The sequence below is a fragment of the Klenkia sp. AC732 genome (assembly GCF_979256525.1).
Genome location: NZ_CEEDOS010000014.1, coordinates 38,060 through 94,302 on the forward strand (window position 1 = coordinate 38,060; position 56,243 = coordinate 94,302).

A 56,243-nucleotide genomic window follows, 5' to 3' on the forward strand; every position below is an offset into this window, starting at 1 on the left:
GTGCAGACCGCCGCGGTCACGAGGGCCGCCGGCAGGTGACGGTGTGCTGGCGGCGGGACGACCCGTTCAGACGCCGGCCTGCTGCAGGGTCGGGTAGTCGGTGTAGCCGGGGGCGCCGCCCTCGGCGCCCGAGGCGTAGAACGTCGCCGGGTCGGGGGCGTTGAGCGGGTGGTCACCGGCCCAGCGCTCGACGAGGTCGGGGTTGGCGATCAGCGGTCGTCCCACGACGACGCCGTCGGCGAGGCCGTCGGCGAGGACGTTGACGGCCTGCTCACGCGTGGTGCCGGTGGCGGTGGCCAGGTTGACCACCGTCGTCCCGCCGAAGGTGCGGCGCAGGTGCTGGACCAGGTCACTGCCGGGCTCGGGGTGCAGCACCGACAAGTAGGCCAGACCCAGTGGCGCCAGCCCCTCGACCAGGGCGGTGTAGGTGGCGAGGACGTCGTCGGCGTCGGGCTCCTGGACACCCTGCACGCCGACCCCGGGGGAGACCCGGATGCCGACCCGCGCGGCGCCGATCGCGGCGGAGACCTCGGTGGCGACCTCGATCACGAACCGGGCACGAGCCTGGGGGCTGCCGCCGTAGACGTCGGTGCGGGTGTTGGAGTCCGCGCCGAGGAACTCGTGCAGCAGGTAGCCGTTGGCCGAGTGCAGCTCGACGCCGTCCAGTCCGGCGTCGACCGCACGCCGTGCAGCGGCGACGAACTCGGCCTTGACCGAGACGGCCTCCCCCGTGGTCAGGGCCCGCGGCACGGGGTAGGGCTGCGGGCCGCTGGGGGTGAACACCTCGCCCTGGGTGATGGCGATCGCCGAGGGTGCGACGAGGTCGTCGGTGCCGGTCACGTCGGGGTGCGACACCCGGCCAGCGTGCATGACCTGGGCGACGATGCGACCACCGCGGGCGTGCACGGCGTCGGCGACCCGGGCCCAGCCGGCGGTGTGGGCGTCGGTGGCCAACCCGGCCTGGCCGGTGTAGCCGCGCGAGCCGGTGCTGGGGAAGGTGCCCTCGGTGACGATCAGGCCGGTGCTGGCGCGCTGGGCGTAGTACTCGACGTTGAGGTCGCTGGGGGTGCCGTCGACGAGCGAGCGCATCCGGGTCAAGGGCGCCATCACGACGCGGTTGGGGAGCTGGAGGTCACCTGCCTGCAGCGGGGAGAAGAGGTCGGGCGTGGGGTGGGTGCTCATGGCTGTCCCTCGGTCTGGGGTGCGTGTGGGGTGGGCGGGGATCAGGCGTCGTGCGACAGCGATGCGCTGAGCTCGCGGTGGGCGTCGATCTCGGCCTGCAGCGTGGCGATCCGGGCCTCGATGCCGGCCATCGCGTCGGCACCGGCCACGAAGCGGGCGGGGGGCTCCTCGGAGGTGGCCAGGTCGATCAGCGCGGCGGCGAGCTTCGCGGGGTCACCGGGCTGCTGGCCGTTCATCCCGGCGAAGGCGGCGACGGTGGCCTCGGTGCCGGCCGCGTAGTCCTCGATCGTGGAGTCGGCGACGGTGGTGGACTCCGGGCTGAGCAGCTGGGTGCGGAAGAACCCGGGCTCCACGGTCAGCGTGCGGATGCCGAAGCCGGCGACCTCGGGGGCCAGTGACTCCATGAAGCCCTCGAGGGCGAACTTGGAGGCGGCGTAGGCGGAGGTGAAGGCGCCGCCGACGATGCCGGCGGTGGAGGTGATGGTGACGACGACGCCGGAGCGCTGGGCCCGCAGCAGCGGCAGCACCGCCCTGGTGACGTTGAGCGGGCCGGTGAAGTTGGTGTCCATCTGGGCCTGGAAGTGCTCGGGGCTGATCTGCTCGAAGAACCCGGCCTGGAACGAGCCGGCGTTGTTGACCAGGACGTCGAGCCGACCGAACCGCTCGACCGCGGCGTCCACGGCAGCCTGGATGCTGGCCGGGTCGGTCACGTCCAGCGCGACGGCGAGCAGGTCCGGGGACTCATCGAGTGCAGCGGTGACCCGGGCGGCGTCGCGGGCGGTGGCCACGACCTGGTGGCCGGCGGTCAGTGCGGCGCGGGCGATGTCGACGCCCATGCCGCGGGCAGCTCCGGTGACGAGCACGACCTTCTTCTCGGACACGGTGTTCTCCTCTGCGGTCGAGGTGGGCCTGCGGTGCAGGACGGGTGCGCCTCGATGCCGTCAGCGCACAGGCAACGCGGGATCGAGAGCACCAACCAGACCCGCTGGAGAGGGGTACCCACAGTGACTCCTTCGAGCGTTCCCGCAGCTCAACGTCGCCCCTACGCTCGGTCCCGTGACTGACAGGGAAGCCGCCCGGAACGCCGTCCAGGAGTTCCTGAGCACGCGGCGTGACCGCACCACCCCCGCCCAGCTGGGTCTGCCCACCACCGGTGCCCGCCGGCGGGTCAAGGGGCTCCGGCGGGAAGAGGTGGCCCTGCTGGCCGGGATCAGCCCCGAGTACTACGTCCGGCTGGAGCGCGGGCAGGCCAGCGGGCCCTCGCCCGGGGTGGTGGACGCCGTCGCCGGTGTGCTCGGTCTCGACGACGACGAGCGCGCCCACCTGGACCGGCTGCTCGCCGCGCTCACGCCGGGGAGCCGCCGTCGGGCCCGGCCCGCGCCGAAGGACACGGTCAGCCCCGGCGTGCAGGTGCTGCTGGACTCGCTGCACCACCTGCCGGCCATGGTCTTCAACACCCGGTTGGACGTGCTGGCCCTCAACGACCTGGCCCGCGCCCTCTACGCACCGGTCCTCCCCGCGGTCGGCCCGGTCAACACCGCCCGCCTCCTGTTCCTGGACGAGGAGCGGTTCCGGGCGTTGCAGCCGGACTGGGACGTCCTGGCCGACGACGCGGTCTCCATGCTGCGCATCGAGGCCGGACGCCGTCCCGACGACCCGGCGCTGACGACGCTGATCGGGCAGCTGTCCACCCGCAGTGCTGCGTTCCGCACCCGCTGGGCCGCGGCGAACGTCCGGGCGCACCGGGGCGGGAGCAAGACCTTCCAGCACCCGGTGGTCGGCCACCTGGTGCTGCCCTACGAGAACCTCACCGTCGACGCCACCGGCGACCAGGTGCTGACCGTCTTCACCCCGCAACCGGGCACCCCGGCGCACGACTCGATCCAGCTGCTGGCCAGCCTGGCGGTGTCGGGGACCCACGGCCCCGCCCGCACGACCTGACCGGTGCGACGCCGACCCGCGACCACGACTGGGACCCGAGCCACGACCCACCGACCACGACATGCAGGAGGCACACGGGGGCTCACCCCGTGCCGGGTGCCCCGGCCGTCCTGCCGGTGGCCCAGCTCGCGAGCAGCTGGAGGGCGTCGTGGGCCGGGGACCCAGGCGCCGGGACGAACACGGTCATCGTGTGGTCGGCGGCGGCGTCGACCAGCAGGTTCTCGTAGGGCAGGACGAGTTCGCCGACCAGGTGGTGGGCGAAGAGCTTGACCCCGGCGTTGTGTGCGCGGACGTCGTTGCGTGCCCACCGGGTGCGGAACGGGGCGCTGTGGGTGGACAGCTGGCCGATGAGCTCGTGGATGGCCCGGTCGTCGGGGTGCCTGCCGGCCTCGATGCGCAGGAGGCCGACGGTGTCGTCGGCGAGCCGCTCCCACTGCGGGAAGAGCCGGCGGGCACGGTGCTCGTCCAGGAAGAGGAACCGGGCGCTGTTGGGGCCCCCCTCCAGGTCGAACAGGGGCGCGTACAGCACCCGGCCGAGGGTGTTGGTGGCCAGCAGGTCCAACCGGGCGTTCTGCACCACGGCCGGCAGGGTCGGCATCGCGTCGAGCACCACCTGGACCCCGGCCCCCACGGCCTCGGTGACCGGTCGGCGGCGCCGCTTGCGCGCCTCGGGGGTGAGCTCGGCGAGGAGTCGGCCCAGGTGGGCGCGCTCGTCCTCACCCAGTCGCAGCGCCCCGGCGACGGCGTCCACGACGCTCGGCGAGGGGCCGGTGGCCAACCCGCGTTCCAGCCGCACGTAGTACTCGGCGCTGATGCCGGCCAGCAGCGCCACCTCCTCGCGCCGCAGTCCCGTCACCCGTCGCCGCGTCCCGACGACCAGACCGCAGCTCTCGGGGTCGACCCGGGCCCGGCGGGTGCCCAGGAACGTCCGCAGAGCCGTCCGGGCGGCGTCCTTGTCGACCATCAGGCCAGGCTAGGGCGGTGGCAGTCCCGGAGAGAGTCCCTCCGAGTACCCCCTCTCGGCAGGGACTGCCACGCACGCGCGCCCGGGGTCACGGTGGGGGACCACACGACCGACTCTCGCAGGAGCAGACATGCGCAACGCACAGCTCGGGGCCCTCGCGGTGTCCCGGATCGGCCTGGGCGCCATGACCATGGCCGGCACGTACACCTCCGGTGGAGGCCTGGACGACGCCGAGTCCATCGCGACGATCCACCGCGCCCTCGACCTCGGCGTCACGCACGTGGACACCGCCGAGATCTACGGCCCCCACCACTCCGAGGAACTGGTCGGACGGGCGATCGCCGGGCGACGCGACTCCGTCGTCGTCGCCACGAAGTTCGGTCTGGTCTCCCACGCCGGCAACGGCCCGGGGACCATCGACAGCGACCCCGCCAACATCAAGACGGCGGTCGAGGGCTCCCTGCGCCGTCTGGGCACCGACCGGATCGACCTGTACTACCAGCACCGGGTCGACCCGACCACGCCCATCGAGGACACCGTCGGTGCCCTCGCCGACCTCGTGGTCGAGGGCAAGGTGCTGCACATCGGCCTGTGCGAGGCCTCGTCGACCACGATCCGCCGGGCGCACGCGGTGCACCCGGTCGCGGCGCTGCAGACGGAGTACTCGCTGTGGGCCCGCGACGTCGAGGACGAGCTGCTGCCCGTGGTGCGGGAGCTGGGCATCGGGTTCGTGCCCTACTCCCCGCTCGGGCACGGGTTCCTGACCGGCGCGCTGCGCACCCCGGCGGACATCCCCGACGACGACTGGCGCAAGACCAACCCGCGCTTCGTCGGGGCGGCCTTCGAGGCCAACCTGCGGCTGGTGGAGGAGGTCCGTGCCGTGGGTGCGGACGCCGGTGCCACGCCCGCCCAGGTGGCGCTGGCCTGGCTGCTGGCCCAGGGGGAGGACATCGCCCCGATCCCGGGCACCCGCCGGGTGAGCCGGGTGGAGGAGAACACGGCCGCGGACCGGGTCGTCCTCACGGCGGCGCAGCTCGCGCGGTTGGACGCGCTGACGCCGGCCACCGGGGCACGCCACGACGAGGCGAACATGGCCAGCATCGACCGCTGAGCCCCGCGGGTGGGGCCCGGTCAGGTCGGGACCAGCTCCACGACGGTGAGCTCGGGACGCGCCCCGACCCGCATCGGCGGCCCCCAGTACCCGACCCCGGCGGTCACGTACAGCTGGGTGTCGCCGTGCCGGGAGAGCCCCTGGACGGCGGGCTGCTCCAGCCCGACCACGTGGGTCAGGGGCCACAGCTGCCCGCCGTGGGTGTGGCCGGACAGCTGCAGGTCCACGCCGGCCGCGCAGGCCTGCTCGACCTGCACCGGCTGGTGGGCCAGCAGCACGACCGGGGTGTCCACCGCACGGCCGGCCAGGGCGGCCGTCAGGTCGGCGCCGTGCCCCCGGACGCCGGCATCCCGGGCGGTGACGTCGTCGACGCCGGCCAGGTCGAAGGCCGCCCCGCCGCGCGAGAGAGCCACCCGCTCGTTGCGCAGCACGTCGACCCCGAGGGTGGGCAGGTGTGCCATCCACTCCGCGGTGTCCACGTAGTACTCGTGGTTGCCGGTGACGAAGAACGTGCCGTCCCGGCTGGCGATGTCCCCCAGGGGTGCGACGTCGCGCCGGAGGTCGGCGACCGAGCCGTCGACCAGGTCCCCGACGACCGCCACGAGGTCGGGCTCGGTGGCGTTGACCATCCGCACGAGACGGGCGAAGCGGTCCCGCCCGTACAGCGAGGACAGGTGGGCGTCGGAGAAGGTGGTGATGCGGTACCCGGTCAGCTCCGGGGCCAGCCCGTCGATCGCGACCCGCACTCGTCGGACCACCGGCGGGGCGGCCGCGGCCCAGGTGCCGTACCCCACCGTGCCCACGGTGACCGCCCCCGCGGTGACGGCCAGGGACCGGGACAGGAACAACCGGCGGGAGGCGTCCGCGACCTGCCGGGACGCGGCGGGCTCCGCCGCAGGAGCCACGGGGGTGGCCGGGGGGAGGTGCCTGCGGTCCCGGCGGAGCAGCCACCACCGCAGGGGTTCGAGCGCCAGCAGCGCCAGCACCAGGTAGACCAGCGCACCGAGCCACCCGAACCCCACCAGGTCCAGCGGCGCCTGGACCTCGCGGGGGAGCACCTGGCGCCCGGCGTCGGCGGCGATGGAGCTCGCCGTGAGCGCCACGACGGCGCAGGTGGCGACACGACGGGTCCCCCCGGGTCGGGTCGTGTCACGGACCAGCCGAGACCAGACCAGGGCGAGCGCACCGAGGAGGACGACGGCGAGCACGGCGTAGAACACCAGGGCGGACACGGGGCGACGGTCCCCGGCACCTGACCCCGCGAGACAGGTCCTGTCAGTACCCCCTCCTGGCAGGCTCTTCCTCGGCGGCCTCGACCGTCCTCCACTGGTGACAGAGCCCGGGCACACCGCCGGGGCATCGTCAGAGGGGTCACCGCACATGTCATTGCGCCTGGACAACACCGTCGCCGTCGTCACCGGAGCCAGCAGCGGCATCGGTGAGGCCACCGCCCGCGAGCTGGCGGGCCTCGGCGCGACCGTCGTCGTCGTCGCCCGCCGCGCCGACCGACTGGACACCCTCGTCGCCACCATCGAGGCCGCCGGCGGCACCGCGCTGGCCATCGCCGCGGACATCGCCGACCGCGGGCAGGCCGAGGCCGCGGTGCAGACCGTCATCGACCGGTTCGGCCGGCTCGACGTCCTGGTCAACAACGCCGGTCTGATGCTGCTGGGGACCGTCCTGGACCAGGACGTCGAGGAGTGGGAGCGGATGATCGCGGTCAACCAGAAGGGCCTGCTGTACCTCACCAAGGCGGCCCTGCCGCACCTGCTCGCCGCCGCCGCGGACGACCTGCGTCAGGTCGCCGACATCGTCAACGTCTCCTCCATCGCCGGTCGTCAGGCCTGGCCCGAGTTCGGCGTCTACAGCATGACGAAGTCCGGCGTGCAGGCCTTCACCGAGGCGCTGCGCCAGGAGGTCACCCAGCGGTACGTCCGGGTCGGGGTCCTCGAGCCCGGTGCCGTCGCCACCGAGCTCGTGGCCCAGAACAGCCAGGCCGTGCAGGACGCGCTGGCTGCCTCCGACGCCGAGCGGATCCCCGAGCGCCTGCAGCCCGAGGACATCGCCGAGAGCATCGCCCACATGGTGACCCGCCCCCGACGTTCGTCGATCGCCGAGCTGTGGGCCATGCCCACCTCGCAGGCCTGACCCGGTGGTGACCGACCCCGGTGCCGGCGTCAGGCCAGCAGGTCGCCGGCCCGGGCGACCGGGAGCCCGTGCGCCTGCCCCACCGGCTCGCTGACCAGCTGCCCGCCCAGGCTGGTGAGGCCCGCCGCCAACACCGGGGAGACCTGCGCCGCGCCCCGGACGCCGTGGTCGGCGACGGTGAGCAGGTACTGCAGGGTGGCCGAGGTCAGCGCCAGGGTGGAGGTGCGGGCGACGGCGCCGGGGATGTTGGCCACGCAGTAGTGCACGACGCCCTCCTCGACGTAGGTCGGGTCGGAGTGCGTGGTGGGCCGGCTGGTCTCGAAGCAGCCGCCCTGGTCGATGGCGATGTCGACGGCGACGCTGCCCTGCCGCATCGAGGCGATCATCTCCCGGCTGACCAGCTTCGGGGCCTTCGTGCCCGGGACCAGCACGGCCCCGATGAGGACGTCGGAGTCGGCGACGTAGGCGGCCAGCCGCGCCCGGTTGGGCTGCACCAGGTCCAGCCGGCCCTCGAAGACGTCGGAGAGGTAGGCCAGCCGGGACGGGTTGGTGTCGAAGACGCGCACGATGGCCCGCATGCCGACGGCGATCTTGGCCGCCTCGGTGCCCGAGACCCCGCCGCCGATGATCGTCACCTTGGCGGCAGGGGTGCCGGGGACGCCGCCCAGCAGCAGGCCGGCGCCGCCGGCGGGGCTCTCCAGGTGGTGCGCCGCGGCCTGCACGGCCATCCGGCCGGCGACCTCGCTCATCGGGGTCAGCAGCGGCAGCCGGCCGTCGGGGGTCTGCACGGTCTCGTAGGCGATCGAGTCGATGCGCCGCTCCAGCAGGAAGTCGGTGAGCGACCGGTCGGCGGCGGCGTGCAGGTAGGTGAAGAGCTGCTGGCCCTCGCGGAAGCGGTGGTACTCGGCGGGGACCGGCTCCTTCACCTTCACGATCAGGTCGGCGGCGAACACCTCGTCGGCGGTGGCCACGACCCGGGCGCCGGCGGCGGTGAACTCCTCGTCGCTGAACCGGGACCCCACGCCGGCCCCGGACTGCACCAGCACCTCGTGGCCGTGGTGCACGAGCTCGGCAGCGCCGTCGGGCTGCAGGGAGACCCGCTTCTCGTTGTCCTTGATCTCGCTGGGGATGCCGATCCGCACGGTGGTCCTCCGGTGGTGGTGGGTGATGCGTGGCACCATCCACCCAGCTGCTGCGGTCGGGGACCAGGGGGGACGAACAAGTGCGCAGGTTCAGGGCCTCCGACCGCAGGATCTGCGGCGACCGTGGGGTGCCGGGGTGACCGACCGGCCGGACCCACGCCCGCCCCGGGTTCTCGACGACGTCGACCACCGGCTGCTGGAGCTGCTCCGCGCCGACGGCCGCCGGCCCAACAACCAGCTCGCCGCCGCGGTCGGGGTGTCGCCGTCCACCTGCCTGGCGCGGGTGCGTGCGCTCGTCGCCGACGGCGTGGTCACCCGGTTCACCGTCGACGTGGACCCCGACGCGCTGGGCCAGTCGCTGCAGGCGCTGGTGTCGGTGCGGATCCGGACCGGGGCCCGGCACCAGCTGACCGCCTTCGCCGACGGGTTGCGCGGCCTGCCCGAGGTGACCCAGTTCTTCTACCTGGCCGGGGCGGAGGACTTCGTCGTCCACGTGCGGGCGCGCAGCACCCACGAGCTGCGCGACTTCGTCACCGACCGGATCTCCACCCAGCCGATGGTCGCCGCGACCAACACCAGTCTGATCTTCGAACACGAGCACCGATGACCCCGGAGGTCCCCTGATGGCGCGCCTGCTCTACTCCGCGATCTGCTCGCTGGACGGCTTCACCGCCGACGCCGCGGGCGACTTCGGCTTCGCCTTCCCCGACCCGGAGGTGATGGCCTTCGTCAACGAGCAGACGGCGGCCGTGGGGACCTTCCTGCACGGGCGACGGATGTACGAGCTGATGCGCGGCTGGGAGACCGACCCGTCCTGGGCCGAGGGCACCTCCGGCGAGGCCGACTTCGCCGCGCACTGGCAGCGGGTGGACAAGGTCGTCTTCTCCGCGACGCTGGACCCCGCCGAGGTCGTCACCCGCCGGACCCGGCTGGAGCGTGTCTTCGACCCGGTCGCCGTCCGCGCGCTGGTGGCGGGGGCGGACCAGGACGTCACCGTCGACGGCCCGACGCTGGCCGCGTCGGCGTTCCGCGCCGGGATCGTCGACGAGGTCCACCTGCTGCTGGCCCCGGCCGTCGTCGGCGCGGGCCTGCGGGCGTTGCCCGACGACGTCCCGACGGCCCTGCGGCTGCTGGACACCCGGCGGTTCGAGGGCGGGTTCGTGCACGTGCGGTACGCGGTGCAGGGCGGGCCTCCCCGGTGGTCGCCCACCGGGGAGGCCGGCCCGACGGGCTAGAGCCGGAAGGACGCCACCAGGTCCGTCATCGACCGAGACGACGCCGTCAGCTCCTGCGCGGTGGCCGAGGTGCGCTCGGCCGCCGCGCGGGTGCCGGAGACCGAGCCGGAGATGGCCTCGATGGTGTCGGAGATGCGGGCAGACCCACCGGCGACGTCGGTGACGTTGCGGACCACCTCGTTCGTGGTGGCCGACTGCTCCTCCACCGCTGCGGCCACCATGGACTGCAACTCGTCGATCCGGGCGATGACGTTCGCGATGTCACCGATGGCGACACCGGCTGCCTGCGCGTCGTTCTGGGTGGCGGCGACCCGGGAGGTGATCTCGTCCGTGGCCCGGGCGGTCTGCTGTGCGAGCTCCTTGACCTCGCCGGCCACGACCGCGAAGCCCTTGCCGGCGTCGCCGGCCCGAGCCGCCTCGATGGTGGCGTTGAGGGCCAGCAGGTTGGTCTGCTCGGCGATCGCGGTGATGAGCTTGACGACCTCACCGATCTCCCGGCTGGAGGCGGTGAGGCGCTCCAGGGTGTCGGCGGCCTCCTGGGCGTTGGTCACCGCACCAGCCGCGACCTGGGACGCCTGGCTGGTCGAGGTGGCGATCTCGCGGATGGCCACCGACATCTCCTCGCTGGCCGAGGCGACGGTGTCGATGCTGGAGGCGATCTCCCGGCTCGCCCCCGAGACCTGCTGGCTCTGGGCCTCGGTCTGGCCGGCCTGGTGGGCCAAGGACTCGGCGATCGCCGACATCGACGCGGAGGACTGGGTCATCACGTCGGCGTTGGCGGCGATGGCGCGCACCGTCTCGCGGAGGTGGTCGAAGGAGGCGTTCAGCGCGGCGGCGGTCATGCCGATCTCGTCGCGGCTGGTGCTCTCGATGCGCAGGTCCAGGCGGCCCTCGGCGAGGGCCTCGGCGACCTCGCGGGTGCGGGCCAGCGGGCGGGTGATCATCCGGGTGACCGCCACGAGCACCGCCAGCAGCAGGAGAGAGCCCACCGCGGCCACGCCGGAGATGACCCACGTCGCCGTCGTCGTCGCGTCGTGACCGTCCTCGGCGGCGACCTGGGCGGCCGCGGCCTCGGCGCTCTGCATGTCGTCCAGGGCGGTGTTGATGTCGGCGTAGGCCTGGAGGGCGGGCGAGGCCCGGTAGGCGTCCACCCAGCCGGCGTTGTCCCCGAGGATCGCCAGGGGGTCCAGGTCGTCGACCCGGGCCTGACGGTAGGTGGCCAGGTTGGCCTGGAAGTCCTCCTGCTGGGCCGTGGTGCTCGCCGGGCCGGCGGCGAGGTACAGCTCCCAGGCCCGGTCGACCTCGGCGTCGTGGGTGGCCCGGTTGACGTCGCGGACCTCCTGGGTCTTCACCTCCGGCTCCTGCGTGATGAGCATGTCGGTGTTGTCCTTGGCGCTGGAGTTGAACGAGGCGCGCACCCGGCCCAGCTCGACGGCCGCCGCGACGGTGGAGCTGTACATGGTGTCCAGCCGGTCGCTGAGCCGATTCGCCTGGACCAGCGACACCGCGGCCACGACGCTCACCGTGACCACCGCCAGCACCCCGATCGTGGCCAGCTTGACCCACATCCTGGCGTTCCTCAGGTACGACATGTCCCCGCTCCCTCCGCCTCCACGGACGTCGCGGAGCACGGCACGGACATCGGCCCGAAACCGCTTCAGTCCAGTCGTGACGCGAGAAAGTGGAGTGACCGTCAGGCGCCGGTCGACATGTCGAGCGGGGTGTCGGCGCGCGGTGTGGCGCGTGGCCTCAGCCCACCGGCGCCTGCGCCGACCGCCACCGGTAGCCGTTCTCCGGGCGCCCGGCGCGCCCGTACCGCGGCCGGACGTCGGCGAAGCCGGTGCGCTCCAGGTGGTCCAGGTAGCGGCGGGCGCTCACCCGGGAGAGCCCGCACAGCTCGGCGACCTCGACGGCGGACAGGTCGTCCGCGGTGGACCCGCGCAGGGTCTCCACGACCAGGTCCATGGTGCGGTCCGAGAGCGCCTTGGGCAGGGTCAGGGGGCGCAGGGCGACGGGGCGGGGCGCCAGGCCCAGGAGCCGGTCCACCTCGTCCTGGCCCAGCGGGCCCTCGGCCTCCTCACGCAGCCGGCGGAAGCGGTCCCGGTGCTCGGCGTAGTCGCGGAGGCGGTCGGCGAAGACCTGCAGCGGGAAGGGCTTGACCAGGTAGCTGGACACCCCGCCGGCCATGGCCTCCCGCACGGTCTCGATCTCCCGCGCAGCGGTGATGGTGATGACGTCGACCGGCACCCGGCGGGCCCGCAGCTCCCGCAGCACGTCGATGCCCGAGCGGTCGGGCAGGTGGACGTCGAGCAGGACCAGGTCGGGCCGGGTCCGGGTGACCGCCGGGAGCACCTCGGACCCCCGGTGGACGACGCCGACCACGGCGAAGCCCGGGATCCGCTGCACGTACCCGCGGTGGACCGCGGCGACGGCCTCGTCGTCGTCGACCACGAGGACCCGGACCGGCCGCTCCGGGCCGGTCACCGGGGACCCGTCGAGGACAGCTGGACCGCCGGCGCCGGGCGCCCGGCGCCGGCCAGCCGGAGGGTGACGGTGACCCGGGCCCCGCCCAAGGGCGACCGGGAGAGCACCGCGGACCCCGACCGGCGTTCGGCCAGCCGGGCGACGAGGGCCAGCCCGATGCCCCGCCCGTGCGCGCCGCGGTGGGCCTTGGTGCTGACCCCGGTCTGGAAGACCCGGTCGCCCAGGTGCTCGGGCACGCCGGGGCCGTCGTCGTCGACGCGCACCACCGTCTGCTCCTGGTCCTGCCGCACCTCCAGCTCCACCCGCCCACCGGGGCCGACGGCGTCCGCGGCGTTGTCCAGCAGGTTGCCCAGCACGGTGAGGACGTCGTCGTCGGGGACGCCCACCCGGCTGGCGGGGTGCACGTGCAGGCGCGCCCCGCGCTCCCGGACGACGGCGGCCTTGGCCAGCACCAGGGCCGCGGTGCCGACGTCCCGGACGGCGACCAGCTCGTCGGCCCGCAGCAGCCCGCCGCCACCGCCGATGCGCTCGATGTAGGCGCTGGCCTGCGCGGGCTCGTCGAGCTCGATGAGGCCCTGCAGGACGTGCAGCTGGTTGCTGAACTCGTGCGCCTGGGCCCGCAGGGTGGCCGTCAGGCTCCGCTGGTCGTCCAGCTCGCGGACGGCGCTGGAGATCTCGGTGCGGTCCCGCAGGGTGAGCACCCGGGCGACCTGCCGGTCGCCGACCACGGCGTTGCTGCGGCTGGCCAGCAGCAGCCGCTCGCCCACCAGCAGCGGCTCGTCCACGACGTCGTCGGCCCCGGTCAGCAGGTCGACGACCGCGGGGTCCAGCGCCTGGTCGGCCGCGAGCCCGGTGAGCTCGGCGTCGGTGTCCAGCAGCCGGAGGGCCTCGTCGTTGACCAGCACGACCCGGCCGTCGGCGTCGACGGCGATGACGCCCTCGCGGATGCCGTGCAGCATCGCCTCCCGGGTCTGCAGCAGGTGCGCGATCTCGTCGGGTTCCAGGCCGTAGATGCGCCGGCGGACGGTACGCGCGACGAGCAGGGAGGCCAGCACCCCGGCCAGTGCCGCCCCGGTCATCCAGGCCACGAGCATGGGGACGTCCTCCTGGAGGTCCTCCTGCAGGGCGGTCTCCAGGATGCCGACGGAGGCGGCCCCGATGACCCGGCCCGAGGCGTCCCGGACCGGGACCTTGGCCCGCAGCGAGACCCCGAGCGTGCCGGTCTCGGTGCCCACGAAGGTCTCCCCGGCCAGGGTGCCGCTGGGGTCGGTGGACACCCGCTGCCCGATGCGGTCGGGGTCGGGGTGGCTGTAGCGCACCCCGTTGACGTCGGTCATCACCACGAACGTCATGCCGGAGGCCTCGCGCAGCAGCTCGGCCAGTGGCTGGAGGGTGAGGGCGGGGTCGGGTGCGGCGTAGGCGTCGATGACGCTGGGGAGTCGGGCGGTGGACTGCGCCACGGTGAGCACCTGCTGGCGGTAGGCGTCCCGGATCTGTCGTTCCTGCAGCTGGACGGCGAGGGTGCCGGCCAGCACCACGGTCACCACGACGATCGCCACCTGGAGGAGCACCAGCTGGGACCGCAGGGTCAGGGAACGCCGCACGAGTCGGGAGTGTGCACCACTGCACAGTGACCAAATCGACCAATGTGTCCTCAACCACCAGAAACGCGTGACAGGCACCACCCCCGCCTAGCTTTCCCGTCGACCGAGCCGCTGTGTCGCGGCTCACCTCGACGAGGAGGACTCGTGTCCCGCTCCACGCTCCCCAAGCACCCCCGCCGTACCCGCACCGCCCGTCTCGTCGCCGCCGCCGGCGCGACCGCCCTGCTGCTCACCGCCTGTGGCACCACCTCCGGCACCTCCGGCGGCGGCTCGGCCGACGCCGAGGGCGGCGCGGAGCCCATCGCCCGCCTCCAGGTCATGGCCCCGGCCGACCCGGGCGGCGGCTGGGACTCCAGTGCCCGCGCGCTGGCCGCGGCCATGGAGGAGGAGGGCCTGGCCGACTCGGTCAGCGTCACCAACGTCGGCGGCGCCGGCGGCACCGTGGGTCTGGCCGAGCTCGCCGACGAGCGCAGCGAGGACTTCCTGATGGTCATGGGCCTGGTCATGGTCGGGGCCATCGAGACCAACGACTCGCAGGCCACCCTGGCCGACACCACGCCGCTGGCCCGGATCACCGCCGAGGACGAGATCGTCGTCGTCCCCGCCGAGTCCCCGTACGAGACCATCGAGGACCTCGTCGCCGACATGCAGGACAACGGCCGCGACGTCTCCATCGCCGGTGGTTCGGCCGGCGGCACCGACAACATCCTGGCCGGACTCATCGCCCAGGCCGGCGACGTGCCGATCAGCGACCTGAACTACGTGCCCTTCTCCGGTGGTGGCGAGTCGCTGGCCGCGCTGCTGGGCAACAACGTCTCCGCCGGCATCTCCGGGGTCAGCGAGTACGCCGAGCAGATCGAGGCGGGCACGCTGCGCGCCCTCGCCGTCTCCGGTGACGAGCGGGTCGAGGGCATCGACGCCCCGACCCTCACCGAGGCCGGCTACGACGTCGAGCTGTCGAACTGGCGTGGCGTGGTGGCCCCGCCGAACATCAGCGACGAGGCCCGCGAGCGCCTGCTCGACGTGATCGAGGCGACCGTCGAGAGCCCCGCGTGGGCCGAGGCGCTGGAGACCAACGGCTGGGAGGACACCTACCTGGCCGGCGAGGAGTTCGAGACCTTCCTCGACGAGGAGCAGGCCCGGATCTCCGACGTCCTGGACGAGCTGGGTCTCACCCAGTGACCCACGCTCTCCCGGAGCAGGCCCCGGCCGCGCCCGAGCGCGCCCGGGTCTGGCCCGAGTACGCCTTCCCCGCGGGTCTGCTCGCGCTGGGCGTCTTCACCCTCGTCGACGCCGCCACCATCGCGGTGCCGGTCTCGACCAACACCGTCGGCCCCCGGGTCTTCCCCTACGCGGTCGGGGCGTTGCTCGTCCTGGCCGCGGTCCTCGTCGGGCTCGGCGTCCGCCGCGGTGAGCGGGCCGAGATCGAGGACGGCGAGGACGTCGACACCACCGCCGCCACCGACTGGCCCACCGTGGCCAAGGTGGCCGCGGCCTTCATCGCCCTGGTCGTGCTCGTCGAGCCGGCCGGCTTCCCGATCGCCGCGACCGTGCTCTTCGGTGCGGTGGCCTGGTCCCTCGGGGCCCGACCGCTGCTCCGCCCCGTCCTCGTGGGGGCCCTCATCGCGGTGACCCTCCACGTCCTCTTCACCCAGGTGCTCGGCGTGTTCCTGCCCGCCGGCCCGCTCGAGGGAGTGCCCGGCTTTGGGTGACATCGGCCTGCTCATGGACGGCTTCGCCAACGCGCTGCAGCCGATCTACCTCGTCTACGCCCTGATCGGCGTCACGCTGGGCACCGCGGTCGGCGTGCTGCCCGGCATCGGCCCGGCCATGACAGTGGCCCTGCTGCTGCCGTTGACCCTGACGCTGGAGCCCACCGCGGCGTTCATCATGTTCGCCGGCATCTACTACGGCGGCATGTACGGCGGGTCGACGACGTCGATCCTGCTCAACACACCCGGTGAGTCCGCCTCGATCGTCACCGCACTCGAGGGCAACCGGATGGCCAAGGCCGGGCGGGGGGCCGCGGCACTGGCCACGGCCGCCGTCGGCTCCTTCGTCGCCGGCACGATCGCCACGATGCTGCTGACCCTGGTGGCGCCCACCGTGGCGCGGCTGGCCGTCCAGCTGTCCCCGGCGGACTTCGTGGCGTTGATGGTCGTCGCCTTCCTGACCGTGGCCGCCATGCTGGGCACCTCGCCCAGCCGCGGCCTGGCCTCGCTGGGACTGGGCCTGTTCCTCGGCCTGGTGGGCACCGACAGCCTCACCGCCCAGCAGCGCTTCACCTTCGGCATCCCGGCCCTGGCCGACGGCATCGAGGTGGTCGTGGTGGCGGTCGGCGTCTTCGCCGTCGGCGAGACCCTCTTCGTCGCGGCTCGCCTGCGCCGGGGCCCCGTCCCGGTGATCCCGGTCAGCGGGTCGTGGATGACCCGCGAGGACTTCCGCCGGTCCTGGCCGGCCTGGTTGCGCGGGACGGCCATCGGCTTCCCGGTCGGGACGATCCCCGCCGGTGGCGCCGACGTCTCGACGTTCCTGTCCTACTCCGCGGAGCGCAAGCTCTCCAAGCGGAAGTCGGAGTTCGGCAAGGGCGCCATCGAGGGCGTCGCCGGTCCCGAGGCCGCCAACAACGCGGCCGCGGCCGGGGTGCTGGTGCCGCTGCTGACGCTGGGCATCCCGACGTCGGCGACGGCGGCGGTCATCCTGGCCGCCTTCAACAGCTACGGCATCCGTCCGGGCCCGCTGCTCTTCGAGAACGAGCCCGAGCTGATCTGGGCGCTCATCGCCAGCCTGTACATCGGCAACGTGATGCTGCTGGTGCTCAACCTGCCGCTGGTCGGGCTCTGGGTGCGCCTGCTGCAGATCCCCCGTCCCTACCTGTACGCGGGCATCCTCACCTTCGCCGCGCTGGGGAGCTACGCCGTCGGTGCGTCGACGACCGACCTGGTGCTGCTCGGGCTGCTCGGCCTGCTGGGCTGGGCGATGCGGGTCTTCGGCTACCCGATCGCCCCGGCGGTGATCGGCCTGATCCTCGGCCCGATCGCCGAGGAGCAGTTCCGACGGGCGATGCAGATCAGCCAGGGCGACCCCACGGCGCTGGTGACCAGCCCGTTCGCGGCCATCACGTACTCGGTGCTGATCGGGCTGTTCGCGCTGTCCTGGTGGCTGCGCCGCCGGCAGACCCGGCTGGCCGCCGAGGTCCTGGACGACGACGACGTCGTCCCCGCGACCGAGGCCCTGCCCGCCGGTGAGGTCGTCGACCGGGAGGGCAGCGGGGAGCCCCAGCCCACCGGCGTCCTCCCGGTGGCCCTGCTCGACCCCCCGGCCGGGACGACCCCGGACGACGAGAGAGGAGACCGACGGTGACCGTCGTCGTCGGCTACACGCCGCGGCCGCAGGGCCGGGCCGCGCTCCGGGTCGGCATCGCCGAGGCGCGGGCGCGCGGGGAGGACCTGTACGTGCTCAACGTGTCCTCGGGTGCCTCGCTGTCGGACCCGACGTACGCCACGGAGGAGCAGTGGGCCGAGGTGGTCGAGGAGCTGCGCGCGTCCGGGGTGGAGCACCGGGCCGAGCGGCACGTCGACGGGCGCGGCGGCGCCGAGGAGGTCACCCGGGCCGCGGCCGAGCACGACGCGACCCTGGTCGTCATCGGCATCCGGCACCGCACCGCCACGGGCAAGATGCTCTTCGGCAGCGATGCCCAGCGGATCCTGCTGGACGTGGACTGCCCGATCCTCGCGGTCAAGGCCTGAGCACCCGGCCGGCTCGGTCACCCCGGGCCGGCCGGGCCCCGGCTCAGACGTGGACCGGCTGCCCCGTCGCCTCGAGCACCGACAGCCACAGGTCACCGCGGGGGTCGACCTGGTTGCGGGTCCGGGTGACCAGCGGGATCGGCAGGTTGACGAAGCGGCCGTGCCAGCGCCCGGCGACGGCCGCCGTCCGGCCGGCCATGGCGGCGTGCACGGCGGCCTGGGCCAGCCGGGTGCAGTAGACGGAGTCGTGGCTGTTGGCCGGCACGCTGCGGATGGCGTACCCGGGGTCGACGTAGCGCAGCTGGAACTGCTTGCCGACCGAGGCCAGGTGCGCGGTGAGCTTGTCGCGCAGCAGGGTGCCGATGTCGTGCAGCTTGGCGTTGCCGGAGGGGTCGGTGGCGCCGGTGCCCTGGAAGAGCTCCTGCCCGGCGCCCTCGGCGACGACGATCAGCGCGTGGTTCTGCCGGTCCAGGGTGCGTTCCACGTGCGCCAGCACCCCGCGCTCGCCCTCCAGCGGCATCGAGACCTCGGGGATGAGCACCAGGTCGACGTCGTCGCTGGCCAGTGTGGCGTAGGCGGCGATGAAGCCGGAGTGCCGGCCCATCAGCTTCACCAGGCCGACCCCACCGGGGTGCGAGCGCGCCTCGGTCGCGGCCGCGCGGATGGACTCGGCGGCCCGCCCGAACGCGGTCTGGAAGCCGAAGCTGCGGTCGATCCAGGGGATGTCGTTGTCGATCGTCTTGGGCACCCCGACGACGGCGATGGGCAGACCACGCCGCTGGGCCTCCTCGGCGATGGTCTGCGCCCCACGCAGCGAGCCGTCGCCGCCGATGACGAAGAGCACGTCGATCCGGCGCAGCCGCAGGGTCTCGACCATCACCTTGGGGTCGTGCCCACCGCGGGAGGTGCCCAGCACGGTGCCGCCCTGCTGGTTGATCCAGCGCACCGACTCCGGGGTCAGGACCATCGGCTCCGCGCCCGAGGGGGTGAGCCCCTGGTAGCCGTCCCGGAAGCCCAGCACCTGGGTGACCCCGTAGTGCTCGGCGAGCTCGTCGACGAGCCCGCGGATGACGTTGTTGAGCCCCGGGCACAGCCCGCCGCAGGTGACGATGCCGACCTTGGTGCGCTTGGGGTCGAAGAAGAGCATCCGGCGGGGGCCGCCCGGCTCGAACGTGGGCAGCTCCTCCACCGGGACGCCGCGCTTCATCGCGACCCCCAGCGTGCCGTCGACGAGGACCCGGTCGTGCTCGCCGACGTAGTGCATCGACTCACCGCGTTCCAGCAGGCCACCGTCGAGCGGGGAGTGCACGGTCAGCTCGCCCAGCGTGCGCACCGCCAGGTCGGCTGCCGTCAGCTCGAGCTGTTCCACCGTGTCCACGGTGCCAGTCTGCCCGGCGACCAGCCTCCTGTGACACCCGCCTCGCCCGTGACCTGCACGAACGAGGTGGACGTCCCAGACGTCTGACCCGCTGGTGGGCGTCCGCGGCGCGCCTCGCCGACGGGCTGCTCAGGCCCCCGGGGACGGCGTCGGTGGCCACCCGTCCTCGAGGTCGGCCAGCGTCCGCCCGGACAGCGAGGCCCACGTGCGGACGACGGGCCGCTCGTCCGGGCCGGCGCCGCCCAGGCGCACCACGCGGCAGCCCGCCGCGACCGCCGACTCGGTCCCCGGGGCGGAGTCCTCCACGGCGGTGCACCGCTCCGGCGACCGGCCCAGCAGGCGGGCGGCGAGCAGGTAGGGCTCGGGGTCGGGCTTGGGGTGGGCGACGTCGTCGCCGGTGACCACCACGTCGAAGAGGGCGCCACCGGAGGCCTCGGCCGCCGCGGCCGCGACGGCGTCGGCGATGGCGGCGGGGGAGGAGGTGACCAGTGCGGTCGCGTGGCCGGCCGTCCGGCACTCCTGCACCAGCTCCAGGGCGCCCGGCATCCAGGGGACGCCCCGGGCCACCTCGCCGGCCACCGCGCCGACGAGGACGGCGAGGACCTCCTGCGGGGTCATCGCCACCCCGGCCCGGGTGAGGGCCGCCGCCGTCCGGGCCGGGCTCTGCCCCACCGTGGCCGCGCTCTCCGCCGGCCCCCAGGTGACGCCGTGGGCGCGCGCCAGCTGCTGCTCGGCCGCCGCCCAGGAGGGCTCGGTGTCCACGAGCGTCCCGTCCATGTCCCACAGGAACGCCGTCCCGGTGCTGCTCACGCGCATGGAGGGACGGTACGCCTGCGTAGCGAGACTACTTCCGGGACTCCACGACAGGCCTCCAGGGCCACCCTCCTTGCGGTTTGTGGCGCGCGACACCTATCGTTAGGTAGTCCGACTACATCGTGGAGGGAGCATCCGTGACCCAGGCACTGCGCGAGCACCCCCAGGGTGCCGCCGTCCCGGCGTTCGCCCTCCGCGGGGTGGGCAAGTCCTACCCCGGGGTGACCGCCCTGGCCGACATCGACCTCGAGGCCTTCCCCGGGGAGGTGCTGGCCATCTGCGGTGCCAACGGCGCCGGCAAGTCGACGATGGCCAAGATGATCGCCGGGCAGGAGCAGCCCTCCACCGGCCGGGTGGAGATCGCCGGGCGGTCCACGCCGATCACCAGCCCCGCCGACGCCGAGAGCGCCGGGGTCCTGCTGATGCACCAGGAGCCGCTGGTCATCGAGGACTTCACCGTGGAGGAGAACGTCTGGCTCCGCCGGATCAGCTCCGCGGGGTCCAACCGCCCCTGGCGCCGCCTGCGCCGGGGCAGCGACCCGCGCACCCGCGGGGCCCTGGACGCCGTCGGGCTGACCGACGTCTCCCCCGACACCCCGGCCCGCGAGCTGGGCCCGGGCCCCCGGCAGATGCTGGCCCTGAGCCGCACGCAGGTCGTCGAGCACAGGGTCCTGCTGCTGGACGAGACCACGGCGTCGACCACCGAGGAGCACTTCCGCGACGTGCTGGACCTGGTGGACCGGGAACGGGCCGCCGGGGTGTGCGTCGTGTTCGTCTCCCACCGGATGGACGAGGTCTTCGCCATGGCCGACCGGATCGCGGTCATGCGCAGCGGCCGGTTGGTCGACGTGCTGCGCACCGCCGACACCACCCCCGGCGCGGTCATCGACCTGATGATCGGGGAGTCCGTGGCCGCCCTGGAGCCGCTGTCCCTCCCCGTCCGCCCCGACGAGGAGCCGCTGCTGGAGGTCGAGGACCTCGCCGCCGGCTCCGCGCGGGAGGTCACCCTCCGGGTCGGGCCCGGCGAGGTCGTCGGCGTCTACGGCCTGGTCGGCAGCGGTCGCTCGTCGGTGGCCCGCTCGATCACCGGGCACCAGCCCCGGCTGGCGGGCCGGGTCCGCCTGCGCGGCCGGGACGTCGACGCCGGCAGCCCGCGGGCCGCACTGCGCGCCGGGCTGGCCTACCTCACCGAGGACCGCCGCCGCGAGGGCTTCGTCCCCGCCTTCACCAACGGCGAGAACATGACGCTGTCCACCCTGCCGGCCTTCGCCACCCGGGGGGTGCTCCGGGGCGGTGCCGAGCGGCGCCGCGTCCAGCAGCTGATCGGGGAGTTCCAGGTCAAGGGCGGCCCCCGCACGCTGACCCGGACCCTGTCCGGGGGCAACCAGCAGAAGGTCATCCTCGCCAAGTGGCTGGAGGCCGCCCCCCAGGTGCTGGTCCTGGACGAGCCGACCAAGGGCATCGACGTCGGTGCCCGCGCCAACATCTACGAGATCGTCCGGGCCCTCGCCGCGCAGGGGCGCGGCGTCCTCGTCGTCACCAGCGAGGCCGAGGAGGCCCTGGTGCTCTGCAACCGCGTGCTGATCATGCGCGACGGCCGGCTCGTCGACGAGTTCCGGCCCGCCACCAGCACCACCGACGACCTGATCCGTGCTGCCCTCGGAGGAGACACCGCATGACCGACGCGACCGCTGCCCCCTCGCGGCGGCCCTCCCCGGGCCGCGCCGGGTTCGGCCGCTGGGCCAAGGAGCAGTACCCGCTCTACATCCTGCTCGTGCTCCTGGTCATCGCCGGGTTCAGCAGTGACGCCTTCTTCACCTCGCGCAACCTCACCAACCTGGTGCTGCAGACCTCGGTCATCGGCATCGTGACCCTCGCCCAGTTCCTCATCGTGCTCACCGGCGGCATCGACATCAGCGTCGGCTCCGTCGTGGGCCTCAGCGGGGTGCTGGCCGCCGGGCTCTTCAGCGGCAGCAGCGTCGTGCTCGCCGTCGTCGTCGCCATCGCCGTCGGCGCCCTCATCGGCACGCTGAACGGCTACCTGGTCGCCTTCCGCGGGCTGGAGCCCTTCATCGTCACCCTGGGCATGCTGGCCCTGGCCCGCGGCCTGGTCTACGCCTACACCGAGGGCAGCCCGGTGCGCCCCGAGGCCGAGGACTTCCGCAGCATCGCCACCGCCACGGTCGCCGGGTTCCCCGTGATCGGCCTGATCTGGCTGGGGCTGGCCGTCGCCATCGCCTTCCTGGCCCGGGGCACCGTCTTCGGCCGCCGGGTCTACGCCGTGGGCAGCAGCAAGGACGCCGCCCACGCCTCCGGGGTCCCGGTCAAGGCCACCCTGGTCGCCGTCTACGCGATGGCCGGGGTGATGGTCGGCTTCGCCGGCTTCCTGCTGGCCTCCCGGGTCGGCGCCGGCACCCCGACCGCCGGCAACCTCTACGAGCTGGACTCCATCGCCGCCGTCGTCATCGGCGGGGCCGCGCTGGCCGGCGGGAAGGGCCGCGTCTTCGGCGCGGTGGTGGGGACGCTGATCTTCGCCGTCATCACCAACCTGCTGGTCCTGCTCAACGTCTCCACGTTCCTGCAGGACGCCTTCCGCGGCGGCCTGATCCTGCTCGCGGTGGTCCTCACGACCTTCCGGTTCTCCCGAGGGGGCACCGGCTCCCGGCGCTGACCGCCGTCCCCCGCGACCGGGGCGCCACCCCGGTCGACCCCGTTCCCACACCCGCACCGCACCTCGCTGCCGGGTGTGCCCGAGCTGTACCCGCGACCTCCCGCACCACCCCCCGGCACCACCCGTCAGAGAGGCACAGATCCCATGAACCGACGCATCGGCACCGCCGTGGTCGCCGCGAGCGTGCTCGCCCTCACCGCCTGCGGCAGCGTGGGCGACAGCGACAGCAGCAGCGGGGGGAGCGCCGACTCCCCCGAGGACGTGACCATCGGCTTCCTGCAGCGCCAGCTGGACGCGCCCTACTACTCGGCCATGCAGGCCGCGGCCGAGGACATCGCCGAGGAGCAGGGCTTCACCCTGCTCTTCCAGAACGCCAGCGGTGACCCCGTCACCCAGCTGGACCAGGCCCAGACGATGCTCTCCCAGGGCGCCGACGTGCTGGTGGTCAACGCCATCAGCCCGGAGACCGAGCGCTCCCAGCTCGAGGCCCTGGCCGACCAGGTGCCGCTGCTGTTCATCGACACCGGCATCCCCGAGGTCGGCGTCACCTCGGTCGGTTCGGACAACGCGGCCATCGGCCGCGACTCCGGCGAGATCGCCGCGGAGCGCTTCGAGCAGGGGCAGACGGTGAGCCTGGCCGTCATCAACGGCGGACCCAACGACGAGATCGTCGGGCCGGCCCGCCAGCAGGGCTTCATCGAGGGCCTGGAGTCCGCCGGCCTGACCGTCGACGTCGTCGCCGAGGCCACCGGCAACTACTCCCAGGACGAGGCCGTCCCGGCCACGGAGTCGGTGCTGGCCGCCAACCCCGACGTCGACCTGGTGCTCGGGCTGAACGACGCGATGGCCCTGGGTGCCCTCACGGTGCTGCAGGACCAGGCCAACACCACGACCCTCGTCGCCGGCGTGGACGGCCAGAAGGAGGCCATCCAGGCGATCCTGGACGGCGGGTGCGAGGGCCAGTACGCCGCCACCGGGCTGAACTCGCCGTCCGCGGCGACGGAGCGGGCGCTGGAGATCGCGCTGCAGCTGGCCACCGGTGAGGCCGAGGCCGGCGACTTCGAGGCCGAGGAGTTCATCGAGGGCGCGGGCGTCGGCTGCGACAACGCCGAGGAGTACTACGACGAGAACAGCGTCTTCTGACCGCTGCCTCCCCACCGGGACGGGCCGCCCCCCTGCGCGGGGGGCGGCCCGTCCTGTCGTGTGGGGGGCGTCAGGTGAGCCGGCGGAAGGCGGCCAGCTGCTCCTTCATCGAGGCCAGCCGGGCGGCGTGCGCCGCACCGCGGCGCAGGGACACCGCGGTCGCCAGCACGTCGACGATCACCAGGCTGGCGATCCGGCTGACCGTGGGGGTGTCCCGGTCGGTGTCCTCGAAGGTCTTCACCGCGATGGTCACGTCGGCGATGCCGGCCAGCTCGCTGGTCTCGTCACCGGTGATGGCCACGACGGTCGCCCCGTTGTCCCGGGCCCGGCGGGCGATCTGCAGGATCGTCGACGTCGAGCCGGTGTTGCTCACCACCAGGAACACCTGGCCGGGCTCGGCCAGGGCGGCGGCCATGAACTGCTGGTGGGAGTCCGAGGGCACCGAGCACGGGACGCCGAAGAGCACCGCCTTCTGCTCCACGTCCAGGGCGATCACGCCCGAGGCGCCCAGCCCGGCCACCGTCATCGAGGTGGCGCCGAGGATGGCGTCGATCGCGGCACCGAGGGAGACCGCGTCCAGGTAGCGGCGGGTGCGGTCCAGGCTGCTGATGGTGTGGTCGAAGACCTTGGTCGCCAGCTCGCTGACGCTGTCCTCGGCGGAGATGGCGGACAGCGTGGAGGGCAGTCCGAGGGCCAGGCTCTGGGCCAGCGCCAGCTTGAACTGCTGGAAGCCGTCGAACCCCAGGCTGGTGCAGAACCGCATGACGGTCGGCTCGCTCACCCCGGCCGCCTCGGCCACGGCCGCCATGGTCGAGGCGACCACGAACGCCGCGTCCTCGGAGACGGTGTTGGCCACCTGGCGCTCGGAGGGACGCAGCGAGGGCAGCATCGTGGCGATGTGCTCCAGCAACGGGACCCCTGGGTCGAAGGGCATGTCCACTCCTGATCCGGTGCCGGCGGCTGGGTCTACTCCGGCGGCCCGGAGTCCAGCATGACCAGCAAGTTCACCACGGACTGCTCGGTGGCCCGACGCACGCTGGCGTCGGTGTACCCGCCCAGGTGCGGGGACAGGATCGTCCGCTCGTGACGCAGCAGGGGTGTGAGGGCCGGGGGCTCGGACTCGAAGGCGTCCACGGCGTAGGCGGACAACCGGCCGGACTCGAGGGCGGCCAACACCGCGGCGTCGTCGACCAGGGACGAGCGGGCGGTGTTGACCAGCACGGCGCCGGTGGGGACGGTCGCCAGCTGGGCGACCCCGACCAGCGCCGTCCCGTCGGCGGGCGGCGGGGCGTGCAGGCTGATGACGTCGGACCCGGCGAAGAGCTCGTCCAGTGCGACCTGGCGCGGCGCGCCGGGCCCTTCGGGCACCCGGGCGAACGGGTCGCTGACCAGCACCCGGGCCCCGAAGGCGGCCGCGAAGCCGGCCAGCGTGCGGCCGATGGCCCCGAAGCCCACGACACCGACCGTCAGGTCGGGGAGCTCGCGGCCCGGCGTGCGCGCCCACCCGCCCTCACGGAGCACCCGGTCGGCCAGCGGCAGCCCGCGCAGCCCGGCCAGCACGTGTGCGAAGGCCAGCTCCGCGACGCCGCGGGCGTTCGCGCCCCGGGCGGTGGCCACCTGCACGCCCCGGCGCTCCGCGGCGGCGGCGTCGATCGCGTCCGCGCCGGCGCCGTTGCGGCTGATCGCCCGCAGGTCGGGGAAGGCGGCGAGGACCTGGTCGTCGATCCGCTCGACGCCGGCGACCCAGCCGACCACGCCGTCCGCCACCTCGCGCAGGTCATCGGCCGTGGGCTGTCGCCCCGGCGGGCCGGACACGAGCTCGTAGCCGGCCTCGGTGAGCGGGCGCAGGGCGGGCAGCGTGGCCACACCGGCCGCCGTCATCGACCGGGGGGTGACCAGCACCCGTCCCCGGCTGGGCAGGTCGCTCACCGGGTGGTCGCCGCGATCTCGGCGAGCCGGTCGAAGCGGGGGCCGCTGGTGGGGATCTCGACGTCGAACACCTCGGCGATGACCTGGGTCCAGCCGTGCAGGAAGTACGTCCAGCCGTCCTCGACGGTCAGCGCCCGGTCCTGCTGCTGGGCGCGGGCCTGCTCCAGGAAGACCAGGTCGCCGCGGTAGTTCAGCTCCCACACCAGGGCCCGCTCGGGGAACCGTGCGCCGGCGCCCAGCGGGGAGCCGGGGGCGTCCTTGCCCAGCCCGGTGGCGTTGACGACCAGCGCCCCCGGGCCGAGCCCGGCCAGCACGTCGTCGTTGTCGCCGGCGCCCTGCACGGTCACGGTGCGCAGCGGGACGTCGGGCGCCACCTGGTGGTGGACGTCGGCCAGCACCGACAGCCGGGCCGACCCGCGGTCGGACACCACGACGCCGGCCGGCCGGGCCGCGCCCCGCTCGGGCCGGCTCAGGTGCCAGTCCATGGCGATCGCGGAGCCGCCGGCGCCCATGACGAACACCTCGCGGGGCTCGCGCGCGAAGAGCTCCGGGGGTGCGAAGGAGTCGATGGCCAGCCCGGAGGACCAGGGGTCCTTGGCCGAGGCGCGCAGCCCGCCGCCGCGCTTGGACAGGCAGCTGACCTCGCCCATCAGCCGGGCGAGCGGGTCGACCTCGGCGAAGTGGTCCCGGGCCGCCTCGTACAGGTCGATCTTGTGCGTGGTCACCAGGGCGCCCAGGCTCAGCGGATCGGCCGCCAGGAAGTCCACGACCTCCCGGTACTGCTCGGCCGGGGCGTGCGGGGTGATGTCGATGCCCACGAGCTCGACGTCGCCCAGCCCCAGCTCGACGGCCCAGCGGGGGAAGACGGTCCGGATCGAGGAGGACCCGGTGGTGACGCCGATGAAGTAGAACGTGGGCCGCTCCGCGGGGACCAGGTCGCCCGGGGTGCGGGTCACCGGGGTCACGCGGGCGCCCCGGGTGAGTCGATGTGGGTCCGCGCGGTCCGGGCCAGGGCCGTGATGCCGGTGAAGTCGCCGGCGTCGACCAGGGCCCGGGGGGCGATCCAGGTGCCGCCGACGGCGACCACCTCGGGGACGCCGAGGTACTCGGGGAGGTTCTCCAGCCGGATGCCGCCGGTGGGCATGAACCCGACCCCGCTGGCCCGCAGCGGGGCGGCCAGGGAGGCCAGCGCCGCGGCCCCGCCGGACTGCGCGGCGGGGAAGAACTTGACCAGCCGGTGCCCCGCGTCGACCGCGGCCATCACCTCCGAGGCCGTGACGGCGCCCGGGACGAAGGGCAGCCCGGTCGCCGCGGCGGCGGTCTCCAGGGCTCCCGTGCGGCCGGGGGAGACCAGGAAGCGGGCCCCGGCGGCGGCGGCCCGGTCGACGTCTCCGGGGGTGAGGAGCGTGCCGGCGCCCAGCAGGAAGTCCGGCAGCTCGGCGGCGACCGCGGCGATGGCGTCCAGGGCGGCCGGCGTGCGCAGGGTGACCTCCATGGCGGGGAACCCGCCGGCGGTCAGCGCCCGGGCCAGCGGCACGGCGTGGGCGGCGTCGCTGATCTCCACGACCGGCACGACCCGCAGCGCCCGCAGGGCCGGCGTCACGTCGGCGCTCACGAGCGGGCCCGGTAGCCGCGGTGGGCCGGGTTGGTGCGGACGGTCCAGCCCTCGCCCTCGCCTTCGCCGTCGGCGACGACGAGGTCGCGCATGCCGCCGGCCTCGCTGATCACGCCGTAGTCCTGGCCGGCGTCCGCGGCGTAGCAGAACAGCGTCACGAAGGGCTCGGTGCCGACGTTCACGCTGCGGTGCACCCAGTGGCCGGGCACGTCGACGGCCTGGCCGGCGCGCAGTTCGACGGCCTCCGACCGGCCGTCGAGGGTCTCCAGCAGCATGACGCCGTGGCCGCTGAGGCAGTGGTAGAGCTCGGCCCGGTCGGCGACGGCGTGCAGGTGCCCACGGGTGACGGCGAACTCCTCGCCGTAGCGGCCGGGCAGCAGCGTGCTGGTGCCGACGATGAGGGCGCCGGGCTCGGAGCCGTAGCGGTGCTCGTGGACGTCGTAGACCAGCTGGTCGGCGCCGTCCCGCGCCAGGGCGGCTGCGTAGGCGTCGGGGTCGGCGTAGACGCCGTCCATGTCGCCCAGGTGCTTGCGGTAGACCCGCGTGGCGCCGGTCATCCGACCGTCGACGGCGATCTCGATGCGGGCCGGGGTGCTGATGGTGGGACTCACGCTCTCCTCCTCGGGTCTGTAGTCAAACTACACAGACCGAGGGGGAGATGGCCAAGACCGGGGCTGGGCGTTCGCCGGATCACACTCTGATGGGCTTAGAATGTAGTCTGCCTAACCACATCGCGGAGGAGCAGGGATGACTGCGAGCTTGAGCGGACGACGGGTCGCCGTCACCGGAGCGGCCGGCGGGATCGGCACGGCCATCGTCGAGCGATTGCTGGCCGAGGGTGCCGAGCCGGTCGGCCTCGACGTCACCGGCCTGGACCGGCTGCCCGCCGGGGTCCCCGGCTTCCAGGCCGACCTCACCTCGCCGGAGTCGATCGCGGCCATCGTCGCGCAGCTCTACGCCGAGGACGGGCGACCGGTCGACCTGGTCAACTCCGCGGGCATCGTCGAGGACGACGTCGCCGCCGAGACCATGCCCGTCGAGCAGTTCGACGCCGTCTACGGCGTCAACATCCGCGGCGTCTTCATCGCCTCGCAGGCCTTCGGGCGCGAGCTGCTGGCCCGCGGCGGCGGGTCGATCGTGAACATCGCCTCGATGAGCGGCAACGCGGTCGTCAACCACCCGCAGAAGCAGAGCGCCTACAACTCCTCCAAGGCCGCCGTCAGCGCGCTGACCCGGTCCCTGGCCGTCGAGTGGGGCCCGCGCGGCGTCCGGGTCAACACCGTGTCGCCCGGCTACGTGGACACCCCGCTCAACCACCTCAAGGCGCACATGCACGAACTCTGGAAGGCCGACACCGTCCTCGACAGGTTCGCCACCCCCGCCGAGGTGGCCGGAGCCGTCGCGTTCCTGCTGGGCCCCGACGCGGGCTACTTCCTCGGCGCCGAACTGCTCATGGACGGGGGGTCGTCGCTGCGCTGAGCGCGCGACGGAGACCAGATGATCATCGCCCACGACCTCGGGACCACGGGGGACAAGGCCACCCTCGTCGACCACGACGGCCGCCTCGTCGCCTCCGTCACCGCGGCCTACCCGGTGGACTTCGGCCCCGGGGGCAAGGCCGAGCAGGACCCCGAGGACTGGTGGGCGGCGGTCTGCCGGTCCACCCGGCAGCTGCTCGAGCAGACCGGCACCCCGGCCGGGGACGTCGACGTCGTCACCTTCTCCGGCCAGATGATGGGCGCCGTCCTCGTCGACGACGCCAACCGCAGCCTGCGCCCGGCCGTCATCTGGGCCGACACCCGGGCAACGGCGCAGGCCGAGGAGCTGGTCCGGCGGGTCGGCCTGGAGCGCGGTTACGCGATCACCGGGCACCGGCTGAACGCCACCTACACGCTGCCCAAGATCGCCTGGCTGCGGCAGCACGAGCCCGAGGTCTTCGCCCGGGCCGCCGCCGTCCTGCTGCCCAAGGACCACCTCGTCGCCCGGCTCACCGGGGTGCGGGTCACCGACCCCTCCGACGCCTCCGGGACCAACGCCTACGACCAGGGTGCCGGGACGTGGTCCGCCGAGCTGCTGGAGGCCGCCGGTGTGCCGGCGTCGCTGCTGCCCGAGATCGTGCCCAGCACGACCGTCGTCGGCACGGTCACCCCGGACGCCGCCCGGGCCACCGGGCTGGCCGCCGGCACCCCCGTCGTCATCGGCGGCGGGGACGGCCCGATGGCCGCCCTGGGCGCGGGGATCGTGGACGCCGACTCCGGCGCCTACGCCTACCTGGGCTCCTCCTCCTGGGTGTCGGTGGCGTCGGCGGCCCCGGTGCTGGACCCGCAGATGCGGTCGATGACGTTCAACCACGTCGTCCCCGGCGCCTTCGTGCCCACCGCCACCATGCAGGCCGGTGGGGCGTCGCTGCAGTGGGTCACCGACGTGCTGGCCCCCGGCCAGGCCGACCGGTACGAGCGCCTGCTGGAGGCCGCCGAGGTGGAGGCGGCCACCGACGGGCTGTTCTTCCTGCCGCACCTGCTCGGTGAGCGCTCCCCGTACTGGAACCCGCGGGCCCGCGCCGCCTTCGTCGGCCTGCAGGTCCACCACGGCCGCGGGCACCTGGTCCGGTCGGTCCTGGAGGGCGTCGCCTTCACCCTGCTCTCGGGCCTGCGGGCCTTCACCGACGCCGGGGTGCCCGTCACCGGCGTCGACGCGATCGGCGGTGCGGCCCACGCCGAGCTGCTGCTGCGCGTCTTCGCCGACGTGTGGGGCGTGCCGGTGTCCTCCCGGGACCTCGTCGACGAGGCGACGTCGGTGGGGGCCGCCGTGGTCGGCGGCGTCGGGGTGGGCGTCTTCGCCGACTTCGAGGTCGCCCGCACGATGTCCCGCCGGACGTCGCGGCGGGAGCCCGACCCCGAGCGGTCCTCCCGCTACGCCCAGGCGCACCCGCTGTTCACCGACGCCTACCGCCGGCTGGAACCCTGGTTCGAGCAGGTCGCGCAGCGGTGACCCCCGCCGTCCGCACCGTCCTGGGCGACGTCGACCCCGCCGTCCTGGGCGTGACGGACTACCACGAGCACCTCTTCCAGGTGTCCCCGTTGCTGGCCGGTGACGAGCTGGAGGACGAGGCGCGCTCCGGCGAGGAGGCCGCGACCCTGGTGGCGGCGGGCACCACCGCCATGATCGAGGCCACCCCGAGCGACCTGGGCGCCCGGCCCGACGCCGTCGCCCGGATCAGCGCCGCCTGCGGGCTGCACGTCGTGCACACCACCGGGGCCCACCACTCCGGGCACTACGCCGCCGGGCACCCGCTGCTCGGGCGCACCGTCGACGAGCTCACCGCCCGGTTCACCGCGGACGTCCAGGAGGGCCTGCGACTGCCCGACGGGGCGCTCGCCCGGACGCCGGGCGGGGCGCCGGTGCGGGCAGGGATCGTCAAGGGCGCGGCCCGCTACTGGTCGGTGGACGACTTCGGCCGCCGCGTCCTCACCGCCTGCGCGGGCACCGCCCTGGCGACCGGCGTCGCGGTGATGGTGCACCTGGACCACGGCTCGGCCGCCCACGAGGTGCTCGACCTGCTCGCCGCGGACGGCCTGCCCGCCGACCGGGTGGTGCTGGCCCACGTGGACCGCAACCCCGACCCGGGGCTGCACGCCTCGCTGGCCCAGCGCGGCGCCCACCTGGGCTACGACGGCGCGGCCCGGCACCGGGAGGCACCGGACTCCGTCCTGCTGGCCTGCCTGGAGGCCACCGTCGACGCCGTCGGCGCCGACCGGGTGCTGCTGGGCGGCGACGTCGCCCGGGCCTCCCGGTACCGGGCCTACGGCGGCATGCCGGGCCTGGACTACCTGCCCCGCCGGTTCTCCCCGCGGGTGGCCGCCGCCCTCGGCGACGACGTGCTGCACGCGATCACGGTCACCAACCCGGCCCGGCTGCTGCAGCTGTCCGCCTGAGCACCCGGAACAGCAGTGCACCGGTACCCGTTCTCCGTGGTGTGAGCCTCTCCCTCGTCGTCCTCGGCGACTCCATCGCGTTCGGTACCGGCGCGGCCGTGCCCGCGGACGCGATCGGCCCGCGACTGGTCCGGGCCCTGGCCGAGGACGGCGTGGACGCCGCCCTGCAGGTGGTCGCCGTCCCCGGGGCGACGTCGGCCGGGCTGGCCACCCAGGTCCGGCAGGTCACCCGGGCGCACCTGGCGCTGGTCGTCGTCGGCTCCAACGACCTGACCCGGCTCGTGCCACCGGCCACCGCGGCCCGCCAGCTCGGGGACGCCGTCCGCGACCTGCGGCTGCTGGGCGCCGACGTGCTCGTCGTCCCCGCGCCGGACCTGTCCACCGTGCCCTGGGTGCCGCCCTCGTTCCAGGCGATGGTGTCCACGGCCAGCGGGGAGCTGCGCCGTCAGCAGACCGAGGCGGTGCGGGCCGCCGGGGGAGTGGCCGTGCCCATCGGGGAGGAGCTGGGCCAGCGGTTCCGCGCCCAGCCGGCGCTGTTCTCCGGTGACCGGTTCCACCCGTCGTCCTCGGGCTACGCGCTCATCGCCGAGGCGCTGCTGCCCGTCGTCCGGTCGATCGCCCGCGCCCGCGACGCCGCCTAGCCCTGCGGCTCCCCTTCCTCGGCCTCGTGGGCCTTGAGCTCGCGGGTGGCCATGCCGCCCTCGCCGCCCTCGTCGCGGGGGCCGGCGTGCAGCTGGGTCTCGGCGTCGTCCTTCTCGGGCTCGGTCACCCCGACAGCCTCCCCGCCCCGCGCCGCCGCCGCAGCCGGAACCCGGCCCCGCCAGGTGGCTGAGCCACCCAGCTGGCGGTCCAGCCACCGTCTACCGCGGTCCGTCCCCCAGCTGGGCGGCTCAGCCGCGCAGCGCGAGGACGCCGGCGCCGCGCCAGGTGGCTGAGCCACCCAGCTGGCGGTCCAGCCACCGTCTACCGCGGGCCGTCCCCCAGCTGGGCGGCTCAGCCACTCAGCGCGACGACGGCGCAGACGTGCACGACCACGGCGCAGACGCCTACGACGACGGCGGACCACGACGACGGCGCCGGCCCCCACGGTGGGGGACCGGCGCCGTCGGGGAGCAGAGAGGGCTCAGAGCACGTCGAACTCGTTGAACGCCGCCCCGCCGGACAGGGTCGCGTAGCCCGGGCCGCGGTCGAAGAACGGCTCGTCGCCGGTCCGCTCCGCCCGCATCGAGGCACGCAGCTCGTCGGTGGCGGTCAGGTCGGCGTCGTCCTCGTCGTCGACGACGACGCCGTAGTCCCGGCGGGCGCCCTCGACGCTCACCTTGAGCCAGGCGATGTCCTGGAGGACCTCCTCGACGGGGCGCTCCAGCGGGTCGCCCCAGCCACCGCCACCCGTCGTCCGGACCCGGACGACGGTGCCGGCGGTCAGCGGCTCGGCGTCGGCGAGCGCGTCGACCTCGTGCTCGTCGGGGCCGCCCGGGTCGACGGTGATCTGGAACGGCCGGCCGGCCTTGCCGCCCTTGACGCCCCAGCAGGCCAGGATCGAGCGGTCTGCGATGGACATGAAGTGCGCGTCGCGGAGCACCCGGATGTGCTTCTCGTAGCCGCAGCCGCCCCGGTAGCGGCCGGGGCCGCCGGAGTCCAGCGCGAGGCCGAGGGCCTCGATGCGCAGCGGGAAGCGGCCCTCGGTGAACTCGGTGGGCAGGTTCCGGCTGTCCGGGACGACGTGGATGGTGTCCTCGCCGTCGGCGTAGTAGCGGCCACCCGACCCGCCGCCGAGGACCTCGCGCATGAGGTAGGACTCGCCGTCGGCGTCGGTGCCGTAGACGCCGGTGTAGCGGATGGTCTCCTGGTCGGCGGGCATCCGGCCGCCGGTGGCCTTGGCCAGCACCCCGGCCAGCACGCCCAGCAGGCGCAGGATCACGAAGGTGCGGGCGTTGGTGGGGGCGGGGAACACCGGGGTGAGCAGCGTGCCCTTCTCCGGGAAGCGCATCTCGATCAGTGGGACGACGCCCTCGTTGACGTCGAGCTGGGCCATCCGCTCCGGGGTGGCGGCCAGGTTGCGCAGCACCGGGGCCAGCCACTTCTTGAGGAAGTTGCCGTCGGAGTAGTCGCCGCAGTGGTTGATCGGGCCCTTGGCCTGGGGGCCGGTGCCGGTGAAGTCGATGACCAGCGGGACCTCGGCGGTGGAGTCCATGGTCAGCGTGATCCGCTGACGGTGCAGCATCGGCTCGTCGACGCCGTCGTGCTCGGCGTAGTCCTCCCAGACGTAGGTGCCGTCGGGGATCTGGGACAGGATCTCCTTGCGGTAGACCTCGGTGGAGTTGCTCAGGATCGCGTCGAAGCAGGCCTCGACCGCCTCCACCCCGTACCGGTCGAACAGCTCGCCGAGCCGGCGGGCGCCGGACAGGCAGGCCGAGCACTCGGCGTCGAGGTCGGCGGCCAGCGAGTCGGGCATCCGCGAGTTGCGGGTCATGATCTTGAGCGCGGACTCGTTGGGCACACCGCGGTCCCACAGCTTGATCGGGGGGACCATCAGGCCCTCCTCGAACATCGAGGTGGCGGCCGAGGGCATCGAGCCGGGCACCGCGCCGCCGATGTCGTCGTGGTGGCCGAAGGCCTGCACGAAGGCGACCACCTGGGGGCGGCCGTCGACGTCGGCGAACACGGGCACGGTGACGCACAGGTCGGGCAGGTGGCCGATCCCGCCCTCGGAGAGGTAGACGTCGTTGTGGAAGAAGACGTCACCCACGTTCATGGCGTCGATCGGGTAGTCCCGGACGACCGGCTGAACCAGCGCCGAGTAGGACCGGCCGGTGAGCTTGCGCAGCTGCCGGTCGTGGATCCCGGCGCGGAAGTCGTGCGCGTCGCGGATCATCGGGGAGCGGGAGGTGCGGCCGATCGCCGTCTCGACCTCCATCTCGATGGCGGCCAGGGTGCCCGCGACGATCTCGACGAGGACGGGGTCGGCGGCGGTCTTCGGAGCGGTCACAGCGCGGCCTCCTTGGTGAGCAGCAGGTTGGCGTAGGAGTCGACGGTGGCCACGAAGCCGGGGTGCACCGGGACGGTGGAGCCGAACTCCTCGACGATCGCCGGCCCGACGACGACGTCCCCGGGCTGCAGGTCCGGCCGCCAGTAGGTGGGGGTGTCGACCCACTCGTCGAACCAGACCGGCCGAGAACCGGAGACGGCGTCGGCGACCGACCCCTCGGTGCGGTCCGGCAGGGCGACCAGGTCCGGACGGCGGATCGGGCCGATGCCGCTGACCCGCAGGTTCACCCACTCCACGGCCTGGCGGGGGTCGAGGCTGAAGTCGTAGCCGTAGAGCTGGCGGTGCGCGGCGTGGAAGGCGGTGGCGACGTCGTCGAGGACGGCGGCGTCCGGGGTGCCCTCGGCGACCGGCACCCGCACCTCGAAGGCCTGCCCGACGTAGCGCAGGTCGGCGGTGCGCTGCATGCGCTGCTCGGCGCGGCCGAAGCCCTCGCCGTCCAGGGCGCGGGCGGCCTGGTCCTCCAGGGCGGCGAAGGCGGTGCCCACGGCGTCGGCGTCCAGCGCGGTGTGCCGGGTGACCATGGTCTGCACGTAGTCGTTGCGGACGTCGACGGTGAGCAGCCCGAACGCGCTGACGTTGCCCGGGTTCGGCGGCACCAGGGTGCGGGGCAGGCCGAGCACGTCCATCAGCCGGCAGGCGAGCAGGGAGCCGGAGCCGCCGAACGTGGTGAGGGTGAAGTCCCGGACGTCGAGGCCCTTGGCCACGGTGACCTGGCGCAGCGCGTTGGCCTGGTTCCAGGCCGAGATCTCTAGGATGCCGGTGGCCGCGGCCTCCAGCGTCAGGTCCAGCTTCCCGCCGAGGGTCTCCAGGCCCCCGCGGGCGGCCTCGACCGACAGCGGGATCTCACCCCCGAGCAGGTGCGGGGGGATCCGGCCGAGGACGACGTGGGCGTCGGTGACGGTCGGCTCCGGGCCGCGGCTGGGGTAGCACATCGGGCCCGGGTCGGCGCCGGCCGAGCGGGGGCCGACCTTGAGCGTGCCCTCGGGGGACAGCCAGGCGATGGAGCCGCCGCCGGCGCCGACGGTCACGACGTCGATCATCGGGATCTTGGACGGGTAGTCGCCGACCGTGCCCTCGGTGGTGAGCGCGGGCTCGCCGTCGATGACCACGGTGACGTCGGTGGAGGTGCCGCCGCCGTCGCAGGTCAGGATCCGGTCGAAGCCGGCGGTCTGGGCGATGAGCGCGGCGCCCAGGGCGCCGGCCGCCGGGCCGGACAGCATGGTGGTGATCGGCTGGTGCACGACCTCCTCGGCGCTGAGCACGCCGCCGTTGCTCTTCATCACGTAGAACGGCACGCCGGGGGCCAGGGTGTCCAGCCGGTGCCGGATGTTGGTGACGTAGGCGGCGACCTTGGGCTTCACCGCGGCGTCGACGAGCGTGGTCACCGAGCGCTCGTACTCGCGGTACTCGCGCAGCACGCCGGAGCTGATCGACACGACGCACTCGGGGTGTTCCACGTGGAGCACGTCGAGCATGGCGCGCTCGTGGGCGTCGTTGGCGTAGGCGTGCAGGAAGCAGACGCCCACGGTGGTGATGCCCGCGTCGGCGAAGAACCGGGCGGCCGCGACGGCCTGCTCGCGGTCGAAGGGCCGCACCTCGGCACCGGTGTGGTCCAGCCGGCCGCCGACGGTCTTCACCAGGTCGGCGGGCACGATGCGCGGCGGCTTGACCCAGAAGTAGGAGTTGCCGTAGCCGTCGGGCACGGACTGTCGGGCGATCTCCAGCACCGACGCGTAGCCCTCGGTGGTGATGAAGCCGATCCGGTCCAGCTTGCCCTCGAGCAGCTGGTTGGTGGCCACCGTCGTCCCGTGGCTGACCGCGGTGACGGCGCTGCCGTCCAGGCCCAGCATCCCCAGCACCTTCTCGACGCCGGCCAGGAAGCCGTCGGCGGGGTCACCCGGGGTGGAGGGCGTCTTGGTCGTCGTGGTGGCGCCGGTCTCCTCGTCCACCGCGACCACGTCGGTGAAGGTGCCGCCGGTGTCGATGCCGATGCGTACGCGCCTGCTCGTCATGGGATTTACCTTAGTGCTGAGACATCTATAGCGGAAGGGTCCGGGCGGCCCCACCCTGTCAGGGTGTCGGTGTGACGCTCACCCTCGCCGACCTGTGCAACGACGCCGCGCTGCTGTCCTTCGAGACGCAGCTGCACCTGGCCGAGGTGGTCGGCGACCGGCGCTGGGACGTCGACCTCGCCACCGGCCGCTTCGTCTTCGGCGGCGGCACCGGCGAGCACGTCGGCGAGCTCGTCTGCACCCGGGTGCACCTGCTCGGGTCCGCGGCGCCCGGTCCGCGGTCCTGGCTGTGGTCCTGGGCCACCTCCCAGGGCTGGTCGGACGACGTCACCGACCTGGCGCGCTGGCTGCGTGGGTTCGGCGAGCAGCAGGGCGTCCGCGAGCTCGCCGAGCCCGAGGTCGCCTTCGCCGACGTCCCCGGGGACGACGACCCACTGGTCGTCGGTGCGGTGCTGATGGACGCCGCCAAGGCCGCGGCGGGCCGGTGGGTCGGGTACAGCGGCCCCGTCGGCGGCGGCACCCGGGCGGCGTTCCTGCTGGAGCACCCCTCCTTCGTGCTGCCGGCACCCGAGGGCGTGCGGGTGGTCCGGGTGCTCAGTGAGGGCCTGATGGGCGCGCCGCTGCTGACCGACCACCGGCGCGCCGTTGCCGCGTACGCCACTGCGCGCCCGCTCGCCTGGAGGTGGGCCCCGGACGGCGCGGCGGTGGAGCTGTCCTGCCCCGGTGCGGCCATCACCATGCGCTTCGACGAGCTGGGTCGCATCGGGGGCATCGCCAGCACGTTGGGCTGAACCCGTGTCGTGGGGTTGCAGGTACCGACGCCGTCCGTCATGCTGTTACCCGTGACCGACGGTCACACGCACTCTTCCCCGACAGCGGAGGAACGCCAGCCATGACCAGCACCCTGCCGAACCCGAACACCGACCAGCTCGGCGCCGTCTTCAGCGCCGACGTGCGGGACGGCGAGGAGGTCTCGCGCCGGCTGCTGGACTCGGCCGCCCAGCTGTCCTACGACCCCACCACCGAGGTCGACTGGGACGCCGAGCTGGACCCGGCCCACCACGGGTTGAACCCGCAGTGGAGCACCCTCTACGGCACCGCGCTGTGGGAGGAGATGACCGAGCAGCAGCGCGTCACGCTGACCCGGCACGAGGTCGCCTCGATCATGAGCACCGGCATCTGGTTCGAGATGATCCTGCAGCAGATGCTGCTGCGGGAGCACTACGCCGCCGACACCTCGCGGGCGGACTTCCAGTTCGCCCTCACCGAGATCGCCGACGAGTGCCGGCACTCGATCATGTTCGCCCGGGCCTGCTCGAGGATGGGCATCACCGGCTACAAGCCCAAGCGCAGCGGCATCGAGCTGGGCCGGTTCTTCAAGACCACCGCGAACGCCGAGACCGCGTTCGGTGGCGCGCTCGTCGCCGAGGAGGTCCTCGACGTCATGCAGCGCGACTGGATGCGCGGTGAGGACGTGCTGCCGATGATCCGCACCACCAGCCGGATCCACGTGGTCGAGGAGTCCCGCCACATGACCTTCGCCCGGCAGGAGATGCGGGAGTCCCTCGCCGGCGTCAACCCGGTCCGCCGCCGCATCTCCGCGTTGGTCATCGCCATCGTCACCCAGGTCGTCGTCACCAACCTGGTGCACCGCGACGTGTACGCCGCCGCCGGCCTGGACACCGACCGCGCCGTCCGCGAGGCAGCCGGCAACAAGCACCACCAGGCCATGATGCGCACCAGCAGCCGGCACCTCATGACGTTCCTGGGCGAGTGTGGTCTCCTCACCGCCCCCGCGGTGCGGATCTACCGCTCGCTGCACATGCTCTGAGCCCAGGCGTCCCGTCATGGCCTTCGCCATCACCCAGAACTGCTGCAGCGACGCCTCGTGCGTCTCGGTGTGCCCGGTCAACTGCATCCACCCCACGCCCGACGAGCCCGGCTTCGGCACCACCGAGCTGCTGCACGTCGACCCGGCTACCTGCATCGACTGCGGGGCCTGCGCCGACGCCTGCCCGGTCGACGCGATCGCCCCGGTCTGGCTGCTGCGCCCGGACCAGCTGGTCTTCGCCCAGGTCAACGCCGAGTACTTCACCCGCCCCGACGCCCCGGCCAGCCCCGTCTGGGACCCGCCACGGTTCCCCGGAGTCGACCTGGCCGCCATCGGCCGGCTCGACGTCGCCGTCGTCGGCACCGGCCCGGCCGCGGTCTACGCCACCCAGGCCGTGCTGCGCGCCACCGACGCCCGGGTCACCCTGATCGACCGCCTGACCACCACCGGCGGGCTGGCCCGCTACGGCGTCGCCCCCGACCACCCCGGCACCCGCCGCGTCCTGGAGAGCACCGCCGCGGTGCTCCGGCACCCCCGGGTCACGCTGCGCGCCGGGGTCGAGGTGGGCCGCGACGTGACCCCCGCCCAGCTGGCCGCCGAGTTCGACGCCGTCCTCTACGCCACCGGTGCCGCCGGCGACCGCTCGCTCGGCGTCCCCGGCGAGGACCTGCCCGGCAGCGTCGCCGCCCGGTCGGTCGTGCACTGGTACACCGGCCACCCCGAGGCCGCGCCCGTCGACCTCGCGCAGGTGGAGCGGGTCGTCGTCGTCGGCACCGGGAACGTGGCGCTCGACGTCGCCCGGATGCTCACCGGGGACCCCGGCCGGCTCGCCGGCACGGACACGGCAGCCGCTGCGGTCGCGGCGCTGCGGGCCAGTGCGGTCCGCGAGGTCGTGCTCGTCGCCCGCCGCAGCGCCGCCGACGCCGCCTGCAGCCGATCCGAGCTGCGCGCACTGACCCACCTGTCCGGGGTGCAGGTCCAGCTGGCCGGCGAGCCGCCGGTCGGCGCCGAACCCGGCACCCTGGGCGCGCTCTTCGCCGACCTGGACCGCTACGCGGGCGACCTCGCCGCCGCGCCCGCCCCCGGGCGTCGCATCGTGTTCGCCTTCGACCGCACGCCCGAGGCGGTGGTCGGTGACGGCCGGGTCGCCGGCTTGCGGGTCCGTGACGTCGACGGCGACACCACGACGGTGACCGCCGACCTCGTCGTCCGGGCGATCGGGCACGTCGGGGTGGAGCTGCCCGGCCTGCCGCACGACCCGGCGACGGGCCGGGTGCCCAACGACGCCGGCCGGGTCACCGGCGCCGACGGCCGGCCGGTGCCGGGCACCTACGTCGTCGGCTGGGCCAAGCGCGGCCCCTCGGGCGGCATCGGCGCCAACCGCTCGGACGCCGAGGAGACCGTGCAGGCCCTGCTGGCCGACGCCGCCGCCGGCCTCGTCGGCCGCCCCCGACCCCGCCGCTGAGCCCCCCTGCACGGTCCTGCGGTCTGGGGCCGGGGCGTCAGCCCTGGGCGAGGTCGGCCACGTGCTGCCACTGCTCCCAGTTCGCCAGCCGGGACTCGTAGTCGGCCTTGGCGATCTGGATCGGCAGGCTGCCGAAGAACACCCGCAGCGGCGGCTCCTCGGCGTCCACGACGGCCAGCACGGCGGCGGCGGAGGCCTGCGGGTCGCCCGGCGCGCTCATCCGCGACGCCCGCTGCTCGGCCGCCTTCGCCCGGAACGCGTCGTAGGCCGGGTTCGCCTGCGCGTGCTTGGCCGACGCGCCGCCCCAGTCGGTGGAGAACCCGCCCGGCTCGATGATCGTGACCTTCACGCCGAAGTCGGCGACCTCCGCGGCCAGCGCCTGGCTCATGCCCTCCAACGCCCACTTGCTCGCGTTGTAGATGCCGATGTTGGGGAACGCGGAGACCCCGCCGATGCTCGAGACCTGCAGCACGTGGCCCGAGCCCTGCTCGCGCAGGAAGGGCAGTGCGGCCTGGGTGACCCACAGCGCGCCGAACACGTTGGTCTCGAACTGGGCGCGGGCCTCGGCCTCGGAGATCTCCTCGATCATCCCGAACTGGCCGTAGCCGGCGTTGTTGACCACCACGTCCAGGCGGCCGAAGTGGGCGTGCGCCCGCTCGACGGCGGCGAACACGGCGGCCCGGTCGTCCACGTCGAGCTGCACGGGCAGCAGGCGGTCGCCGTACTGCGCGGCGAGATCCTCGAGTGAGGCGGTGTCCCGGGCGGTGGCGGCGACGGAGTCCCCGCGCTCGAGGGCGGCGGCGGTCCACTCGCGGCCGAAACCGCGGGAGGCGCCGGTGATGAACCAGGTCTTCGGCATGTCCGGTGCAGCGCCTCAGGCCGGCGTGATGTTCCGCAGCGGGAGCAGTGTCTGCCGGGCACGTTCGGCGAGCAGGAACGTCCGCGGCCGCCCGGACGGCGTCACCGGCACGTCGTCGGCGTCGATGGCGAGCACGTGCCGGGGCACCGCGTGGCGGGGCAGGTGCTCCGCGCACCAGGCGACCGTCGACGTGACGAGTGGACACCGGTGACCGGGCCGACGTCACGCGCCGTGCGTGGTACGGCCGGCACGGGCCCCGGACGCGACGGACGCCCCCTCCCGGTGTGGAGGGGGCGTCCGTCAGGTGCGGGTCAGCGCTGCTGCTGGCCCTCGTCCGGGTCGACCCGGGGCAGCTGCTGGGTGCCCGGGTCGTCGTCCCGGTAGGTCGGGACCGGCGGCTGCTCGTAGGCCTGCTGCGGGTCCGGGACGGGGATGGCCTCGGTGGAGTAGGCCTGCGGCTGGCCGTACTGCTGCTGGTCGCCGTAGGACTGGCCGTACTGCTGCTGCCCGCCGTAGGACTGGTCCCCGTAGGACTGCTGGCCGTACTGCTGGCCGTACGCCTGGGCCTGCTGGGCCTGCTGACCCTGGCTGCCGTACTGCTGCTGGCTGTCGTAGGACTGCTCGCCGTAGGACTGCTCGCCGTACTGCTGGGCAGGTGCCCACTCACCCGGCTGGCCGCCCTGCGGGCCGGCGTCCGGGGTGGCCGTGTGGCCCTGCTGCTGGGCCGGGGCCCAGCCGCCCTGGTCCCGCGACTGGTCCTGCGGCCGGTCCTGCGACGAGGTGACCGGCGCCTGCTGGCCGCCGAACGCGGTCGCGCCACCGGACTGCTGCTCCGCGGAGGACTGCGGGCGGTACTGCTGGGCCTGCTCGCGGACGGCCTGGCCGGCCGGGCGGGCGTTCTGTGCGGCGCTGCGCATGGCCGGCGCCTCGGACTCGACCTTGCTCAACGCGTTCTCCCAGCGCTGGCGCATCGGGACGATGCCACCACCACCCACGGCCACGACGACGACGCCCACCAGGGCGGCGAGGGTGGCGTAGAGGACGGCGTTGACGACGTTCTGGGCGATCTCCAGCTGGTCGAGCGCGGCGATGACGCCCAGCGCCAGGACCACGGTGGAGGCGACGTTGGCCAGCAGCCGGCCGTAGGACAGCGAGCCCAGGCTGTTCTGGACCAGCAGCTTGACCCCGGCGGCGATGGCCGCGGCGATCACCAGGATGAGGATCGCGACGAAGACCTTGGGCAGGTAGCCGATGATCGCCGAGAGGTAGTCGCTGATCGGGTTCTGGCCGAAGACACCGAACGCCGTCGACAGCACGAAGAGCATGACTGCGTAGAACACGATCTTCGCCAGGATTTGCGAGGCGTCGTACTGCGAGTTCGCCAGGGCCTTCTTGATCCCACCGCGCTCGACGGCCCGGTCGAAGCCGACCTTCTCGAGGACCTTGACCAGCAGCTTCTCCAGCGCCTTGGCGATGAAGTAGCCGATCGCCAGGATGATGAGGAAGAGCAGGAGCTTGGGGAGGAACGCGACGACGTTGTCGAGTGCGTTCCGGAACGAGTCGCCCATGGGCGGGTGCCTCCGTCGGTGCGGGCGCCGTGGTTGGCGTCGAGGTGATCACTGCCCGGTGATCGACTCCGGCAACCCCGTGACGCCCAGCTGATCCGGTCCCGTTCCGGTCGGAGGCCGTGCGGGACGGGTCAGCGGGGGCGGCCGATGCCCAGCCCGTGGAGCGTGGCCGGCACCGCGCCGGGGGGCAGCTGCCACACCGACCACGGGTGGACCAGGTCGCCGGTCCCCGGGCAGACGGCGAGCCGGCTCACGACGTCGGCAGCTCCCCGAGGCCCCAGCTCCCCGAGGTCCCAGCTCCCCGAGGCCCCAGCTGACCGCGTCCAGCTCACCGCGGGTGCGGGACGCCCAGGTCAGCCGCGCCCGGTCGTCGAACGCGCGCAGGTCCAGCCGGCCGGCCTCGACGGCCCGCCGCAGCCAGCTCTCCCCGAGCGCCCGGTCGGCGTCGGACGCCCGCAGCTCCGACGTCGGCAGCACCTCGCCCGTGCCCCGGGATGCTGGCAGGGACGGGCATCGCTGTCAGCAGTCCCGGGGCGCAGGATCAGGGCCGGCGGCCCAGCAGGTAGCCGATGACGACCCCGAGCAGGGTCAGCACGCCGCCGCCGACGGCGGCCAGCGCCAGCTCGGCCGGGGCCGTGCCGGTGGAGCTGCCGGTGGAGCTGCCGGTGGCCATCGGTGCTGACCGGGCGGGGCCCTGGTGTCCGCCTGCGGGCGCAGGCGAGCCGGTGACCGCCGCGGTGTCGCTGACCGCCGCGGCCGACGGGGTGACGTTCGCGTTCGCCGGGGCCTGCACGGCCGGGGCCGTGCCGGTCAGCTCGGCGTCGATCGCGGAGAAGAACTGTCCGGCCAGCCGCTTGGCGACCCCGGTGATCATCCGCTGGCCCACGCCGGCCACCGCGCCGCCGACGACGGCGTCCGCGTCGTAGCGCAGCCGGGTGCCGCCGTCGACGGCCTCCAGGGTGATCGGCACGGTCGCGCGCACCGAACCGGGACCGCCCGAGCCCGAGGCGTGCATGACGTAGCGGGTCGGCTCGTCCTTGTCGGTCAGCTTGACCTCACCGGCGTACACGCCCCGGATCGCGCCGACGCCGACCGAGACGGTCATCGCGTACTCGTCCTCGCCGGTGCGCTCCAGGCCCTGGCAGCCGGGGATGGTGCGGGCGAGCACGGCCGGGTCGGTGATCGCGGCCCAGACGGCGGCCGGGGGAGCGGACAGGGTGGCGGTGCCGTCGAGCTTCACGCGGGGACTCCAGTGGTTGCGGCGGGGACGCGCTCGGCGTCGGGGGAGCGGACCAGGTCGTAGAGCTCGGTGGGCGAGATCGGCATGGCCGCGATCCGCCGGCCGACGGCGTCCTCGATGGCCGAGGCGATGCACGCCGTCCCGGGGATGACGCCGGCCTCGCCGGCGCCCTTGAGGCCCAGCGGGTTCAGCGGGGACGGGGTCTCCTGGTGGTCGATGACCACGTCGGGGACCTCGCTGGCGTAGGGCATCAGGAAGTCCATGAAGGAGGCGTTCTGCAGCTGCCCGTCGGCGTCGTAGGCCATCCGCTCGTAGAGCGCACCGCCCACGCCCTGGGCGACCCCGCCGTGGACCTGGCCCTCCACGATCATCGGGTTCACGATGTTGCCGCAGTCGTGGACCACGGCGTAGTCGACGACCTCGATCTCCCAGGTGGTCGGGTCGATCTCCACCACCGCGGCGTGTGCCCCGGAGGCGAAGGTGGACCGGATCGGGGAGTAGTAGTCCACGTGCTCCAGGCCCGGGGCGTCGCCGACGGCGACCGGGGGCTTGGAGTCGTCGCCGGGCCCGGCGAACTGGGTGGCCTGCCGGGCGGCCTCGTCGAAGGCGTAGCGCAGCGGGTTGGACAGCACGGCCACGGTGCGCAGCGGGATCGCCGTCCCCGGGGTGCCCTTGACCTGGACGACGCCCTCGTCGATCTCCAGGTCGTCGACGTCGGCCTCCAGCACCTCGGCGGCGATCCGCAGCGCCTTGGCGCGGACGCCGCGGGCGGCCAGCGCGATGGCGTTGCCGCTCATCACCGCGGCGCGGGAGGCGAACGTGCCCACGGCGTAGCCGAAGCGCCGGGTGTCCCCGGTGGTGACCTCGACGTCCTCGATGGGGACCCCGAGCTCGTGCGCCACGATCTGGGCGAACGCGGTCTCGTGGCCCTGGCCCTGCGAGGTGAGCCCGGTGGAGACCAGCACCTTGCCGCTGCCGAGGACCTGCACGTGCCCGCCCTCGTAGGGGCCGGGGCCGGTGCCCTCGACGTACATGGCCATGCCGATGCCCAGCTGCTTGCCGCGGCTGGCGGCCTCGGCCCGGCGCTCCTCTGCCCGGTCCCACCCGACGAGCGCGATGAGCTTGTCGAGCAGGCCCTCGTAGTCGCCGGAGTCGTAGATGACCGGCCGGCCGTCCTGGAACGTCAGGTGGTGGTCGTAGGGGAACTCGTCCTTGCCGATCAGGTTGCGGCGGCGGACCTCGGCCCGGTCCAGCCCGAGGTCCTGGGCGATCCGGTCCATGGTGCGTTCCATCGCGTAGCAGCCCTGCGGGCGCCCGGCGCCGCGGTAGGGCGTGACGATGACGGTGTTGGTGTAGACGCTGTCGATGCGCACCCGGTAGACGGGGATCGCGTACGGGCCGACCAGCTGGGTCGCCGTCACGATCGGCACGATGATCCCGTAGGGCGTGTAGGCGCCGTTGTCGTGCCAGCCGCGGACGTCGAGGGCGGTCACCCGGCCCCCGTCGTCGTAGCCGACGGTGATCTCCTGGCGCTGCTGCCGCTCGTGGGCGGAGGAGATGAAGTGCTCGCGGCGGTCCTCGGCCCAGTGCACCGGCTGGCCCAGGGCGATGGCGGCCATCGGCACCAGCAGCTCCTCGGGCCACGGGTGCACGATCTTCACGCCGAACCCGCCGCCGACGTCGGGGGCGACGACCTCGACCTTCTCCAGCGAGAGCTGCAGCTTGGCCGCGATCGCGGCGCGCACCGAGGTGGAGGCCTGGGTGGAGGTGTGCACCCGCAGCGAGGAGTCGTCGCGGTTCCACACCGCGTGCACGCCCTTGCCCTCCATCGGCATGCAGGCGCTGCGCTCGATGTACTGGGTGAAGCTCAGCGTGTGCGTCGAGGCGGCCAGGGCGGCCTCGACGTCGCCGGTCTCCTGGTGGTGCCGGGCGGCGACGTTGTCGGGCACGTCCTCGTGGACGGCGTGCACGGCCTCGCGTGCGGCGTCCACGCCCACGACGACCGGGAGCTCCTCGTAGGTGACCGCGATCCGGTCGCAGACGTCCTCGGCGACGTACCGGTCGGTGGCCACCACCATCACCACGGCCTCGCCCACGTGCTGGACGACGTCGCGGGCCAGCGGGAAGCCGGTGCGGGGCGAGGTCAGCTGGGGGTGCGGGATGAGCACGGGGAGCGGCTCGGCCATGGGGCCGACGAGGTCCTCGTAGGTGTAGATCGCGACGACGCCGTCGACGTCGAGGGCGGCGTCGACGTCGATGCCGGTGATCCGGGCGTGGGCGTAGGGGCTGCGGACGAAGGCCGCCGCGAGCGCGCCGTGCCCGATGTCGTCGGTGTACCGGCCGCGGCCGGTGATCAGCCGCAGGTCCTCGCGTCGGCGGACCGGCTCGCCCATGAGCTTGGTCGTCACGCGCCGGCCCCGTCCTTCATCAGGCCCGCGGCGTGCCGGCAGGCCTTCTTGATGTTGGCGTAGCCGGTGCACCGGCAGAGGTTGCCGCCGACGATCTCGTCGACCTCGTCCTCGGTGATGTCGGTGGTCCGGTCCCGCGCCTCGAGGCCTGCGGCCATGGTCATCAGGAAGCCGGGGGTGCAGAACCCGCACTGCAGGGCGTGGCACTCGCGGAAGGCCTCCTGCACCGGGTGCAGGACCTCACCGCCCCGACCGTCGTCGCGGGCCAGGCCCTCGACGGTGGTGACCGCCTTGCCGTCGACCTGGACGGCGAGCACGAGGCAGGACCGGACGGGCGTGCCGTCGACGAGCACGGTGCAGGCACCGCACACCCCGTGCTCGCAGCCCACGTGGGTGCCGGTGAGCTGGAGGTCGTGCCGCAGCGCGTCGGACAGCAGTCGACGGACGGGCACGGTGGTTTCACGTGACACACCGTTGACGGTCACGGAGATGGTGCGCTCGGTGGAGACGCTCATCGGTTCTGTGCCTCCTGTGCGGCGCGGGCGAGGGTGCGTTCGGTGAGCACGCCGACGAGCAGCCGGCGGTAGTCGGCGCTGGCGTGCAGGTCGCCGTCGGGGTCCACGAGGGTGCGGGCCAGGTCGCCGGCGGCGGACCAGTCGGCCTCGTCGACGGTCCGGCCGGAGACGGCCTCGGTGAGGTCGTGCACCTCGGGCACCAGCCCGACGGAGATGTAGGAGGCCCGGGCGGAGACGACCCTCGAGGACTCGTCGAGGGTGACGGTCACGCCGGCGCCGCAGACTGCGTAGTCGCCCTTGCGGCGGGAGACCTCCTCGAAGGCGGTCCCGGTGCGGGCCGGCAGGGCGGGGAAGAAGGCCTCGGTGACGACGGCGGGGCCGTGCACGGAGGTCTCCAGGGGGCCGACGAAGAAGTCGGCCCAGTCGACGGCGGAGCTGCCCTCCGGCGTCGCGACGGTGACGGAGCCACCGGTCAGCGCGAGCACGGAGGTCATCTCGCCGGAGGGGTCGGCGTGGGCGATCGAGCCGACGGTCGTGCCGCGGTTGCGGATCGCGGGGTGGGCCACGTTGGCGGTGGCCCGGGCCAGCAGTGGCTGGACGGCCGCAGCGCCGGCGTGGTGCAGCAGCGTCGCGTGCCGCACCAGGGCCCCGACCCGGACGCCGTCGTCGCTCACGGCGACGACGTCCAGGTCGGGCACCCGGTTGATGTCCACGAGCGTGGTCGGGGAGGCCAACCGCATGGACAACAGGGGGAGCAGCGACTGCCCTCCGGCCATCACCTTGGCGCCCTCACCCTCGCTCTGGAGGACGGTGAGCGCCTCGCTCAGCGAGGTGGGGTCGGCGTAGCCGAAGGGTGCCGGTTTCACTTGTCGCGCATCTCCCTGTCCATGGTGCGGGTGGTGTTCGTCCGCTCGTCCAGCGAGGACGGGTCAGCACCGCCGTCGGCGGTGTGCGAGCCGGTGGCCCCCAGGGCCGGGCCGGTGCCGTGCCGGAAGCCGTCCTCGGCCAGCAGGGACTCCTTCATCTCCCGCGGCGCCAGTGCCCGGGCGACGTGCCAGCCGCCGACGGCGACGATCGTGCCCAGGGCGATGCCCGACAGGGAGAAGTCGTCGGTGATCTGGAGGTTGACGTTGCCGATGCCGATGATGATCCCGGCCGCGAGCGGGACCAGGTTGATCGGGTTGGCGAAGTCGACCCGGTTCTCCTTCCAGATCTTGGCGCCCAGCAGGCCGATCATCCCGTAGAGGACGACGGTGATGCCGCCGAGCACGGCGCCCGGCGTCGCGTTGACCACGGCACCGAACTTGGGCACCAGGCCGAGCACGATCGCCACGATCGCGGCCACGTAGTAGGCGGCCGTGGAGTAGACCCGGGTGGCGGCCATGACACCGATGTTCTCGGCGTAGGTGGTGGTGGGGGACCCGCCGACCGAGCTGGCCAGGACCGTGCCGACGCCGTCGGCGAAGACGGCGCGGCCCAGCACCGGGTCCAGGTTGCGCTTGGTCATCTCACCGACGGCCTTGACGTGCCCGGCGTTCTCCGCGACCAGCGCGATGACGGCGGGCAGCACCAGCAGCGAGAAGTTCACCGAGAAGCTGGGGGCGGTGAAGGTGGGCAGCCCGAACCAGTCGGCGGCCGCGACGCCGTCGAGGTTGACGCGGTCGTGTGTGGTGATGGCGCCGGCCCCGGCGTCGAAGGAGGTGATCTGGCCGGCGGTGGCGTCCAGCAGCAGCGACAGCAGGTAGCCGAAGACCAGGCCCAACAGGATGGAGATGCGCGACCAGAACCCGCGCAGCGCCAGCGACACGACGATGACGAAGGCCATGGTGGCGAAGGCGACCCACTGGTCCTGCGGCCAGTAGGTGCCGGCGGCGACCGGGGCCAGGTTGAAGCCGATCAGCAGCACGACGGCGCCGGTGACGGCCGGGGGGAGCACCTTGTTGACCACGACGGGGCCGGCGGTCTGGATGACCAGGCCGACGATCGCCAGCACGATGCCCGAGACCAGGATGGCGCCCACGACGTCGCCGGAGTCACCGCCACCGGCGCGGACCGCCGCGACGCCGCCGACGAAGGCGGCGGAGGTGCCCAGGTAGGAGGGCACCTTCCCCTGCACGATCAGCAGGAAGACGATCGTCGCGATCCCGCTCATCATGATCGCGAGGTTGGCGTCCAGGCCCATGATCAGCGGGAAGACGAAGGTCGCACCGAACATGGCGACGACGTGCTGGGCGCCGATCCCGACGGTCAGCGGCCAGGACAGCCGCTCCTCGGGGGCCACCGCCTGGCCGGGCGGCGGGGTCTTCCCGTCGCCGTACAGCTTCCACCCGAACGCCATGGTTCCTCCTGCTCGTGACGGCAACTCGCCGCAGCCCGCGGGCTCGATCCCACCGGGAGCGGTCACTGTGACACCGACCACCGACATCACGGAAGTACCTCAGCGCTAAATGTTCATGCCGGGATCATTGCACCCACATTTCTCTCACCGCTGAGAGACTTCCGCCTGTAGCGTCCCGCTCGTGAGCGCTCCCCCCGCCGTCGACGGCGACGCCCAGGTGACCACGCACGTCTCCCTCCGCAGCGGCGTCTACGCCGACTCGGTCAAGCTGATGCAGGTCTCGCAGGCCATCGGCGCGCGCCCCGGCGTCACCGCCGTGCTGGTCGCGATGGCCACCCCGCTGAACCTCGAGCTGGCGGCCGGCATGGGCCTCTCGCCCGACGGTCCGGCCACCCCGGACCAGCTGCTGATCGCCCTGCGCACCACCGACGACGCCGAGCGCGACGCCGCCGTCGCCGCGGTCGAGGCCGCACTGGCCGCTCGCGAGGAGCGCGGCTCCGCGCAGGCCGTGCCCTCGCGCACGATCGGCTTCGCGCTGGCCGAGGCGCCGCAGGAGTCGGTGCTGGCCATCGTCAGCGTGCCCGGGCAGTACGCCGTCGCCGAGGCGATGGACGCCGTCGCCGCCGGCCGCAGCGTGCTGGTCTTCAGCGACGGCGTCCCGGTCGAGCACGAGGTCGCCCTCAAGCGCGCCGCGCACGACGCCGGGGTGCTCGTCATGGGCCCCGACTGCGGGACGGCGATCGTCTCCGGCGTCGCGCTGGGCTTCGCCAACGTCGTCCGGCCCGGGCCGGTGGGCCTGGTGGCGGCCTCGGGCACCGGTGCGCAGCAGGTCAGCTGCCTGCTGGACACCGCCGGGGTGGGCGTCTCCCACGTCCTCGGCGTCGGCGGCCGCGACCTGTCCACCGCCGTCGGCGGGCTGGCCACGCTGGACGCGCTGCAGATGCTCGAGGAGGACCCCGCGACCGAGCGGGTGCTGCTGGTGTCCAAGCCGCCGGCCCCCGAGGTCGCCGAGCGGGTCGCCGCCACGTCCGCCGCCCTCACCACCCCGGTCTCCAGCGCGGCCCTGTCGGCCGACAGCCCGGACCTGACCGCCGCGGTCGAGGCGCTGCTGCGCGAGATGGGCGTCGCCGTCCCGACCTGGCCGACGCGGCCGGGTGCGGACCGGTCCGTCCCGGCCGGCGCCGTGCTCAAGGGCTTCTACTCCGGCGGCACGCTCGCCGACGAGGCCATGCTGGTGGCCGCGCCCGTGCTGGGCGACGTCCGCTCCAACACCCCGCTGCGCCCCGAGCTGGACCTGGGCGCCGACTTCGCCGCCCGCGGGCACGTCGTCGTCGACTTCGGGGACGACGCCCTCACCGTCGGCCGCGCCCACCCGATGATCGACCCCACGCTGCGGCTGGAGGCGATCTCGGCCCTGGCCACCTCCGGGGAACCGGCCGTGCTGCTCCTCGACGTCGTGCTGGGCCACGGCGCCGACCCCGACCCGGCCGGCGCCCTCGCCCCGGCGATCGGCGCGCTCGAGCTGCCCGTCGTCGTCGCCCTGGTCGGCACCGAGGGCGACCCGCAGGGCTGGTCGGCGCAGGCCGACGCCCTGGCTGCCGCCGGTGCCGCCGTCTTCGCCTCCAACTCCGCTGCCACCCGGCACGCACTCGACCTGATCGGGGCCTCGAAGTGACCAGCCTGCTCACCGGCCCGCCCGCCGTCGTCGCCGCGGGCGTCGACGTCTTCTCCGACGCGCTGCGTGTGCAGGGCGTCGACGTCACCGACGTCGACTGGCGTCCTCCGACGATCGGCTCGGCCGACGACCTGACCCAGCTGGCCCTGGACCCCCGCCGGGCCGCGGCCAACCGGACCGCCGTCGAACGGGTGCTGGCCGCCGGCTCCGTGCTCACCGACGTGCTCCCCGCGCACGAGGTGATCGGCCTGACCGGCCGCACGCTGCTGCACTCCGGCCCGCCGCTGACCTGGGAGACGGCCTCCGGCCCGATGCGCGGGGCCCTGATGGGCGCCTGCCTGTTCGAGGGCTGGGCGGAGACGGCCGAGGAGGCCGAGCAGCTGCTCGCCTCGGGCGGGGTCGAGCTGGACCCGTGCCACCACCACCGCACCGTGGGGCCGATGGCCGGGGTGACCAGCCCGTCGATGTGGATGTGGTGCCTCACCGACCCCGCCGACGGCCGGCAGGCCTTCTCCAACCTCAACGAGGGCCTGGGCAAGGTGCTGCGGATGGGCGCCTACGGGCCGGAGGTGGTCGAGCGGCTGCACTGGATGACCCGCACGCTGGGCCCGGTGCTGCAGGCCGCCGTCCGCAGTCGGTCGGAGGACCCGCTGGACGTCAAGGCCGTGCTGGCCCAGATGCTGCAGATGGGCGACGAGGGGCACAACCGCAACCGGGCCGGCTCGCTGATGACCCTGCGCGACCTGTCCCCGGCGATCGTCGAGGTGGACGCGCCCTCGGGGGACATCGCCGCGGTGCTGCGGTTCATCGGCGGCAACGAGCACTTCTTCCTCAACCTGGGCATGCCCACGGCCAAGCTGGCGATGGACGCCGCCCGCGACGTCCCCGGCTCGACGCTGGTCACCGTGCTGGCCCGCAACGGCACCGAGTTCGGGGTGCAGACCGCCGGCACCGGCGACCGCTGGTTCACCGGCCCCGCCCAGACGCCGGTGGGCCTGTTCCTGGGCGACTACGGCCCGGACGACGCCAACCCCGACATCGGCGACTCCGCGATCATGGAGACCTACGGCATCGGCGGTTTCGCGATGGCCGCGGCGCCGGCGATCGTCCGGTTCGTCGGCGGCACCGTGCCCGACGCGCTGGCCACCACGGAGCGGATGTACCAGATCACCATGACCGAGAACCCGGCCATGCAGATCCCGGTGCTGGGCTTCCGCGGCTCCCCGACCGGCATCGACGTGCTCAGCGTGGCCCGCACCGGCTGGCTGCCGCAGATCAACACCGGCATGGCCGGCCGGGTCGCCGGCACCGGCCAGGTCGGCGCCGGCCTGGTGCAGCCGCCGGTCGAGTGCTTCCAGGGCGCGGTCGCGGCGCTCGCCGAGGAGTCCCGCACCGCCCTCGCCTGACGCCCCCGCCCGACGCTCCGGCATGGGATCCCTCGCATACGGCGGAACCGCGCGGCCGTATGCGAGGGATCCCATGCCACGGCGGCTCAGCGGATGAGCGTGCCCAGGTCCACCGGCAGCTGGATCCCGGTCACGTGCCGGGCCTCGTCGCTGGCCAGGAAGGCCACCGCGTTCGCGATGTCCTCGGGCTGGGAGACCTGGTCGGGCAGGGCCTGCATGAAGATCGGCGCCAGGGTCTGGGCGTTGGCGGCGATCAGCGGGCCCAGGTCGTCCACGGTCATGCCGGTGGCGACGCCGTGCGGGTGCACCGTGTTGACCCGGATGGAGTGCTGCGCCAGCTCGTTGGCCAGCGACTTCGCGTACCCGACGACGCCGTGCTTGGTGGCGGCGTAGGCGGACAGGAACGGCAGCCCGCGCAGGCCCGCCACCGAGCTGGTGATCACGATCGACCCGCCGGTGCCCTGGGCGAGCAGGGTGGGGATGGTGGCCTTGGCGGTGTGGAAGACCCCGGTCAGGTTGACCGCGACGGTCTCCTCCCACTGCTCCAGGGTGATCTCCCAGCTGTTGCCGGCCGAGCAGATCCCCGCGTTGGCGACGACGACGTCCAGGCGCCCCAGCTCGGCGACGCCCTCGTCGACGGCTGCCTGGACGGCGGCGAAGTCCCGGACGTCGGCCTGGCGGGCCACGATCCGGCGGTCCATCGCCTCGACCATCCGGACGGTCTCGGCGAGGTCCTCCGGGGTGGAGCCGGCGTAGTGCGTGGTGGCGGGCTGGGCGCAGACGTCGATCGCGATGACGTCGGCGCCCTCACTGGCCAGCCGGACGGCGTGCGCCCGGCCCTGGCCGCGGGCGGCTCCGGTGACGAAGGCGACCTTGCCCTCGAAGCGGCGGGCGGTGGGGGTGGTCATGGGGTCTCCTCGGGGTGCGGGCGGGTTGCTGGAGGTGGTTGTCGCCGGCAGGGCCGGGGGCGCGGGCCGGTCACGACCCGGTCCGTCTCGCCACCGGGTCCTCCGGACGAGTTGGTTGCACTCAGTGCAACGTGAGCGTCGTCACCGTAGCGCCTGTCCGGCTAGCGTGGCCGCCGTGCCGACGCCGGTCCGTGAGCAGCAGCGCCGCGACAGCTGGGCCGCGGTCCAGGCAGCGGCGTTGGCGCTGGTGAGCGAGCGCGGCTTCGACGCGGTCACCGTCGACGACGTCGCCGCGGCGGCGGGTGTCTCCCGCCGGACGTTCTTCAACCACTTCCCCACCAAGGCGGCCGCGCTCTTCGACCCGCACCCCGACGACGCCGAGGCCCTGCAGCAGCTGCTGGCCGACGCCGACACCTCGGCCGGGGTCTGGTCGGCGCTCCGCCGGGTCTGCCTGGACTTCGTGGACGCCCAGACGGTGGCGCTCCCGGTGCGCCGCCGGCTGGTGGGCGACCCGGAGCTGGACGCCTACCACCGGACCGCGCACCTGCACGTCGGCCAGGCCGTCGAGAGCTGGACCGCCGCCCAGCTGCCCGACGACCCGTTCACCGCACAGCTGGTGGCCGAGACCGCGGCCGCCGTGCTGATGACGGCGTTCCTCGCCTGGGACCCCGCCGACCCACCGCAGCGCTTCGCGGAGTTGGTCGCCCGCGGCTTCGACCTGGTCGGCACCGGCTTCGCCTGACACCCGGGCCCGGGGTGCGCCAGGGTGGGGGCATGCGACTGGACCTCACCGGCAGGACCGCCCTCGTCACCGGCTCCTCCCAGGGCATCGGCCTGGCCATCGCCACCGGACTGGCCTCGGCCGGGGCCGCCGTCGTGCTCACCGCCCGGGGCGAGGCCAGGCTCGCGGCCGCGGCCGACGAGGTGCGCGCCGCGGTGGAGGGCTCCGACGTCACCACGGTCGCCGCCGACGTCAGCAGCGACGCCGGTACCGCCACGCTGCTGGCCGCCGTCCCCGACGTCGACGTGCTGGTCAACAACCTGGGCGTCTTCGGTGCCCAGCCGGCGCTGGAGGTCCCCGACGACGAGTGGCGGCGGTACTTCGAGGTCAACGTGTTGACCGCCGTCCGGCTGATCCGGTCCTACCTGCCCGGCATGCGCGAGCGCGGCTGGGGCCGGGCGCTGCAGATCGCCAGCGACTCCGCCGTCGTGACGCCGGTCGAGATGGTCCACTACGGCGTCTCCAAGACCGCCCTGCTCGCGGTCTCCCGCGGCTTCGCCAAGGAGGCGGCTGGCTCCGGCGTCACGGTGAACTCCGTCATCGCCGGCCCGACGCACACCGGCGGCGTCGAGGACTTCGTCTACTCGCTGGTGTCGCGGGACCTGCCGTGGGAGGAGGCGCAGCGGGAGTTCATGCGCCTGCACCGGCCGCAGTCGCTGCTCCAGCGCCTGATCGAGCCCGAGGAGATCGCGGCCATGGTCGTCTACCTGGCCTCACCGCTGGCCTCGGCCACCACCGGCGGCGCGCTGCGGGTCGACGGCGGCTACGTGGACTCGATCCTGCCGTGACACCGGCGCAACACGGGTGCGTCAGCCTGGCGGGGTGAGCTTCGAGGTCCCCGTCGTCGACATCTCGCCCTACGTCACCGGGGTCGGTGACCGGGCGGCCACCGCCGCCGCGATGGACGCCGCCTGCCGGACCGTCGGGTTCGTGCAGGTGGTCGGCCACGGCGTCCCGACGGCGACGGCCGAGGGCCTGGCGGCCGCCATGGACGCCTTCTTCGCGCTGCCCGCGGAGGCCAAGGACGCCGTCCGGACGCCGCCGGAGGTCAACCGTGGCTACAGCCCGCCCAAGAGCGAGTCCCTGTCGCTGAGCCTGGGCGTGGAGTCCGCGGCCCGGATGAACGACTTCTTCCAGGCCTTCAACGTGGGTGCGTCCCAGGAGACCTACCCCGACTCCCCGGGCCTCCCGTTGCCGGACTACGCACCCAACACCTGGCCCGACGTCGCGGGGTTCCAGCCCGCCGTCGACGCCTGGTTCGCCGAGGCCGCCCGGGTGGCCCGCACCCTGACCCGGGTCTTCGCCGACGCCCTCGACCTCCCGGCGGACTTCTTCGACCGCATCACCGGGCACTCCCTGGACGTGCTGCGGATGAACGACTACGCGCTGCCCGAGGGCACGATCGACCTCGACGGCGAGCTGACCGGGATGGGCGAGCACACCGACTACGGCATCGTCACCGTGCTGTGGGCCGACCAGGTGCCCGGTCTGCAGGTCCTCGGTGCCGACGGCGGCTGGCACGACGTCTCCCCGGTCGACGGCGCCCTGCTGGTCAACCTGGGCGACGTCACCGCGCGGCTGACCAACGAGCGGTGGACGTCGACGCTGCACCGGGTGAAGCCGCCGATCGTGGACGGCCGGATCCGTCGTCGTCGCTCCGCCGCGTTCTTCCACGACGGGGACGTCGACGCCGTCATCTCCGTGCTGCCCTCGTGCGTGGCCCCGGGGGAGACGCCGAAGTACCTGCCGGTCACCGTGGGCGAGCACGTGGCCGCCAAGCTGCGCGGCTCCCGGGCCGGGGTGGTCAACACCGCCGCGGGGCGGGAGGCCGCCCGGGTGCTGGCCGCACGGGGCTGACCGGCGGGAACACCGGGCCGGTCCGGTGTCTTGCTCCTGGGGACAGCCCGACCACCACCTGGAGGACACCGTGCCCGCCGTCTACACCGCCATCGCCACCGCGACCGGGGAGGGCCGCAACGGCCACGCCCGGTCCTCCGACGGACTGGTGGACGTCGACCTCGCCACCCCGGTCGAGATGGGCGGCGCCGGTGGCGCCACCAACCCCGAGCAGCTCTTCGCCGCCGGCTACGCGGCCTGCTTCCACTCGGCGCTGAAGGTCGTGGCCAAGCGCCAGGGCGCCACGCTGGCCGACTCCGCGGTCACCGCCGAGGTCGGCATCGGCCCGAACGACTCCGGCGGCTTCGGCCTGGAGGTCGCGTTGCACGTCGAGCTCGGTGGCATCGACCAGGCGGCCGCGGAGGCCCTCGTCGAGGCCGCGCACCAGGTCTGCCCGTACTCCAACGCCACCCGCGGCAACATCCCGGTCACGCTCGAGACCACCGTCGCCTGAACGACCACCGGCCCGCCACCTCGACGAGGTGACGGGCCGGGTCCTTTCTCAGGCCTTGACGATGGCGGCGACGGGGCCACCGCCCGAGGGGCCCTGGTGCACGGCGGCGACGGAGACGAAGACCGCCGGGTCACCGGTCACCGAAGCGGCGACGCCGCCGACGGTGGCCTTGATCTGGCGGTGCCAGAACACGTCGGAGTCGTCGAGCATCGCGTTGCGACGGCCGCGGACGTAGCCGGTCGGGTCGGCCTCGCACTTGAGGAACACGTTGACCAGCTTGTCGCCGAGGTCCGAGGTGTGCGGACGCTCGGGGAGCTCGAGGCCGGCCTCGCGGATGGCGTCCCAGATGCCGTCGGTGTCCAGCGCGTCCTCCATGACCGAGTGGCCGATCCGGTAGGCGCCGCCGTGCCCGCGGGCGTTGCCGACGACGACGATCTGCGCCTGGTCCAGCTCGACACCGGAGGAGCAGGAGGCGACGGCGGAGAACAGCGAGAAGTCCCGCATGACCTGCTTCTGCTCGGGCAGCTCGATCTCGCCCAGGGCCAGGGCGATGCCCAGCGCGGTGGTGCCGTTGGAGAGGTCCATCGAGCCGTGCGGCTCGTCGTAGTAGGTCTCCTGGCCGCGGGACTTGGCCTCGCGGATCGTCTCGATGGTCAGCAGCGGGGTCTTGGTCTGCACGTAGTGCACGTCGGCGGGGTCGGTGATCCCGGCCTCGGCCATCGCGCGCCGCACGCCCTCGGCGACCTTCTCGACCATGGTGATGCGGCCGATGTCCTCGGGCAGCAGCACCTCGC

The 56,243-nt window shown here is 73.8% G+C and carries 53 protein-coding genes and 1 pseudogene (1 of these 54 cut by a window edge); 25 read left to right on the forward strand and 29 right to left on the reverse strand.

Features of this window, described 5'->3' with window-relative positions; genetic code table 11:
* Positions 1-66: 66 nt before the first annotated feature.
* Together AC0IVP_RS08695 and AC0IVP_RS08700 are read right to left on the reverse strand one after the other, a co-directional pair.
* Positions 67-1,182 (reverse strand): alkene reductase, encoded by a 1,116-nt coding sequence (locus tag AC0IVP_RS08695; protein WP_471755949.1) that lies wholly within the window; start codon positions 1,180-1,182, stop codon positions 67-69.
* A 41-nt stretch (positions 1,183-1,223) separates the two neighbouring features.
* Complete coding sequence (locus AC0IVP_RS08700) at positions 1,224-2,063, reverse strand: SDR family oxidoreductase (protein WP_471755951.1); 840 nt, start codon at positions 2,061-2,063, stop codon at positions 1,224-1,226.
* A 175-nt stretch (positions 2,064-2,238) separates the two neighbouring features.
* On the opposite strand from AC0IVP_RS08700, the gene AC0IVP_RS08705 reads away from it, so the two are divergent.
* Positions 2,239-3,123, forward strand: a complete 885-nt coding sequence (locus AC0IVP_RS08705; RefSeq protein ID WP_471755953.1) for a helix-turn-helix domain-containing protein — start codon at positions 2,239-2,241, stop codon at positions 3,121-3,123.
* A gap of 82 nt (positions 3,124-3,205) precedes the next feature.
* Here AC0IVP_RS08705 and AC0IVP_RS08710 read toward each other — a convergent pair whose 3' ends face one another.
* Positions 3,206-4,087, reverse strand: a complete 882-nt coding sequence (locus tag AC0IVP_RS08710) for a helix-turn-helix domain-containing protein (RefSeq protein ID WP_471755955.1) — start codon at positions 4,085-4,087, stop codon at positions 3,206-3,208.
* A 130-nt stretch (positions 4,088-4,217) separates the two neighbouring features.
* Here AC0IVP_RS08710 and AC0IVP_RS08715 point away from each other — a divergent pair, with 130 nt between their 5' ends.
* The gene (locus AC0IVP_RS08715) at positions 4,218-5,198 is read left to right on the forward strand and encodes an aldo/keto reductase (protein ID WP_471755957.1); all 981 of its coding nucleotides are present in this window, start codon (positions 4,218-4,220) and stop codon (positions 5,196-5,198) included.
* Positions 5,199-5,218: 20 nt separating this feature from the next.
* Here the strand turns inward: AC0IVP_RS08715 and AC0IVP_RS08720 are convergent, their stop codons facing one another.
* On the reverse strand, positions 5,219-6,430 hold the full coding sequence (locus AC0IVP_RS08720; RefSeq protein ID WP_471755959.1) for a metallophosphoesterase: 1,212 nt from the start codon (positions 6,428-6,430) through the stop codon (positions 5,219-5,221).
* A 148-nt stretch (positions 6,431-6,578) separates the two neighbouring features.
* On the opposite strand from AC0IVP_RS08720, the gene AC0IVP_RS08725 reads away from it, so the two are divergent.
* On the forward strand, positions 6,579-7,346 hold the full coding sequence (locus AC0IVP_RS08725; protein ID WP_471755961.1) for an SDR family oxidoreductase: 768 nt from the start codon (positions 6,579-6,581) through the stop codon (positions 7,344-7,346).
* 29 nt (positions 7,347-7,375) lie between these two features.
* Here the strand turns inward: AC0IVP_RS08725 and ald are convergent, their stop codons facing one another.
* Entirely contained in the window at positions 7,376-8,488 is a 1,113-nt protein-coding gene (ald, locus tag AC0IVP_RS08730; RefSeq protein WP_471755963.1) for an alanine dehydrogenase, read from the reverse strand.
* A 136-nt stretch (positions 8,489-8,624) separates the two neighbouring features.
* Here ald and AC0IVP_RS08735 point away from each other — a divergent pair, with 136 nt between their 5' ends.
* Positions 8,625-9,095, forward strand: a complete 471-nt coding sequence (locus AC0IVP_RS08735; protein ID WP_471755965.1) for an Lrp/AsnC family transcriptional regulator — start codon at positions 8,625-8,627, stop codon at positions 9,093-9,095.
* Between the two features lie 16 nt (positions 9,096-9,111).
* Positions 9,112-9,723, forward strand: coding sequence for a dihydrofolate reductase family protein (locus AC0IVP_RS08740; RefSeq protein WP_056290514.1), 612 nt, complete (start codon positions 9,112-9,114; stop codon positions 9,721-9,723).
* Here the strand turns inward: AC0IVP_RS08740 and AC0IVP_RS08745 are convergent.
* The 3 genes from AC0IVP_RS08745 to AC0IVP_RS08755 all read right to left on the reverse strand — a co-directional run bounded on the left by AC0IVP_RS08745 (position 9,720) and on the right by AC0IVP_RS08755 (position 13,811).
* Positions 9,720-11,315, reverse strand: coding sequence for a methyl-accepting chemotaxis protein (locus tag AC0IVP_RS08745; RefSeq protein ID WP_082556561.1), 1,596 nt, complete (start codon positions 11,313-11,315; stop codon positions 9,720-9,722). The two genes, AC0IVP_RS08740 and AC0IVP_RS08745, sit on opposite strands and share 4 nt — an antisense overlap.
* Before the next feature lie 157 nt (positions 11,316-11,472).
* Entirely contained in the window at positions 11,473-12,207 is a 735-nt protein-coding gene (locus AC0IVP_RS08750; protein ID WP_471755967.1) for a response regulator, read from the reverse strand.
* Positions 12,204-13,811 carry an ATP-binding protein gene (locus tag AC0IVP_RS08755; RefSeq protein ID WP_471755969.1) on the reverse strand — a complete coding sequence of 536 codons (1,608 nt, stop codon included), beginning with the start codon at positions 13,809-13,811 and terminating at the stop codon, positions 12,204-12,206. Before AC0IVP_RS08755 ends, AC0IVP_RS08750 begins: the two co-directional genes overlap by 4 nt.
* Positions 13,812-13,955: 144 nt before the next feature.
* On the opposite strand from AC0IVP_RS08755, the gene AC0IVP_RS08760 reads away from it, so the two are divergent.
* From AC0IVP_RS08760 to AC0IVP_RS08775, 4 genes are read left to right on the forward strand one after another with little or no spacing between them, the layout of a single operon-like run.
* On the forward strand, positions 13,956-14,993 hold the full coding sequence (locus AC0IVP_RS08760) for a Bug family tripartite tricarboxylate transporter substrate binding protein (RefSeq protein ID WP_471755971.1): 1,038 nt from the start codon (positions 13,956-13,958) through the stop codon (positions 14,991-14,993).
* The gene (locus AC0IVP_RS08765) at positions 14,990-15,523 is read left to right on the forward strand and encodes a tripartite tricarboxylate transporter TctB family protein (protein ID WP_056290528.1); all 534 of its coding nucleotides are present in this window, start codon (positions 14,990-14,992) and stop codon (positions 15,521-15,523) included. The genes AC0IVP_RS08760 and AC0IVP_RS08765 overlap by 4 nt, the downstream gene beginning before the upstream one ends.
* Positions 15,516-17,174: a tripartite tricarboxylate transporter permease gene (locus AC0IVP_RS08770; RefSeq protein ID WP_471755973.1), complete on the forward strand. Its 1,659-nt coding sequence runs from the start codon at positions 15,516-15,518 to the stop codon at positions 17,172-17,174. The genes AC0IVP_RS08765 and AC0IVP_RS08770 overlap by 8 nt, the downstream gene beginning before the upstream one ends.
* Entirely contained in the window at positions 17,171-17,560 is a 390-nt protein-coding gene (locus tag AC0IVP_RS08775) for a universal stress protein (protein WP_471755975.1), read from the forward strand. Before AC0IVP_RS08770 ends, AC0IVP_RS08775 begins: the two co-directional genes overlap by 4 nt.
* Before the next feature lie 43 nt (positions 17,561-17,603).
* Here AC0IVP_RS08775 and AC0IVP_RS08780 read toward each other — a convergent pair whose 3' ends face one another.
* Together AC0IVP_RS08780 and AC0IVP_RS08785 are read right to left on the reverse strand one after the other, a co-directional pair.
* Positions 17,604-18,929, reverse strand: coding sequence for an ATP-dependent 6-phosphofructokinase (locus AC0IVP_RS08780; protein WP_056290681.1), 1,326 nt, complete (start codon positions 18,927-18,929; stop codon positions 17,604-17,606).
* 138 nt (positions 18,930-19,067) lie between these two features.
* Positions 19,068-19,754, reverse strand: a complete 687-nt coding sequence (locus tag AC0IVP_RS08785) for an HAD family hydrolase (protein WP_056290534.1) — start codon at positions 19,752-19,754, stop codon at positions 19,068-19,070.
* 134 nt (positions 19,755-19,888) lie between these two features.
* On the opposite strand from AC0IVP_RS08785, the gene AC0IVP_RS08790 reads away from it, so the two are divergent.
* The 3 genes from AC0IVP_RS08790 (at position 19,889) to AC0IVP_RS08800 (ending at position 23,565) form a co-directional block, all read left to right on the forward strand.
* Positions 19,889-21,430, forward strand: a complete 1,542-nt coding sequence (locus AC0IVP_RS08790) for a sugar ABC transporter ATP-binding protein (RefSeq protein ID WP_471755977.1) — start codon at positions 19,889-19,891, stop codon at positions 21,428-21,430.
* Positions 21,427-22,422 (forward strand): ABC transporter permease, encoded by a 996-nt coding sequence (locus tag AC0IVP_RS08795; protein ID WP_471755979.1) that lies wholly within the window; start codon positions 21,427-21,429, stop codon positions 22,420-22,422. The genes AC0IVP_RS08790 and AC0IVP_RS08795 overlap by 4 nt, the downstream gene beginning before the upstream one ends.
* Positions 22,423-22,566: 144 nt before the next feature.
* Positions 22,567-23,565, forward strand: coding sequence for a sugar ABC transporter substrate-binding protein (locus AC0IVP_RS08800; RefSeq protein ID WP_471755981.1), 999 nt, complete (start codon positions 22,567-22,569; stop codon positions 23,563-23,565).
* A 70-nt stretch (positions 23,566-23,635) separates the two neighbouring features.
* On the opposite strand, the gene AC0IVP_RS08805 is transcribed toward AC0IVP_RS08800, so the two are convergent.
* The 5 genes from AC0IVP_RS08805 to AC0IVP_RS08825 are packed head-to-tail and all read right to left on the reverse strand — an operon-like array spanning position 23,636 to position 27,720.
* Positions 23,636-24,499 carry a MurR/RpiR family transcriptional regulator gene (locus tag AC0IVP_RS08805; protein WP_056290545.1) on the reverse strand — a complete coding sequence of 288 codons (864 nt, stop codon included), beginning with the start codon at positions 24,497-24,499 and terminating at the stop codon, positions 23,636-23,638.
* A 32-nt stretch (positions 24,500-24,531) separates the two neighbouring features.
* A complete protein-coding gene (locus tag AC0IVP_RS08810; protein ID WP_471755983.1) occupies positions 24,532-25,494 on the reverse strand; it encodes an NAD(P)-dependent oxidoreductase in 963 nt (320 codons plus the stop codon).
* Positions 25,491-26,450, reverse strand: a complete 960-nt coding sequence (locus AC0IVP_RS08815; protein WP_200938720.1) for a shikimate dehydrogenase family protein — start codon at positions 26,448-26,450, stop codon at positions 25,491-25,493. Before AC0IVP_RS08815 ends, AC0IVP_RS08810 begins: the two co-directional genes overlap by 4 nt.
* Before the next feature lie 5 nt (positions 26,451-26,455).
* Positions 26,456-27,109: a bifunctional 4-hydroxy-2-oxoglutarate aldolase/2-dehydro-3-deoxy-phosphogluconate aldolase gene (gene eda, locus AC0IVP_RS08820; RefSeq protein WP_471755985.1), complete on the reverse strand. Its 654-nt coding sequence runs from the start codon at positions 27,107-27,109 to the stop codon at positions 26,456-26,458.
* Positions 27,106-27,720: a glucose-6-phosphate isomerase family protein gene (locus AC0IVP_RS08825; protein ID WP_471755987.1), complete on the reverse strand. Its 615-nt coding sequence runs from the start codon at positions 27,718-27,720 to the stop codon at positions 27,106-27,108. The genes eda and AC0IVP_RS08825 overlap by 4 nt, the downstream gene beginning before the upstream one ends.
* A 136-nt stretch (positions 27,721-27,856) precedes the next feature.
* Between AC0IVP_RS08825 and AC0IVP_RS08830 the strand changes: the two genes are divergently transcribed.
* Genes AC0IVP_RS08830 through AC0IVP_RS08845 form a run of 4 tightly spaced genes read left to right on the forward strand, consistent with a single transcriptional unit; the run spans position 27,857 to position 31,685 of the window.
* The gene (locus AC0IVP_RS08830; RefSeq protein ID WP_056290559.1) at positions 27,857-28,588 is read left to right on the forward strand and encodes an SDR family NAD(P)-dependent oxidoreductase; all 732 of its coding nucleotides are present in this window, start codon (positions 27,857-27,859) and stop codon (positions 28,586-28,588) included.
* An 18-nt stretch (positions 28,589-28,606) separates the two neighbouring features.
* Positions 28,607-30,100, forward strand: a complete 1,494-nt coding sequence (gene xylB, locus AC0IVP_RS08835) for a xylulokinase (RefSeq protein WP_471755989.1) — start codon at positions 28,607-28,609, stop codon at positions 30,098-30,100.
* On the forward strand, positions 30,097-31,044 hold the full coding sequence (locus tag AC0IVP_RS08840) for a phosphotriesterase family protein (RefSeq protein WP_471755991.1): 948 nt from the start codon (positions 30,097-30,099) through the stop codon (positions 31,042-31,044). Before xylB ends, AC0IVP_RS08840 begins: the two co-directional genes overlap by 4 nt.
* Positions 31,045-31,085: 41 nt before the next feature.
* Complete coding sequence (locus tag AC0IVP_RS08845) at positions 31,086-31,685, forward strand: SGNH/GDSL hydrolase family protein (RefSeq protein ID WP_471755993.1); 600 nt, start codon at positions 31,086-31,088, stop codon at positions 31,683-31,685.
* Here the strand turns inward: AC0IVP_RS08845 and AC0IVP_RS08850 are convergent.
* The 3 genes from AC0IVP_RS08850 to AC0IVP_RS08860 form a co-directional block, all read right to left on the reverse strand.
* Complete coding sequence (locus AC0IVP_RS08850; RefSeq protein ID WP_255352958.1) at positions 31,682-31,813, reverse strand: hypothetical protein; 132 nt, start codon at positions 31,811-31,813, stop codon at positions 31,682-31,684. The genes AC0IVP_RS08845 and AC0IVP_RS08850 overlap by 4 nt on opposite strands.
* Positions 31,814-32,167: 354 nt before the next feature.
* Positions 32,168-34,033 carry a hydantoinase B/oxoprolinase family protein gene (locus AC0IVP_RS08855; protein WP_471755995.1) on the reverse strand — a complete coding sequence of 622 codons (1,866 nt, stop codon included), beginning with the start codon at positions 34,031-34,033 and terminating at the stop codon, positions 32,168-32,170.
* Entirely contained in the window at positions 34,030-36,105 is a 2,076-nt protein-coding gene (locus AC0IVP_RS08860; RefSeq protein ID WP_471755997.1) for a hydantoinase/oxoprolinase family protein, read from the reverse strand. Before AC0IVP_RS08860 ends, AC0IVP_RS08855 begins: the two co-directional genes overlap by 4 nt.
* Positions 36,106-36,176: 71 nt before the next feature.
* Between AC0IVP_RS08860 and AC0IVP_RS08865 the strand changes: the two genes are divergently transcribed.
* The 3 genes from AC0IVP_RS08865 (at position 36,177) to AC0IVP_RS08875 (ending at position 39,401) form a co-directional block, all read left to right on the forward strand.
* Positions 36,177-36,896, forward strand: coding sequence for a DUF6882 domain-containing protein (locus AC0IVP_RS08865; protein WP_471755999.1), 720 nt, complete (start codon positions 36,177-36,179; stop codon positions 36,894-36,896).
* Positions 36,897-36,997: 101 nt separating this feature from the next.
* On the forward strand, positions 36,998-37,936 hold the full coding sequence (locus AC0IVP_RS08870) for an AurF N-oxygenase family protein (protein WP_471756001.1): 939 nt from the start codon (positions 36,998-37,000) through the stop codon (positions 37,934-37,936).
* 16 nt (positions 37,937-37,952) lie between these two features.
* A complete protein-coding gene (locus AC0IVP_RS08875) occupies positions 37,953-39,401 on the forward strand; it encodes an FAD-dependent oxidoreductase (protein WP_471756003.1) in 1,449 nt (482 codons plus the stop codon).
* A 37-nt stretch (positions 39,402-39,438) separates the two neighbouring features.
* Here AC0IVP_RS08875 and AC0IVP_RS08880 read toward each other — a convergent pair whose 3' ends face one another.
* From AC0IVP_RS08880 to AC0IVP_RS08920, 9 genes and pseudogenes are all read right to left on the reverse strand, one after another.
* Complete coding sequence (locus tag AC0IVP_RS08880) at positions 39,439-40,260, reverse strand: SDR family oxidoreductase (RefSeq protein ID WP_471756005.1); 822 nt, start codon at positions 40,258-40,260, stop codon at positions 39,439-39,441.
* A gap of 311 nt (positions 40,261-40,571) precedes the next feature.
* A complete protein-coding gene (locus AC0IVP_RS08885) occupies positions 40,572-41,828 on the reverse strand; it encodes a mechanosensitive ion channel family protein (RefSeq protein WP_471756007.1) in 1,257 nt (418 codons plus the stop codon).
* 131 nt (positions 41,829-41,959) lie between these two features.
* Positions 41,960-42,082 (reverse strand): hypothetical protein, encoded by a 123-nt coding sequence (locus AC0IVP_RS08890; RefSeq protein ID WP_471756029.1) that lies wholly within the window; start codon positions 42,080-42,082, stop codon positions 41,960-41,962.
* Positions 42,083-42,146: 64 nt separating this feature from the next.
* Positions 42,147-42,305 (reverse strand): annotated as a pseudogene (locus tag AC0IVP_RS08895) (DUF1707 SHOCT-like domain-containing protein); the annotation flags it as partial.
* Positions 42,306-42,369: 64 nt separating this feature from the next.
* Positions 42,370-43,068, reverse strand: coding sequence for an SRPBCC family protein (locus AC0IVP_RS08900; protein WP_471756009.1), 699 nt, complete (start codon positions 43,066-43,068; stop codon positions 42,370-42,372).
* Complete coding sequence (cutA, locus tag AC0IVP_RS08905; protein ID WP_471756011.1) at positions 43,065-45,476, reverse strand: aerobic carbon-monoxide dehydrogenase large subunit; 2,412 nt, start codon at positions 45,474-45,476, stop codon at positions 43,065-43,067. Before cutA ends, AC0IVP_RS08900 begins: the two co-directional genes overlap by 4 nt.
* Entirely contained in the window at positions 45,473-45,991 is a 519-nt protein-coding gene (locus AC0IVP_RS08910; protein WP_471756013.1) for a (2Fe-2S)-binding protein, read from the reverse strand. Before AC0IVP_RS08910 ends, cutA begins: the two co-directional genes overlap by 4 nt.
* Positions 45,988-46,857: an FAD binding domain-containing protein gene (locus AC0IVP_RS08915; RefSeq protein ID WP_056290609.1), complete on the reverse strand. Its 870-nt coding sequence runs from the start codon at positions 46,855-46,857 to the stop codon at positions 45,988-45,990. The genes AC0IVP_RS08910 and AC0IVP_RS08915 overlap by 4 nt, the downstream gene beginning before the upstream one ends.
* A complete protein-coding gene (locus AC0IVP_RS08920) occupies positions 46,854-48,329 on the reverse strand; it encodes a uracil-xanthine permease family protein (protein WP_471756015.1) in 1,476 nt (491 codons plus the stop codon). The genes AC0IVP_RS08915 and AC0IVP_RS08920 overlap by 4 nt, the downstream gene beginning before the upstream one ends.
* A gap of 181 nt (positions 48,330-48,510) precedes the next feature.
* On the opposite strand from AC0IVP_RS08920, the gene AC0IVP_RS08925 reads away from it, so the two are divergent.
* The gene (locus AC0IVP_RS08925; RefSeq protein ID WP_471756017.1) at positions 48,511-50,004 is read left to right on the forward strand and encodes an FdrA family protein; all 1,494 of its coding nucleotides are present in this window, start codon (positions 48,511-48,513) and stop codon (positions 50,002-50,004) included.
* On the forward strand, positions 50,001-51,410 hold the full coding sequence (locus AC0IVP_RS08930) for a YlbE family protein (protein ID WP_056290619.1): 1,410 nt from the start codon (positions 50,001-50,003) through the stop codon (positions 51,408-51,410). The genes AC0IVP_RS08925 and AC0IVP_RS08930 overlap by 4 nt, the downstream gene beginning before the upstream one ends.
* An 86-nt stretch (positions 51,411-51,496) precedes the next feature.
* Here AC0IVP_RS08930 and AC0IVP_RS08935 read toward each other — a convergent pair whose 3' ends face one another.
* Positions 51,497-52,318, reverse strand: a complete 822-nt coding sequence (locus AC0IVP_RS08935; protein WP_056290622.1) for a mycofactocin-coupled SDR family oxidoreductase — start codon at positions 52,316-52,318, stop codon at positions 51,497-51,499.
* A gap of 175 nt (positions 52,319-52,493) precedes the next feature.
* Here AC0IVP_RS08935 and AC0IVP_RS08940 point away from each other — a divergent pair, with 175 nt between their 5' ends.
* The 4 genes from AC0IVP_RS08940 (at position 52,494) to AC0IVP_RS08955 (ending at position 55,449) form a co-directional block, all read left to right on the forward strand.
* Entirely contained in the window at positions 52,494-53,060 is a 567-nt protein-coding gene (locus AC0IVP_RS08940; protein WP_162245529.1) for a TetR family transcriptional regulator, read from the forward strand.
* A gap of 32 nt (positions 53,061-53,092) precedes the next feature.
* Positions 53,093-53,887 carry an SDR family NAD(P)-dependent oxidoreductase gene (locus tag AC0IVP_RS08945; protein WP_471756019.1) on the forward strand — a complete coding sequence of 265 codons (795 nt, stop codon included), beginning with the start codon at positions 53,093-53,095 and terminating at the stop codon, positions 53,885-53,887.
* Positions 53,888-53,921: 34 nt separating this feature from the next.
* Complete coding sequence (locus AC0IVP_RS08950; RefSeq protein ID WP_200938724.1) at positions 53,922-54,956, forward strand: isopenicillin N synthase family dioxygenase; 1,035 nt, start codon at positions 53,922-53,924, stop codon at positions 54,954-54,956.
* A 70-nt stretch (positions 54,957-55,026) separates the two neighbouring features.
* Positions 55,027-55,449: an organic hydroperoxide resistance protein gene (locus AC0IVP_RS08955; RefSeq protein ID WP_056290633.1), complete on the forward strand. Its 423-nt coding sequence runs from the start codon at positions 55,027-55,029 to the stop codon at positions 55,447-55,449.
* 48 nt (positions 55,450-55,497) lie between these two features.
* On the opposite strand, the gene bar is transcribed toward AC0IVP_RS08955, so the two are convergent.
* On the reverse strand, positions 55,498-56,243 hold the 3' portion of the coding sequence (bar, locus tag AC0IVP_RS08960) for a barbiturase (RefSeq protein ID WP_471756021.1). The gene runs 358 nt beyond the window's last position; 746 of the gene's 1,104 nt are visible here — the last part of the coding sequence; its start codon lies off the right edge, out of view — the gene reads right to left on this strand; the stop codon is at positions 55,498-55,500.

What these genes read in the sequence shown, in the direction of transcription:
- AC0IVP_RS08725 (WP_471755961.1), top strand. Translation starts at nt 6,579, where the DNA reads ATGTCATTGCGCCTGGACAACACCGTCGCCGTCGTCACCGGAGCCAGC.
- AC0IVP_RS08885 (WP_471756007.1), bottom strand. Translation starts at nt 41,828, where the DNA reads ATGGGCGACTCGTTCCGGAACGCACTCGACAACGTCGTCGCGTTCCTC.
- AC0IVP_RS08870 (WP_471756001.1), top strand. Translation starts at nt 36,998, where the DNA reads ATGACCAGCACCCTGCCGAACCCGAACACCGACCAGCTCGGCGCCGTC.
- AC0IVP_RS08745 (WP_082556561.1), bottom strand. Translation starts at nt 11,315, where the DNA reads ATGTCGTACCTGAGGAACGCCAGGATGTGGGTCAAGCTGGCCACGATC.
- AC0IVP_RS08805 (WP_056290545.1), bottom strand. Translation starts at nt 24,499, where the DNA reads ATGCCCTTCGACCCAGGGGTCCCGTTGCTGGAGCACATCGCCACGATG.
- AC0IVP_RS08695 (WP_471755949.1), bottom strand. Translation starts at nt 1,182, where the DNA reads ATGAGCACCCACCCCACGCCCGACCTCTTCTCCCCGCTGCAGGCAGGT.
- AC0IVP_RS08830 (WP_056290559.1), top strand. Translation starts at nt 27,857, where the DNA reads ATGACTGCGAGCTTGAGCGGACGACGGGTCGCCGTCACCGGAGCGGCC.
- AC0IVP_RS08800 (WP_471755981.1), top strand. Translation starts at nt 22,567, where the DNA reads ATGAACCGACGCATCGGCACCGCCGTGGTCGCCGCGAGCGTGCTCGCC.
- AC0IVP_RS08910 (WP_471756013.1), bottom strand. Translation starts at nt 45,991, where the DNA reads ATGAGCGTCTCCACCGAGCGCACCATCTCCGTGACCGTCAACGGTGTG.
- AC0IVP_RS08860 (WP_471755997.1), bottom strand. Translation starts at nt 36,105, where the DNA reads ATGACGAGCAGGCGCGTACGCATCGGCATCGACACCGGCGGCACCTTC.
- AC0IVP_RS08920 (WP_471756015.1), bottom strand. Translation starts at nt 48,329, where the DNA reads ATGGCGTTCGGGTGGAAGCTGTACGGCGACGGGAAGACCCCGCCGCCC.
- AC0IVP_RS08880 (WP_471756005.1), bottom strand. Translation starts at nt 40,260, where the DNA reads ATGCCGAAGACCTGGTTCATCACCGGCGCCTCCCGCGGTTTCGGCCGC.
- AC0IVP_RS08935 (WP_056290622.1), bottom strand. Translation starts at nt 52,318, where the DNA reads ATGACCACCCCCACCGCCCGCCGCTTCGAGGGCAAGGTCGCCTTCGTC.
- AC0IVP_RS08740 (WP_056290514.1), top strand. Translation starts at nt 9,112, where the DNA reads ATGGCGCGCCTGCTCTACTCCGCGATCTGCTCGCTGGACGGCTTCACC.
- AC0IVP_RS08945 (WP_471756019.1), top strand. Translation starts at nt 53,093, where the DNA reads ATGCGACTGGACCTCACCGGCAGGACCGCCCTCGTCACCGGCTCCTCC.
- AC0IVP_RS08795 (WP_471755979.1), top strand. Translation starts at nt 21,427, where the DNA reads ATGACCGACGCGACCGCTGCCCCCTCGCGGCGGCCCTCCCCGGGCCGC.
- AC0IVP_RS08785 (WP_056290534.1), bottom strand. Translation starts at nt 19,754, where the DNA reads ATGCGCGTGAGCAGCACCGGGACGGCGTTCCTGTGGGACATGGACGGG.
- AC0IVP_RS08710 (WP_471755955.1), bottom strand. Translation starts at nt 4,087, where the DNA reads ATGGTCGACAAGGACGCCGCCCGGACGGCTCTGCGGACGTTCCTGGGC.
- AC0IVP_RS08715 (WP_471755957.1), top strand. Translation starts at nt 4,218, where the DNA reads ATGCGCAACGCACAGCTCGGGGCCCTCGCGGTGTCCCGGATCGGCCTG.
- xylB (WP_471755989.1), top strand. Translation starts at nt 28,607, where the DNA reads ATGATCATCGCCCACGACCTCGGGACCACGGGGGACAAGGCCACCCTC.
- AC0IVP_RS08875 (WP_471756003.1), top strand. Translation starts at nt 37,953, where the DNA reads ATGGCCTTCGCCATCACCCAGAACTGCTGCAGCGACGCCTCGTGCGTC.